Origin of the sequence: Streptomyces sp. NBC_00287, from assembly GCF_036173105.1 — a bacterium.
Taxonomy (GTDB): domain Bacteria; phylum Actinomycetota; class Actinomycetes; order Streptomycetales; family Streptomycetaceae; genus Streptomyces.
On the sequence record NZ_CP108053.1, the window covers coordinates 9,409,895 to 9,467,565 of the forward strand.

Annotated in this window: 42 protein-coding genes and 12 pseudogenes (2 of these 54 running past the window's edge); 22 read left to right on the forward strand and 32 right to left on the reverse strand. The window is 67.8% G+C overall.

The window, feature by feature from the left end; translation table 11 throughout:
• Window positions 1–54, reverse strand: a pseudogene (locus OHT76_RS42950) (metallophosphoesterase) (its annotated part extends 216 nt beyond the left edge of the window); the annotation flags it as partial.
• Between the two features lie 43 nt (window positions 55–97).
• Here OHT76_RS42950 and OHT76_RS42955 point away from each other — a divergent pair.
• A complete protein-coding gene (locus OHT76_RS42955) occupies window positions 98–382 on the forward strand; it encodes a hypothetical protein (protein ID WP_328876291.1) in 285 nt (94 codons plus the stop codon).
• A gap of 113 nt (window positions 383–495) precedes the next feature.
• On the opposite strand, the gene OHT76_RS42960 is transcribed toward OHT76_RS42955, so the two are convergent.
• Both OHT76_RS42960 and OHT76_RS42965 read right to left on the reverse strand, forming a co-directional pair.
• The gene (locus OHT76_RS42960; protein WP_328876292.1) at window positions 496–909 is read right to left on the reverse strand and encodes a hypothetical protein; all 414 of its coding nucleotides are present in this window, start codon (window positions 907–909) and stop codon (window positions 496–498) included.
• 317 nt (window positions 910–1,226) lie between these two features.
• Window positions 1,227–1,826, reverse strand: coding sequence for a hypothetical protein (locus tag OHT76_RS42965; RefSeq protein ID WP_328876293.1), 600 nt, complete (start codon window positions 1,824–1,826; stop codon window positions 1,227–1,229).
• Window positions 1,827–1,937: 111 nt separating this feature from the next.
• Here OHT76_RS42965 and OHT76_RS44280 point away from each other — a divergent pair, with 111 nt between their 5' ends.
• Both OHT76_RS44280 and OHT76_RS42970 read left to right on the forward strand, forming a co-directional pair.
• Window positions 1,938–2,291: a DUF6892 domain-containing protein gene (locus OHT76_RS44280; RefSeq protein WP_443049954.1), complete on the forward strand. Its 354-nt coding sequence runs from the start codon at window positions 1,938–1,940 to the stop codon at window positions 2,289–2,291.
• Window positions 2,288–3,118, forward strand: a complete 831-nt coding sequence (locus tag OHT76_RS42970) for a tetratricopeptide repeat protein (protein ID WP_328876294.1) — start codon at window positions 2,288–2,290, stop codon at window positions 3,116–3,118. The genes OHT76_RS44280 and OHT76_RS42970 overlap by 4 nt, the downstream gene beginning before the upstream one ends.
• A gap of 119 nt (window positions 3,119–3,237) precedes the next feature.
• Here OHT76_RS42970 and OHT76_RS42975 read toward each other — a convergent pair.
• The 3 genes and pseudogenes from OHT76_RS42975 to istA all read right to left on the reverse strand — a co-directional run bounded on the left by OHT76_RS42975 (window position 3,238) and on the right by istA (window position 6,622).
• Window positions 3,238–4,024, reverse strand: a pseudogene (locus tag OHT76_RS42975) (IS5 family transposase).
• A 412-nt stretch (window positions 4,025–4,436) separates the two neighbouring features.
• Complete coding sequence (istB, locus tag OHT76_RS42980; RefSeq protein WP_328868710.1) at window positions 4,437–5,207, reverse strand: IS21-like element helper ATPase IstB; 771 nt, start codon at window positions 5,205–5,207, stop codon at window positions 4,437–4,439.
• Window positions 5,204–6,622 carry an IS21 family transposase gene (gene istA, locus OHT76_RS42985; protein ID WP_328868711.1) on the reverse strand — a complete coding sequence of 473 codons (1,419 nt, stop codon included), beginning with the start codon at window positions 6,620–6,622 and terminating at the stop codon, window positions 5,204–5,206. Before istA ends, istB begins: the two co-directional genes overlap by 4 nt.
• A 1,050-nt stretch (window positions 6,623–7,672) precedes the next feature.
• Here istA and OHT76_RS42990 point away from each other — a divergent pair.
• A pseudogene (locus tag OHT76_RS42990) lies at window positions 7,673–8,073 on the forward strand (lantibiotic dehydratase); the annotation flags it as partial.
• A 619-nt stretch (window positions 8,074–8,692) separates the two neighbouring features.
• Window positions 8,693–10,282, forward strand: a complete 1,590-nt coding sequence (locus OHT76_RS42995) for an ISL3 family transposase (protein ID WP_328876295.1) — start codon at window positions 8,693–8,695, stop codon at window positions 10,280–10,282.
• Between the two features lie 197 nt (window positions 10,283–10,479).
• Here the strand turns inward: OHT76_RS42995 and OHT76_RS43000 are convergent, their stop codons facing one another.
• Complete coding sequence (locus tag OHT76_RS43000) at window positions 10,480–10,971, reverse strand: Imm21 family immunity protein (protein WP_328876296.1); 492 nt, start codon at window positions 10,969–10,971, stop codon at window positions 10,480–10,482.
• A gap of 18 nt (window positions 10,972–10,989) precedes the next feature.
• Between OHT76_RS43000 and OHT76_RS43005 the strand changes: the two genes are divergently transcribed.
• The 4 genes and pseudogenes from OHT76_RS43005 to OHT76_RS43020 all read left to right on the forward strand — a co-directional run bounded on the left by OHT76_RS43005 (window position 10,990) and on the right by OHT76_RS43020 (window position 14,934).
• Complete coding sequence (locus OHT76_RS43005) at window positions 10,990–11,748, forward strand: pentapeptide repeat-containing protein (RefSeq protein WP_328876297.1); 759 nt, start codon at window positions 10,990–10,992, stop codon at window positions 11,746–11,748.
• Between the two features lie 270 nt (window positions 11,749–12,018).
• Window positions 12,019–12,303 (forward strand): annotated as a pseudogene (locus tag OHT76_RS43010) (transposase family protein); the annotation flags it as partial.
• A 267-nt stretch (window positions 12,304–12,570) separates the two neighbouring features.
• A complete protein-coding gene (locus OHT76_RS43015; RefSeq protein ID WP_328876298.1) occupies window positions 12,571–13,683 on the forward strand; it encodes an MBL fold metallo-hydrolase in 1,113 nt (370 codons plus the stop codon).
• Between the two features lie 513 nt (window positions 13,684–14,196).
• Window positions 14,197–14,934 (forward strand): hypothetical protein, encoded by a 738-nt coding sequence (locus OHT76_RS43020; protein WP_328876299.1) that lies wholly within the window; start codon window positions 14,197–14,199, stop codon window positions 14,932–14,934.
• A 31-nt stretch (window positions 14,935–14,965) separates the two neighbouring features.
• Here OHT76_RS43020 and OHT76_RS43025 read toward each other — a convergent pair whose 3' ends face one another.
• Together OHT76_RS43025 and OHT76_RS43030 are read right to left on the reverse strand one after the other, a co-directional pair.
• Window positions 14,966–15,415 carry a hypothetical protein gene (locus OHT76_RS43025; RefSeq protein ID WP_328876300.1) on the reverse strand — a complete coding sequence of 150 codons (450 nt, stop codon included), beginning with the start codon at window positions 15,413–15,415 and terminating at the stop codon, window positions 14,966–14,968.
• Window positions 15,412–15,714: pseudogene (locus OHT76_RS43030) on the reverse strand (Tn3 family transposase); the annotation flags it as partial. The gene OHT76_RS43025 and the pseudogene OHT76_RS43030, both read right to left, overlap by 4 nt.
• Before the next feature lie 212 nt (window positions 15,715–15,926).
• Between OHT76_RS43030 and OHT76_RS43035 the strand changes: the two are divergent.
• Window positions 15,927–17,758: pseudogene (locus OHT76_RS43035) on the forward strand (cholesterol oxidase substrate-binding domain-containing protein).
• Window positions 17,759–17,765: 7 nt separating this feature from the next.
• Here OHT76_RS43035 and OHT76_RS43040 read toward each other — a convergent pair.
• From OHT76_RS43040 to OHT76_RS43050, 3 genes and pseudogenes are all read right to left on the reverse strand, one after another.
• Window positions 17,766–18,069: pseudogene (locus OHT76_RS43040) on the reverse strand (transposase family protein); the annotation flags it as partial.
• Window positions 18,068–18,397 (reverse strand): annotated as a pseudogene (locus OHT76_RS43045) (transposase family protein); the annotation flags it as partial. The pseudogenes OHT76_RS43045 and OHT76_RS43040, both read right to left, overlap by 2 nt.
• A gap of 37 nt (window positions 18,398–18,434) precedes the next feature.
• Window positions 18,435–18,998: a tellurite resistance TerB family protein gene (locus OHT76_RS43050; RefSeq protein WP_328876301.1), complete on the reverse strand. Its 564-nt coding sequence runs from the start codon at window positions 18,996–18,998 to the stop codon at window positions 18,435–18,437.
• 252 nt (window positions 18,999–19,250) lie between these two features.
• On the opposite strand from OHT76_RS43050, the gene OHT76_RS43055 reads away from it, so the two are divergent.
• On the forward strand, window positions 19,251–19,466 hold the full coding sequence (locus OHT76_RS43055; RefSeq protein WP_328876302.1) for a hypothetical protein: 216 nt from the start codon (window positions 19,251–19,253) through the stop codon (window positions 19,464–19,466).
• On the forward strand, window positions 19,466–20,194 hold the full coding sequence (locus tag OHT76_RS43060; protein WP_328876303.1) for a hypothetical protein: 729 nt from the start codon (window positions 19,466–19,468) through the stop codon (window positions 20,192–20,194). The genes OHT76_RS43055 and OHT76_RS43060 overlap by 1 nt, the downstream gene beginning before the upstream one ends.
• Window positions 20,195–20,290: 96 nt before the next feature.
• On the opposite strand, the gene OHT76_RS43065 is transcribed toward OHT76_RS43060, so the two are convergent.
• On the reverse strand, window positions 20,291–20,629 hold the full coding sequence (locus OHT76_RS43065) for a thioredoxin family protein (protein ID WP_328876304.1): 339 nt from the start codon (window positions 20,627–20,629) through the stop codon (window positions 20,291–20,293).
• Between the two features lie 563 nt (window positions 20,630–21,192).
• The gene (locus OHT76_RS43070; protein ID WP_328876305.1) at window positions 21,193–22,332 is read right to left on the reverse strand and encodes a helix-turn-helix domain-containing protein; all 1,140 of its coding nucleotides are present in this window, start codon (window positions 22,330–22,332) and stop codon (window positions 21,193–21,195) included.
• Between the two features lie 132 nt (window positions 22,333–22,464).
• Between OHT76_RS43070 and OHT76_RS43075 the strand changes: the two genes are divergently transcribed.
• On the forward strand, window positions 22,465–23,475 hold the full coding sequence (locus OHT76_RS43075; RefSeq protein ID WP_328876756.1) for a ferredoxin reductase: 1,011 nt from the start codon (window positions 22,465–22,467) through the stop codon (window positions 23,473–23,475).
• Between the two features lie 8 nt (window positions 23,476–23,483).
• The gene (locus OHT76_RS43080) at window positions 23,484–24,602 is read left to right on the forward strand and encodes a fatty acid desaturase family protein (RefSeq protein WP_328876306.1); all 1,119 of its coding nucleotides are present in this window, start codon (window positions 23,484–23,486) and stop codon (window positions 24,600–24,602) included.
• Window positions 24,603–25,296: 694 nt separating this feature from the next.
• Here the strand turns inward: OHT76_RS43080 and OHT76_RS43085 are convergent.
• The 5 genes from OHT76_RS43085 to OHT76_RS43105 form a co-directional block, all read right to left on the reverse strand.
• On the reverse strand, window positions 25,297–25,902 hold the full coding sequence (locus tag OHT76_RS43085; protein WP_328876307.1) for a dihydrofolate reductase family protein: 606 nt from the start codon (window positions 25,900–25,902) through the stop codon (window positions 25,297–25,299).
• A gap of 54 nt (window positions 25,903–25,956) precedes the next feature.
• A complete protein-coding gene (locus OHT76_RS43090; protein ID WP_328876308.1) occupies window positions 25,957–26,367 on the reverse strand; it encodes a hypothetical protein in 411 nt (136 codons plus the stop codon).
• Between the two features lie 45 nt (window positions 26,368–26,412).
• A complete protein-coding gene (locus OHT76_RS43095) occupies window positions 26,413–27,132 on the reverse strand; it encodes an SGNH/GDSL hydrolase family protein (protein ID WP_328876309.1) in 720 nt (239 codons plus the stop codon).
• Window positions 27,129–27,599, reverse strand: coding sequence for a cupin domain-containing protein (locus OHT76_RS43100; protein WP_328876310.1), 471 nt, complete (start codon window positions 27,597–27,599; stop codon window positions 27,129–27,131). The genes OHT76_RS43095 and OHT76_RS43100 overlap by 4 nt, the downstream gene beginning before the upstream one ends.
• An 83-nt stretch (window positions 27,600–27,682) precedes the next feature.
• Complete coding sequence (locus OHT76_RS43105) at window positions 27,683–28,519, reverse strand: helix-turn-helix domain-containing protein (protein WP_328876311.1); 837 nt, start codon at window positions 28,517–28,519, stop codon at window positions 27,683–27,685.
• Window positions 28,520–28,927: 408 nt separating this feature from the next.
• On the opposite strand from OHT76_RS43105, the pseudogene OHT76_RS43110 reads away from it, so the two are divergent.
• From OHT76_RS43110 to OHT76_RS43120, 3 genes and pseudogenes are all read left to right on the forward strand, one after another.
• Window positions 28,928–30,170 (forward strand): annotated as a pseudogene (locus tag OHT76_RS43110) (IS701 family transposase).
• Between the two features lie 158 nt (window positions 30,171–30,328).
• Window positions 30,329–31,675, forward strand: a complete 1,347-nt coding sequence (locus OHT76_RS43115) for an IS630 family transposase (protein ID WP_328876285.1) — start codon at window positions 30,329–30,331, stop codon at window positions 31,673–31,675.
• Between the two features lie 73 nt (window positions 31,676–31,748).
• Window positions 31,749–33,095, forward strand: a complete 1,347-nt coding sequence (locus tag OHT76_RS43120; protein WP_328876285.1) for an IS630 family transposase — start codon at window positions 31,749–31,751, stop codon at window positions 33,093–33,095.
• Window positions 33,096–33,119: 24 nt separating this feature from the next.
• Here the strand turns inward: OHT76_RS43120 and OHT76_RS43125 are convergent, their stop codons facing one another.
• Together OHT76_RS43125 and OHT76_RS43130 are read right to left on the reverse strand one after the other, a co-directional pair.
• Entirely contained in the window at window positions 33,120–33,875 is a 756-nt protein-coding gene (locus tag OHT76_RS43125; protein ID WP_328876757.1) for an IS630 family transposase, read from the reverse strand.
• Window positions 33,871–34,149, reverse strand: a pseudogene (locus tag OHT76_RS43130) (helix-turn-helix domain-containing protein); the annotation flags it as partial. The gene OHT76_RS43125 and the pseudogene OHT76_RS43130, both read right to left, overlap by 5 nt.
• Before the next feature lie 150 nt (window positions 34,150–34,299).
• Between OHT76_RS43130 and OHT76_RS43135 the strand changes: the two are divergent.
• Window positions 34,300–35,135 (forward strand): IS5 family transposase gene (locus OHT76_RS43135; RefSeq protein ID WP_443049900.1). Its coding sequence is split into 2 segments (ribosomal slippage): window positions 34,300–34,647 and window positions 34,650–35,135, totalling 834 coding nucleotides; the frame shifts between segments, so codons are not numbered across the junction.
• A 127-nt stretch (window positions 35,136–35,262) separates the two neighbouring features.
• Here OHT76_RS43135 and OHT76_RS43140 read toward each other — a convergent pair.
• From OHT76_RS43140 to OHT76_RS43155, 4 genes and pseudogenes are all read right to left on the reverse strand, one after another.
• Window positions 35,263–35,904 (reverse strand): annotated as a pseudogene (locus OHT76_RS43140) (IS701 family transposase); the annotation flags it as partial.
• Between the two features lie 58 nt (window positions 35,905–35,962).
• Window positions 35,963–36,889 (reverse strand): annotated as a pseudogene (locus OHT76_RS43145) (AMP-binding protein); the annotation flags it as partial.
• 297 nt (window positions 36,890–37,186) lie between these two features.
• Complete coding sequence (locus tag OHT76_RS43150; RefSeq protein ID WP_328876314.1) at window positions 37,187–38,521, reverse strand: MFS transporter; 1,335 nt, start codon at window positions 38,519–38,521, stop codon at window positions 37,187–37,189.
• Window positions 38,521–39,117: a winged helix-turn-helix domain-containing protein gene (locus OHT76_RS43155; protein ID WP_328876315.1), complete on the reverse strand. Its 597-nt coding sequence runs from the start codon at window positions 39,115–39,117 to the stop codon at window positions 38,521–38,523. The genes OHT76_RS43150 and OHT76_RS43155 overlap by 1 nt, the downstream gene beginning before the upstream one ends.
• A gap of 479 nt (window positions 39,118–39,596) precedes the next feature.
• Between OHT76_RS43155 and OHT76_RS43160 the strand changes: the two genes are divergently transcribed.
• Both OHT76_RS43160 and OHT76_RS43165 read left to right on the forward strand, forming a co-directional pair.
• Window positions 39,597–40,432 (forward strand): IS5 family transposase gene (locus OHT76_RS43160; RefSeq protein ID WP_328868630.1). Its coding sequence is split into 2 segments (ribosomal slippage): window positions 39,597–39,972 and window positions 39,972–40,432, totalling 837 coding nucleotides; the frame shifts between segments, so codons are not numbered across the junction.
• A 15-nt stretch (window positions 40,433–40,447) separates the two neighbouring features.
• The gene (locus tag OHT76_RS43165; RefSeq protein ID WP_328876759.1) at window positions 40,448–41,278 is read left to right on the forward strand and encodes an MFS transporter; all 831 of its coding nucleotides are present in this window, start codon (window positions 40,448–40,450) and stop codon (window positions 41,276–41,278) included.
• Between the two features lie 15 nt (window positions 41,279–41,293).
• On the opposite strand, the gene OHT76_RS43170 is transcribed toward OHT76_RS43165, so the two are convergent.
• The 5 genes from OHT76_RS43170 to OHT76_RS43190 all read right to left on the reverse strand — a co-directional run bounded on the left by OHT76_RS43170 (window position 41,294) and on the right by OHT76_RS43190 (window position 46,666).
• Window positions 41,294–42,028, reverse strand: coding sequence for a hypothetical protein (locus OHT76_RS43170; RefSeq protein ID WP_328876316.1), 735 nt, complete (start codon window positions 42,026–42,028; stop codon window positions 41,294–41,296).
• Window positions 42,021–43,361: a glutamine synthetase family protein gene (locus tag OHT76_RS43175; protein WP_328876317.1), complete on the reverse strand. Its 1,341-nt coding sequence runs from the start codon at window positions 43,359–43,361 to the stop codon at window positions 42,021–42,023. The genes OHT76_RS43170 and OHT76_RS43175 overlap by 8 nt, the downstream gene beginning before the upstream one ends.
• Window positions 43,361–44,872, reverse strand: coding sequence for an amino acid permease (locus OHT76_RS43180; protein ID WP_328876318.1), 1,512 nt, complete (start codon window positions 44,870–44,872; stop codon window positions 43,361–43,363). The genes OHT76_RS43175 and OHT76_RS43180 overlap by 1 nt, the downstream gene beginning before the upstream one ends.
• 76 nt (window positions 44,873–44,948) lie before the next feature.
• Window positions 44,949–45,932, reverse strand: coding sequence for a hypothetical protein (locus OHT76_RS43185; RefSeq protein WP_328876319.1), 984 nt, complete (start codon window positions 45,930–45,932; stop codon window positions 44,949–44,951).
• Between the two features lie 164 nt (window positions 45,933–46,096).
• The gene (locus OHT76_RS43190; RefSeq protein ID WP_328876320.1) at window positions 46,097–46,666 is read right to left on the reverse strand and encodes an ATP-binding protein; all 570 of its coding nucleotides are present in this window, start codon (window positions 46,664–46,666) and stop codon (window positions 46,097–46,099) included.
• Between the two features lie 251 nt (window positions 46,667–46,917).
• Between OHT76_RS43190 and OHT76_RS43195 the strand changes: the two genes are divergently transcribed.
• Window positions 46,918–48,243 carry a DNA-binding protein gene (locus tag OHT76_RS43195; RefSeq protein ID WP_328876321.1) on the forward strand — a complete coding sequence of 442 codons (1,326 nt, stop codon included), beginning with the start codon at window positions 46,918–46,920 and terminating at the stop codon, window positions 48,241–48,243.
• Here the strand turns inward: OHT76_RS43195 and OHT76_RS43200 are convergent, their stop codons facing one another.
• Window positions 48,244–49,257, reverse strand: coding sequence for an NAD-dependent epimerase/dehydratase family protein (locus OHT76_RS43200; RefSeq protein WP_328876322.1), 1,014 nt, complete (start codon window positions 49,255–49,257; stop codon window positions 48,244–48,246).
• Between the two features lie 157 nt (window positions 49,258–49,414).
• Window positions 49,415–52,636, reverse strand: coding sequence for an FG-GAP-like repeat-containing protein (locus OHT76_RS43205; protein WP_328876323.1), 3,222 nt, complete (start codon window positions 52,634–52,636; stop codon window positions 49,415–49,417).
• A 455-nt stretch (window positions 52,637–53,091) separates the two neighbouring features.
• Here OHT76_RS43205 and OHT76_RS43210 point away from each other — a divergent pair, with 455 nt between their 5' ends.
• A protein-coding gene (locus tag OHT76_RS43210; RefSeq protein ID WP_328876324.1) for a polymorphic toxin-type HINT domain-containing protein crosses the window boundary here: on the forward strand, window positions 53,092–57,671 show its 5' portion. Its footprint extends 2,038 nt past the window's final position; only the first 4,580 of its 6,618 coding nucleotides appear in the window; its start codon is at window positions 53,092–53,094; its stop codon lies off the right edge, out of view.

A 57,671-nucleotide genomic window follows, 5' to 3' on the forward strand; every position in this document is an offset into this window, starting at 1 on the left:
TTGGAGGTCGATGCCGTCGGCTGCCGCCCGGTCGACATCATCGCCTTGCCTCGCTCTTGGAGGGTGCTCCGCACCGGGCGGGTGAGATCATCGATGGATGGCCGACGTGCGACTGCCCCCGGGATGCAGTCTTCAGCAGATCCGCGAGGTATCCGGGGACCATGAGGCTGTCGCCCTCGACCCCGATCGGCCAGTGAAGTGGGCCGGCATCGGCGAGGCTCACGAGATGACACGCCCTGAGATGGTGCTCGGGTTCCACAGCCTATGTCTTGTGAAGCCTGTCGATGACGACGACTGGTATATGGGCAGCCTGTACGACGACGGCAGCATCGATTGTTGGGAAGCTTATGGCGACCTGTACGAGGCGCTACGCGGTCTGTAGGAGCAAGCGCCAGGACTCCCTACAGGAGGCGCACTGAACGTCGGCCGGTGGCGGTTCGTTGTGCGGGCCGGAGCGTGGCGCCGCGGTGAGCTGCCGATCTGACGGGGAGTGGGTCAGCCGACGTGGCCCGATTCGACGGGGAAGTCCGGTGGCCAGGGCTTGGACGGGTCGTACAGTGACTCCCACTCGCCCATCAGCGCGTATTCCGCCTCGCGCCAGTTGGGTATGCCCCCGACGACGAAGCTGCCTCCGTCAGGGTCCAGCATCCAGGTGTACTCGCCGTCGGATGTCTTCAGCCCGTGCCGCTCCTTCAGCACAGCGAACTCGTCAGGACTGGCGCGCCGGATGTGGATCCCGTTGCGGTAGTAGGGCTGGAGGAGCATCAGCTCCACATGCCCGATGTAGATCTCGATACGTGTGGTGGTCCGGTCGACCAGCGTTGCCTCGCTCTGCAGGAAGAGCTGCCGGTGGGACGGATTGAACCCGACGACCCGGAACAGCCGTCCCGGACGGATGAAATCGGCCATGGTCGAAACTCTCTCATGATCAATGCAACCGGCTCCTCCTTGGCCGGCTTGAAGCGCTCGGGGTAGATCCTCCTGCCATCCTGTCGCCCTCTGCCACCTTGAAGAGGCCGGAGGCAGAGTACCCACGAACGGTTTCGAGGAGATCAGCGACAGTGTCATCGTCGGTACGTCGTGACTAGGCACGCGGCTACTCGGCGAGGACGTGTGTTCCTTGGTCGGAGCACATGTTCAGCCGAAGGCCGCGTCCGTGTACCGCGGTTACCGGACCAGGTGATCAAGTTCGACACACCGTTCGACGCCGGATGTTAAAGACCGAGCTAGTCGTCGAGGAGGGCCGCTTCCTCGTCGGTGACCTGGGCGAAGCAGGCGTCCTTCGTGGCCATTGCGGTGGAGTGCCTCCAGGCCGAGAGGGCGTAGTGCCGGGCGTGGAGGGTCCAGCCCCGCTTTTTGTAAGTGGCCATGAAGGATGTGCCGTCGTTGCCGAGCGGCACCTCGTCGTCGGTGTCGCCTTTCGCCCAGCCGCTTGCCACCAGGTCCGCGAGTACGAGGTCCAGCTGCCGTCGCATCTGCGCAGGGTCGGACTTGCCGGGGGAGGCATCAGCTGGGCCGTGCGACCAGTGGACCATGCAGGGCGACAGCCGTGCGGTGAGGGTTGCCCGTTTCCGTTCCTTCTGCGTCGATCCTTGGGTGGGAGATTCGCCGCCTCCGAGTTCCGTCAGCCCTTCGGGCAGCCGGGCGGCCGCGGCGGCGGCCTCGAGGTCTGCCCGCACACGCTGCTGGCCGAAAGGCGCCGTGGAGGCCGAGGCCGGGGATGCCTCCGTCTGGGCGGAGGGTTTGCCGCTGCCGCAGCCGGCGACGAGGACCGCGCCGACGACGGCTGTCACGAGCCGTCGGGCCCTGGCCACGGTGGTACGCATGTGCTCTTCTCTCGGTGCCGGACCGCCACCGACCTCTGGGCAGGTCAGGGTGGGTTTTCGATGTCTCGGACCGGGATCTTCGCACAGTCGTTCGTTGGGCTGTGTCGCCGGATGCGTTGTTCGCATGGCCCGGCTCAAGGACTTCAACTTCAAGCTCGTTGTCGTCGAGCAGCTGATGTACACCGACGAACGGCTCACGCTCAGTTCCGGCTGGCACATCTGCTGCGGGAGCAGGGGCTCGGTGACGACCCTTGGGAGTACGCCCATCAGCACGGTCTGGACTTCAAGGTGGTGCCCGAGGCGCGTGGCTACTTCGACTTCTTGGAGATGGGCGAGCAGCTGTTGGCCGGTGTCGAGGAGTTGTGCATGGACGGCGGGAACCAGGTGTACCAGGAGGGTCTGCCGATCATCTCCTTGCCTCTTCGCCGAGCAGCCTGCGCAGCATCCGTATGCTCCCGGTCATGAGATTTCTCCGGCTGCGTGGCCAAAGCGACGCCCAGCGAATGACGGGAACGCCGGTGGGTGAGGCCAAGGCCCTTTACGAAGCGGGGCGTTACGCCGAGGCGGAGGCCGAAGCCCGCGCCGTGGCCCGATCGCGGCCACGCGACGACGAGTACGCAGCCGTGGCGCTGAACATCGCCGCGATCGCGGCGGGCGCTCAGGGCCGCAACGCCGAGGCACTCGCCACCTACGACGAAGCGCTGCCTGCCTTCAGGAGGATATTTGGAGCCGGTCACTGGCTGACCCTGAAGCTGCGCTCGGACCGCGCCCAGCAGATGATCTCGCTCGGTCGGCACGCCGAGTGCGAGGCAGAATGTGCGGTTGTCGCCGAGGCCGCGGGCCGCGGTACCGGCCCGGAAATGTCACTCCTGGCAGCGGCCGCCCGCAATGGGCTGGTCTTCGCTCTCAATGCGCAGGGGCGCCACCAGGAGGCCGAGGCACTTGCCCGCGAGGCCCTGGCCGCCTATCGCGCACGTGACCGGACGTCCCTCGTGCTGCGACTTGGCCTGGCTCGCAGCCTCAACGGCCAAGCCCGGCACGAAGACGCCCTCACCGAGGCGCAGGGCGCCGACAAGCTGTACCGCGCTCTGCCCGAATACCAGCGCCATCCCGATACGGGCGCTGTCGAACTGGCCTTTGCTCATGCCCTGTTGGGGTTGCGCCGCGCTCCCGATGCCCGTCGTCAGGCTGCAGCCGCCCACGATGCCTGCCTGGCCTCCTTCGGCCCGGACCACCGCCGCACCGTCGAAGCCCGCACGTTGCTCGAGCACATCGAGGGCACTCGACCGTAAGCGCAGCGCCTCCGCTCGGGGCGAGTCGCAGGCGCTTCTCGGCGTTTCATCCAGCTGTCGCAACGCGCCGGGCTAACTGAGCGTTTGGTCCGGTGATTCGTGTTTGGTCCCGTCCCGGGTCAGGTTCCACGCCAGTTCAGGGTGGCTTCGCCGGTGAGTCTGCGGGCCATGAGGTTGATCAGCGCGAGGTGGATCATGGCTTCGGAGCGGTGCGGGTGGCGTTCGTAGTCGCGGGCGAGGCAGCGGTGGTGCATGAGCCAGCCGATGCTGCGCGCGATGGTCCACCGTCTCGGGATGATCGTGAACTCGCGGGTGCCGGGCGGGCGTTGGACGGGGTGGACGTCGCTGCCGAGGCGGGCTCCGTGGTCGATGGCGGTGGTGCGGTAGCCCGCGTCCACCCAGGCCTTCGGGATATGCGGGTGGGCGGCGGCGATGCGGGACAGCAGGGTCACGCCGGCTGCGGTGTCGGAGACGTTGGCGGCGGTCACCAGCACGGTCAGCAGCAGGCCGAGGGTGTCGCAGCCGAGGTGGCGCTTACGTCCGGTGATCCGTTTCCCGGCGTCCGTGCCCTGGTCCGCGAGGTGCACGTTGCGGGAGTCTTGATGGTCTGGGAGTCCAGCACGCAGGCCGACGGCTCCGCGCCTCGGCCCTCGGCTTCGCGGACCAGACGCCGCAGCAGGCCGGTGAGCTGCTCGAACCGCCGTCCTGCTGCCACTTGGCGAATTACCCGTATACCGTGGCCCACGGGGCGAAGTCGTGCGGGAGGTAGCGCCAGGGGATGCCGGTGCGGTCCACGTGCAGGATGGCGTTCATGATCTGGCGCAGGTCGTGTTCGGGCGGCCGGCCGATGTCCAGTGCCCGGGCGCGGTGCTGGTCCCGCCAGGACGTCAGAACGGGCTCGATCAGCGCCTGTGGACAGTCACGTTATTCCCCACCCTGACGGTCACGTAATTCCCCAGGTCCTCGCCGCGTATGGGGCTAGGTTGGCCGTCATGGACATGCGGGGGTGGAGGTATCTCTATGTGGGGCCTGACGATCTGAAGACTCTCATCCGAACGGGCGGGGAGGGCCAGAGGGTTCACTCGCCGGCGGACTTCGATGAGTGGGCGTCGAGTCGGCCCGCGGAGGAATTCGCGGAGCCCTTCACCTTCGTTGTCGATGCCGCCGGCGTCCTGCGGCTCGCGCCCCGCCGCAGCGAGCACGTGGTGTGTGCTGGTGGAGACGCGGTCCTGAGCGCTGGCGAGATCAGCTTCCGCGCAGGGTTTGTCCGCGTACTCTCTGTTCTGGCCGGGTCGGTACGTTTGAATGTCCCCAGCAGTCAGGCCACTTCGTTCTCTCGCTCGATGGCTTGGAGGCGGTTCTTCAGGCGGTAGCTCGGGCCGTTGATCGAGATCACTTCGCAGTGGTGGAGGAGGCGGTCGAGGATCGCGGTGGCGAGGACCTCGTCGCCGAAGACCTGGCCCCACTCGCTGAAGGTCTTGTTCGAGGTCAGGATGATCGAGCCCTTCTCGTAACGCTTGGAGATCACCTGGAAGACCAGGTTCGCCTCCGCCCGTTCCAAGGGCTGATATCCCACTTCATCGACCACGAGGACGCTCGGCCGCAGGTAGGTGCCGAGCTTGTTGACCAGCCGTCCGGCCGTCTCGGCGGCTCTGAGGTTGCGGACCATGTCGTCGAGGCTGGTGAAATAGATCGAGTAGCCAGCCCGGCAGGCTGCGACCGCCAACGCGACGGCGATATGTGTCTTGCCGACTCCGGGCGGTCCCAGCAGGGCGGCGTTCGCCTTGGCCTCGACGAACGAAAGACTGGCGAGGTCCTTGACCTTGCGCGGGTCGAGCTCGGGCTGGAACGAGAAGTCGTATTCGTCCAGCGTCTTGTGGTGCGGCAGCTTTGAGAGCCGCAGGCCCTGGCGGAAGCGGCGGTCGTCGCGGACGGCCAGTTCCTCGGACAGGACCAGGTCGAGGAAGTCGAGGTAGCCCATCTTCGCCTCGTCCGCGCGGCGGGTGTAGTCGTTGATGGTCTCCGCGAGGTGGGGCAGGCCGAGCTTGCCGGCCGTGGTGCGGATACGGTTGCCGGTCAGCTCGCTCAAGAGGACTCCTTCGTCGGGGAGTTGGTGGTGAAAGGCCGTGTGCCGGTCAGCTCGTCATAGACCGACAGCGGACGGCGGCCGACCTCGATCTGGGTGACCGCGGACCGGTTCAACAAGGCCTGCAGCGGGCCGGCCTGGCTGCTTCTTGACGGTTCACGATGTGGTGGCGGGGTCACATCGCCGGTGGTGGTGCGGCGTCCTTTGCCGGTGGGCAGGCCGTCCCAGTGCGTCTCTTCGAGGACGCGGACGCCCTTGCCGACCGCCCGTGGATGGGCGGCCAGCAGGGTCTCGCCGCTGGCATCGGGGACGGTCGAGTGCAGCACGACCTGGGCCTTTGTCGCCCTGACCTCGATCAGCTGGCGTGGGCGGACCTTGCGGGCGGGCACCGAGTAGAGGTTGCCTGCGAACGCGACCAGGCAGTCCTTGCCGACCGGTCGCAGATGTCGCTCGGCGACCAGATAGGGGGTGGGCGGCAGCGGTTTGAGGGCCGCGTGGTCGCGGGCGGCCCGGTGTCCGATGACCTCGTGGTGGGTGGCGTGGGTGCGGGCCCGCCGCTGAGGGACCCAGGCCATGAAGGCGGCGTCCATCTCCTCGATGGAGGAGAAGGCCCGCCCGGCCAGGACGTGATCGCGCACGATGAGTACCTGTCGCTCGACCCTGCCCTTGCCGGTGGGCCGGTAGGCGGCCAGGACGTCGATGTCGAAGTCGTAGTGGCCAGCAAAGCCGACTGCCTCCGGGTGCAGCGGCACCGCCTCGCCGGGAGCGACGTGACGGCGCACGACGGTCTTTGTCCGGTCGTAGACGATCGACATCGGCACCCCGCCGAAGTGGGCAAACGCACGGCGGTGGCAGTCGAAGAAGGTCTGCAGGTCCTGGCTGGTGGTGAAGCAGCAGAACGGGTCACGCGAGTACGACAGCGTCATGTGGAACGAGTAGACCTTCGGGATGCCCAAGTGGGCGAGGATCTTGCCTTCGTCACCCCAGTCGACCTGGGCCTGAGCTCCGGGAACCACCTCGAAGCGGCGATGCATGCCCGCCAACTCCCGCGGCTCGATGCCCAGTTCACCAGCCACCCTCGGCCGGGCCTCCTGCAGGTACAGCTTGACCCGCTGGTAGTTGATCGTTGAGCCGTACTCCTTCACCAGGCGCTCGTGCACCACGGCACCCTTGATGAGGATCTCCGCCCGCAGCATCGCGTCGATCAACGGGGCGACTTCGTCGACTGCCTTCCGCCGCGGCCTGCCATTCGAGATTCGCCTCGGTGGCGCCGACGGCGCTGTGCTCGACAGATACTTGCGGACCGTCTTGCGGTCCAGGCCCGTCTCCCGGGCAACCTCCGTCAGACTGACCGCCCCGGACTCCACCAGGGCACGGAACCGCCGTAGTTCCAGCCAGCGTTGCGGGTCCAAGACCACCGTGTCACCGCCCTCCGCCACCCTTCACCGGACGAGCAGCAGAGTGCCGGGACCCACCCTTCACCGCACCATCAAGCGTCCCTTTTCACTCGTACGCGACCGAGGACGTTCACGTGTACGCCGACAGGGTTCGAGCGATGGGCTGTCGATGAGATCAGCAACCAGTCGACCGGCTACTGCCCGGACATCAGCTCGTGGCCGGCAGTTGCCGAGGCCCTGGATCGAGTCGGCTTCACCCGGCCTTCCGGCTTCACGTATGAGGTGATCTTCCGCCGATGCCTGTCCTGCCGACAAGTCAACATCGTGCGTGAAGCGGACTTTGTCTGCGTGTTCTGCGACGGGATCCTGCCGCAGGAGTGGAACGTGGACGGACCCCGGGCGCTAGGGAGTCGCGGGCCGTCGTTCTCGTCGGTGGTGTCCTCCGGGGCTTGTTGGGGCAGTAGCTGGGGCTGGTCGTGATGACCTTCGCCGTCCCCATGGGGAGTCGTGAACGCGAGGGTGGGGAAATACGTAACGCTGAACCCACCCCGAGTGGGGAATTGCGTGACCGTCGACGGCGCCCAGCGCGCGTCCGACAGGTCGCTGGGATAGGGGCCGTGCGGAGTCATGTTTGCGAAGTAGCGGACCGCGGTCGGCCCCGCCAGAGGTCAAAAGGCGGCGCTCGGGGGCGTGTGGGGAGCAGACAGGAGCAGCAGGAACGAAACGACCCTGGCGTCGCGGGCGGGTCGACTGCCCCATCAAGCACAACGACCCCGCCGCCGCAGGACTCCGGAAACGACACTAACTCGACCGAGACAGGACCAAACGCTCAGTCAGTTGGGCGTGGGCCATGCAGGCCCGACGGCAGGAAAGGACGGAACGTTTGCTTGGCTGCTGCACCGTCGCCCCCTGCCTCGCCCCGCCAATAGGCCAGGTTGGCGTGGGCGGTGAGGGTGCGGGGGTGGTCTTCGCCACAGCACTCGGATCCGGTCGGCGAGTAGGTCGGCGTAGGCGGTGGCGGCTGCGGCCGCATCCCCCGCCGCCCCCTGCCAGTGGGCCAGCTTATGCCGGGTGGTGGTGCACTCGGCCGACCTCGGGGAGTTGCAGCGCGGGCGGTTCCGGCTGGAGGTCGTGAGCGTGTCCCGCGGCGCCGGCGTCTTAACGGGCCGCTTCCTCAGCGTGCTCGCCCCTGCCGACCGCGAGGCACTGACCACGGAGCTCGCCGGCCTCCCGGCCGCAGACGGCAACACCGTGCCCGCGCAACTGTCCTTGCCACCGCTGCTCCCCGAGACCACCCACGTCACCCGCACCCCGCAGGTACTGCCCACCGTGATCAGCCTCCAGTAGTACCGCGCCACGGAGGACGACGTCCTCACCCCGAAGGACTGGCGGTGGGGTGCGACGGCCGCCGCATGTATCTCGCCGTTCCCCAGCGCGGCCACCGCGTCGAGGCCGTGGGGATGAATGCGCTGAAAACCTGCTCGGTGCAGTCGCCGGTCCGAGAACGGGCTGGCGACTGCCACGACCGCAGGATCGTGGCGGTTTCCTCCATCATGTGGGCCAAAGAACGCCGAACGAGGTGGAGGCCCTCATGCATGAGGAGTTCTGGCGGACGGTTCGGCATGCAATCGGGACCACACCTCGGACCGTCCGGTTCATCGCCATACTGCTGGCGTTGGGAGCATTTCCCTATGCCTTCTCGCTGGGCTGGCCCTGGTCATGACCCGATCCGTAACTGTGCCGTCTGGCACGTGCGGTCCGGTCCTGCACGAGCATCGAGTTTCAAGTCGGCCTCTGGTGGGGGCCGTCCTCCAGCCCGCGTATAGATCGACTTGGGGCTTGGGTGGCATCCGTCCCCCTCACCACGCGGTGCACTTCCATGGTCCCACGCAAGCACCCGGGTGGTGTCCAAACTCGGTTCTGGCACAGATCTTGGGGAACGGTCGCAGAGCGTCACCTTGGTGTTCGATTGCGAGGGGGCGGGTCGCGTGAGCCCGCGTACGCCTACCCGCCCGGCAGCCGAAAATGACACTCCATCAAATCCTTGGTCGTCCCTGTCTCGGCCGGTCCTAGACGGTGATCGTGCTGGTCATGCAGACCGATGCACCGTTCTGGGGCTCGTTGGTGTTCGCCGGGATCGACGAGGTGGATGTCGAGGCGGTGACGGCCGCGTTCGGCACGGTCGAGGTGGTGGCGAGAGGCCGCGCGGCCGGCTCTGCATGTCCGGACTGCGGCCGGTTCTCGGTCCGAGTCCACGACCGCTACCAGCGCAGGCTGAAGGACCTTCCACTCGCTGAGCAGGGCTTTGTGATCCGGCTGACGGTCCGGCGCTTCATCTGCGGGTCGGCGGGCTGCCCGCGCCGGACGTTCGCCGAGCCGTTCTCCCGGCTGGCCGCCCCGCACGCACGGTTCACCACTCGGCTCAACCACGCCCTGGAGCGAGTGGGGCTCGCGCTGGCCGGGCGGGCCGGAGCTCGTCTGGCTGCCCAGTTGGGTTTCGGCGCGGGACGGATGACCTTGTTACGCAGGGTCATGGCACTGTCCGATCCACGGGTCGGCACGCCGCGTGTGCTGGGCGTGGACGACTTCGCGATCCGTCGCGGCCAGACCTACTCCACCGTCTTGACCAGCGTCGAAGACCATCGCGTGGTCGATGTGCTCCCGACCCGTGAAGCCGGGCCACTGGCCGCATGGCTGATCAGCCACCCCGGCGTGGAAATCATCTGCCGGGACCGGGCGGGCGCCTACGCCGAGGGCGCCCGGCGCGGTGCCCCCGACGCTCTGCAGGTCGCCGACCGGTTCCATCTGTGGCAGGGCCTCGGCCGAGCCGTGGAGACCTGCGTCGCCGCCCACCGCGACTGCCTGCGCAATCCGTCGCCCAGCGGCATGCTGCCGGAGGCCACCCGACCGGCTTCCGGTCGGCCGCAGGACGACTCGGAGCCCGTCGGCCGGCGGGCCGAGCGGAAGAAGGCCGCACACGCCCTGGTCCACGAGCTCCTTGCTCAAGGTCACTCACGCCGGGCGATCGCCCGGCACCTGGGCTGGGGCCTCAACACCGTGCTCCGATACGCGAACGCCGCACGCTGGCAGGACACCTTCCGCGAGAATCGGCCCCGGCCCAGCAGGCTGGATCCCTACAAGCCCTACCTGGAGCGCCGATTCGCAGCAGGATGCACCAGCGTCACCCACCTCCACAGGGAACTCGTTGCCGACAACGCGCCCGTCACCTACCAAATGGTCCGCACCCACATCGCCACCCTCCGCGGCTCCGGTGGCACCCCACCCCGGCCCCCGACGGTGCGCCAGGTGACCGGCTGGCTCACCCGACACCCCACCACGCTGAGCGCGGACGACCGCGCCGGCCTGAAGGACGTCCTGGCACGCTGCCCCGAACTGGACACGGCCGCCGGGCATGTTCGCGACTTCGGCGAGATACTCACGGGCCGCCTCGGCGCCATGCTCCCTGCCTGGATCGACGCAGTTGACGCCAGCCAACTACCCGGCCTCACCGGCTTCGCACTCCACCTGCTCCGGGACCGCGACGCCGTGACAGCCGGCCTCACCTTGGACTGGAGTTCCGGCAGCATCGAAGGCGCCGTGAACCGCATCAAGAAGATCAAGAGGCAGCTCTACGGGCGAGCCGGATTCGAACTCCTACGCAAAATGATCCTGCTTCAGTGACCCTCAGTCACGACTCCACAGGATCTCTACCGACGTCGGTCAGGCCATCTCGACAAATCGGTGGACGCGAAAGGACGTCAGGTGATCGGGTTGAACGCTTGCCGAGTCCACCCGGTAGCGCGGCCAGCGCCGAGTTCGAGAGCGGTGCTGTCCGTGAGTGTCCCTACCTCAGTGCCCGAAGTAGGCGGCATCGAACATCACGAGCTCGGCGGTGAGAAGCCCAGCCCGGATGATGTCGGCGACACCATCCTCGCTCTCCGCGTAGCACCAGCGGACGAGGACCCGATGCTCAGGAAGATAGGCGGTGTGGAGAGAGGTTCGTTCCCGAGGACCAGCGCCTCGGCGCCGTCAGGCAGCGCGAGGACTCCAACGAATTCCATCACCTCGCAAGCCCGGTCGTAGTCGCCCTCCGTTCCCGACCAATGCGACAGCGCGGCGCATGGAACCACGATGAACAGGCCGCCCTCCACGGAGGCCACGGCCTGCGCCGCCTCAGTGCTGTCTGGGTTCTCTTCGGGTGCTGGGGGCGTGGTTCCTTTGTCGCTTCCGCACACGTGGGGTGCTATGGGCAAGTGATCAGGAAGCGTGGCGTTGGGCGGTTGCACCGCCTCGCACAACGACGTGCCGCCAGGCGGCGTCAGCGACAAAACCGTCGGTTCGGAGCGAGTGACTCCACAGGCGGCAGCCACAGGGAGTGGATCGGATTGGTGGCAGTCAGCCTTCCGGGCCTGGCTGCACTGGCCGCGCTGCTGTTCACCTGGATGCAGGTGGGACAGGCCACCAAGGAACTTCGGATCAGTGAGCAGGGACAGATCACTAACCGGTTCAACGCCGCTATCACCAACTTGGGATCGTCAACCCTTGATGTACGTCTGGGCGGAATCTACGCCCTGGAGCGCATCATGGAGGACTCCGAGCGTGACACCGAGACGATCACCATTATCCTGTGCGCATATGTACGTCTCCATGCCCCCCTTTCAGAAGAAGATGCCAAGAAGACACACAGCGCGTCGGAGGAGGACTCGCCGCCAGTCGATATTGCGGCGGTGATGGACGTGCTGGCCGCCCTGCCTGAGCTCGAAGGCGGGTGGGCGCACAACGTGGATCTAAGCCGCACCGATCTGAGGGGCCTGGACTCCGGGCGGGGATCAAGTAACTTCGAGGCTGCGTATTTCTTGGGAGCAAACCTTTCCGGCGCCTCCCTGAGAACCGCGCTACTCAATACCGCAACCTTTGACAAGGCTAACCTTCATGGCGCGGACCTGTCGAGCGCCGACCTGTCCGAGGCTTCCCTGATCGACGCGGACCTATCCAACGCGGTGCTGGTCGACGCGGACCTCCGCAAGGCGGACTTTACAGGGGCCGACCTGACGAAGGCCGACTTTACCGGCGCGCTCCTCAAGGGGGCGCAGCTGAAAGGGGCAAAGCTGGACGGAGCCCGTGGGCTGCCGCCGTCCCTTCGCTAGATCTCTGATGCATTCCCAGCACGTGACTCACATGCCTGACGGCACATCAGTCGTCTGACCTGCGCGAATGACCCCGAACCTCAGATAACGATCGAGGTGCACGGTGACGGGCCCATGGTCGTGACCTTCCCTTGCAATCGAACGGATACCGTCACCCTCCGCGACCGCTCCCCAAGATCTGTGCCAGAACCCCAAACTCATCGATACCGCGTCCCGATGAGAGCCGGTGTCCTCGCTGACCGACAGGCGTTGTCACTCGGCCCGTGCCCCCACCGGATCATCCGGATCTGCGAACGCCAGGGCGTCCCGGTCCTCGCCGACCGCGCCTACATGGGAGCGAGCCCCTGGGTGACGACACCCCTCAGGCGCCCACCGGGCCGCGACCTCACGCCCACCCAACAAACCGTCAACCGCGCGCTGTCCGTAGCCAGGGCATCGGTCGAGCGCGGCGTCACACGGCTGAAGTCGTGGCGGATCTTCCGCAGGTCGCGGTGCAGCCCGAGTCGAATGTCGTCCATCTCTGCCACCATCCTCGCCCTGGAGCGGCAACGCTGAAAAGGCTCCGTGTTCCCAAACGGGCGGTGCGGTCGTGGTGTCGGTCGTCGCTGCTTCCTCCTCGGCAGGGTGCCGTCTGATGCGGTTGATCCGGGTTGCTGCACAGGTTGGACCGGCTCAGCGTGGCTCGTCGGTGAAGCGCGGTGCAGCACCTAGATTTGCCCCGCCCTTCCAGTCTGCGTCGGCTACTGGTTGCAGGGGCTGCTGCTCTGACGGCAGGAGGGCTGCCACACGCGTCGATTCGGACGCACACCTCTGGGAGAGGCCATGACGACAACTCCTGGCGGGGAGCCCATTCCCCCCGACGCTCACGACCCGGCCAGCCGTCGCAGCTTCCTGAAGTACTCGGCACTGGCAGCATCGGTACCCGCACTGCAGTCCGTACTCGCAAACCCCGCTGCGGCCGCTGCTGCACCGGGCGCGTACGCGCCCGTTCCGCCCACCGCAATCGGTCCGCAGATCCCCGCGAAGGGCTATCTGGTCCAGGAGATCGGCGAGCGGCTGTACTGGCTGACGGACGGCTTCTACCAGATCATGTTCCTGGTGACCCAACGTCACCATCACAAGAGGCAGCGTGTCATCGTCGTGGACGCTCCCCCGACGCTGGGGGGCAACATCCTCCGCGCGATCGAGGAGGTGGCACCGGGTGCCCGTATCAGCCACCTGGTGTACTCCCACTACCACGCGGACCACATCGGCGCGGCGGACAAGCTCCGCGACGCGAGCCTCCAAAAGCTAGTGATCATCGCCCACGAGCAGACCGCCCACCTGCTCAAGCAGGTACCCGAGTCCACCAGGCCGCCGATGCCGAACCGCTCCGTCTCCAGCCGCTACCGTCTGGAGGTGGACGATCAGGTCCTGGAGCTCCACTACAAGGGCCCCAACCACAGCCAGGACAACCTGTTCATCTACGCGCCGCGGCAGAGGGTCCTGAACGTCGTGGACATCGTCTACCCCGGCTGGGTCCCGTTCAGGAACCTCGTAGTGTCCACGAACATCCCCGGCTGGCTCAACGCGCACAACCAGATCCTGGAGTTCGACTTCAAGACCTACATCGGCGGGCACCTGACCCGTCTGGGTACCCGGCAGGACGTCAAGATCCAGCAGGAGTACCTGCGCGACCTGGAGCACTACGGCAGGAAGGCCATCACCGAGTTCGTCGACGTGGGACCCCTCTTCGCCAAGTACCCGGACAACCCCTGGGCCCTGTTCAAGGAGTACCTCGACATCCTCACCCAGACCACGGCCGACGCCGTCACCCCGGCCTGGACCAGCCGGCTCGGCGGCGCCGACGTCTTCACCTTCGACAACGCCTGGACCATGGTCGAATCCCTGCGGCTCGACCACAAAGTCCTCGGCCCCTTCGGCACCCGCGCCTGAGCCCGACGATGCCGGGGATCGCGGCGTTCCCCGGTGCGACAGCATGATCAGCGGGCATGCTCGGGGCTGTTCCGCAGGCCAAGTGCAGCTAGGTGCCCGTTGTCGCTCCGTCCTCGTTCCGGTGAGCAGGTCACGTCTTTGACCGAGCAGATCACGCCGGCGAACAACCCGGCTGGCACGGCGGCGACGTGGGTGAGAAGGCTCCCCGTTCATCCGTAGGCGGCTCTGCACATAGACGAGTATGCCGACAGCGGGAGCCTGTCCGTCCCCGACCAGAAGCGCAACCGGTCCTGGCTCGGCCGCAGCGAACGCCGCTGCGGCCCGACCGGCTGATGCTCATGACCCTGTGCGAAACAGGCACCCGCGGCCTGAATGGACGGTCGGCTGAGCCCGTACCGACGGTGTTCAGCCAGGGGAAAGTATGTCGCTGAAGGGTCGGAGCGCGCCGCCGGGCTATAGGTAGAGATCGCCGGAATCAGCCCATTTCCGGCGGTCATCGAGAAGGAGCGAACAATGGCCGACCCCGAGCTGGACGTAGACGGAATCGCAGTACTGCGCAACAAGGTGAGCATCGGTCGCTACGACCCCGACTGGGTGGAGAACGCCGCACAGCTGGAGGTGTCCAACAGCAGGGAAGGCGGCGGGAACAACAGTCACGCCGTGAACGCGTACTCCAAGACGGGCGTCGGGGTGGACGCGACCAGCGCGACGACCTATGGCCTGGTCGCGAGCGGCGGTTACAAGGCCGCATGGTTCCGTGGCGACGTCATGGTGGACGGAAAACTCACCAAAACTACCCTTGAATTCACCATCGACCATCCGCTGGAGCCGGAAGGCAAGTACCTCAATCATGCTTCCGTCGAGAGCGACGAGAGGAAGAACGTATACGACGGAGAAGTTGTCCTGGACGGGACCGGAGAGGCCGAAATCGTCCTGCCGGACTGGTTCCAGGCACTCAACGAGCGGTTCCGCTACCAGCTCACAGCCGTCGGCCGCGCGGCCCCGAACCTGCACGTGGGACAGGAGCTGGACGGCAATCGGTTCACCATCACCGGAGGAGACCCCGGGACGCGCGTCTGCTGGCAGGTGACCGGAGTCCGGCACGATCCCTACGCGCGCGCCAACCCGCTCGTCGTCGAGACCTCCAAGAGCGGGCACGAGCACGGCAAGTACCGGCATCCCGAGGCGTACGGGCTGTCGCTCGAGCGGCGGATCGTACCGCCCGCGTATGTCTCACCCGTGAAGGCATGAGACGAAGGCCTGAGACGGCGACCCGCGCAGTTCAACCGGACTGCCGGGCCGCCTCGGCCAAGGTGGTGAGGATGCGCCGGGTCTTGTTCTCGGAATGCTCGGAGACCGTCAGCCCACGCTCCCGCACCGCTTCGTTCAGGCGGCGCTGCTTGCGCCCGGCCCGCGCCGTGAATTCGTCGGCGTTCTCCCCGTTCTTGGGCTTCACCCGGATCGAGGCCTCCAAGAAGTCCAGTTCGGCGGCCGACCACGTCTCCAGGTTCACCTCCAGGTCCCCGAGCGAAACGTCCCGGGCTCGGGCAGAGAAGACCGGACCCAGCGCCACCAGCCCGTCGAGCCGGACGGCGGAAGCGCAGGCGTGCACGAACTGGTCCTGCACCTCGTCGATCGGTGCGGCGGGATCGGCTCCGGGCTGCACCGCGGCCGACAGCGCGCCCGGCGGGTGATCGTGCACCAGGGAGGCGGCCAGCACGCGGCCGCTCATCGTCCGGGGCCGCTGGCGGTGATATTGAACTGGTAGCGGCCGAGGAAGTTGAGGTGTCGGTCCTTGAGCGGGGAGAGTCGGGCCGCGTCCTCGTCCTCGTCCTCGATGTCGTGTCCCTCTGCGCGAAGCTGGGCGACGGCGGCGTCCAGGTAGCGGGTGTTCCACAGGACCACGGCGTTGAGGACCCGGCCGAGTGCGGCGAGCTGGTCTTGCTGTCCCTTGCGGTACGCCTGGCGGATCTGGCCCCGGCCGCCATGGCAGATCGCGTGGGCCAGCCGGTGGCGGGACTTCGAGGTTGAGGAACAACGGCATCAAAGAAATGCCGTTTCTATGACAGAGAGACGGAGAGGTTCACCGCCCCAACGCGCCGCATTGAGTGCGGCGACGAGGCAGGCTGCGCAGCTACGAACCGATCGGAGGTACGGCTGGCCGTTTGATGTTGAGGTGCCGGTTCTCGGCAGGTTATGTCAGGGAGCGTCAGTGACAGGCTGGCTCACCATACATTCAAGTAATGTCCGATCAATCGGAGTCGTCCTCACGTCCTGTCACCTCGTCGGGTCCCTCGGGTCCCTCGGGTCCCTCGGGTCCCTTGGAGCCCTCCGTCCTCTCCCGCCGTGGTGTTCTGCGCGCCGCGGCCGCTGCCGGAGCGTTAGGCATCCCGCTCGGCGCCGCCGTAGCCGGGGCCTCCCCTGCCGCTGCGGCGCCCGCGATCGTTCCGAGTGCCGCACCCGAACTACCCGCCGGGCTCGTGCCCTACCTCTCTCCCTACATCAACTGGTCCGGCGAGATCACCCACGGCGGGCTGTGGGCCTGCGCGCCCCGCACGGGGCAGGACCTCGCCGACCTCGCCAACTGGGCCCATGCAAACGGCTGGCGGCTGCGTGCCCGTGGTAAGTCGCACAACTGGTCGCCTCTGACCCTGACTTCGGCCACCGAGCCCGACGCACAGGTCCTCCTGCTGGACACCACCGAGCACCTGACGCGCGTGGAACTCACCACCCCGCCCCCCGGCGCCCCTGGCGCGGTGCGGGCCCAGACGGGAGTGACCCTCGAGACGCTCATGGCCTTCCTCGCCGATCACGGACTGGGCGTCACCAACACTCCCGCGCCCGGGGAGTTGACCCTGGGCGGCACACTGGCCATTGACGCCCATGGCACCAGCGTCCCCGCGGACGGCGAGTCCGCCCGCCCCGGCCACACCTACGGCAGCCTCAGCAACCTCGTCCTGTCCCTGACTGCCGTCGTCTGGGACTCCGCCCAGGACGCCTACGTCGTGAAGACCTTCCACCGAGGAGCTGACGAGGAGTGCGAGGCGCTGGCCACCCACCTTGGGCGCGGCCTGATCGTGGAGGCCGAACTCCAGGCCGGCGAGGACATCCCGCTGCGCTGCCAGAGCCGCGTCGACCTCACCGCCGACGAACTGTTCGCCGCCCCGGGCAGCGCCCTCGCCGCCCGGGGAAACACCTTCGCGGATTTCATGGCGGAGTCGGGGCGGGTGGAGACGATCTGGTTCGCCTTCACCGACCGGCCCTGGCTCAAGGTGTGGAGTCTCAGCCCCGAGCGCCCGGCCACCTCCAGGCCGGTGCACGACCCGTACAACTACCCGTTCAGCGACTCCGTCCCAACCCCGGTCGCCCGATTGTCCGGGCTTCTTGTGGCAGGCTCCTGGCATCTCGCGCCGGTTCTCGGCGCCGCGCAGTACACGGTGGCGGCGACCGGACTGACCGCCACCGTCGCGAAGGACTTGTGGGGCCCCTCGTACACCCTTCAGTTCTACTTGCGCCCCACGACCCTGCGTGAGACCGCCAACGGGTACGGGATCCTCACCAGCCGCGCCGACGTCCAGCGCGTTGTCTCCGAGTTCGCCGTTACTACCGGCAACGGCTGGAGGCCTGGGCCGCGGCGGGCAGATTCCCGATCAACGGGCAGGTGGAAATCAGAGTCAGCGGCCTCGACCAGCCCGACGACTCCGCGGCGCCCGGCGCCCGCCCGCCACTGCTCTCTGTCGTCCGCCCGCACCCCGACCACGCGGAGTACGACTGCGTGGTGTGGGTGGACGTCCTGACCCAGCCCACCTCCCCCGGAGCCCACGAGTTCTACCGGGAACTGGAGCGCTTTCTCATGAGCACCTTCGACGGCGGTTACGCTCTCACCCGCGTCGAGTGGTCCAAGGGCTGGGGCTATACGGATACGGCAGCCTGGGCCGACGAGCAGATCATCGAGTCCGCGGTGCCCGCTTCGTACGGCGCCGGGCAGTGGTCCGAAGCCGTCTCCATTCTGGACCGGCTCGATCCCCACCGGGTCTTCGGAAACGGCTTCACGGATCAACTGGTGCGCTACTGAACCTCTTTCATCCTGCGTATTCGAAGGTGAGGAGGGTGTGGACTGCTGCGACCACTGCCGATGCGGTTGGTCGAGCATCGGGCTTGGCGTAGCAGCCGCCGTCAGGGCTTGAGGCGGGCGAAGGCGCGTTCGCCTGGAGCGCGGAGACGGGCGTGGTCGCGGTTGTACTGCTGGTAGTGCTCCGGGAGTTCGCGGTGGCCGTAGCAGGGGGTGCGGACGGTGGCGCCGGCACCTTGGTAGGCGCGGTCGGCCAGGACGAGGATCTGGCGGGTGAGACAGGCCTGGACGATGCCGTGAGCGCGGACTGCGGTGCATGTGGGCGACGGCCTGGACGGCGTGGTGGAGTCCGTCGCCGCGGTGCCGGCAGTCCCGCAGAATCTTGTACTGCTTCATCCCGCCGATCACGTGCTCTACCCGGGCGCGGACCTTGCGGTGGGCGGCGTTGTCCTCTTCCTCGCCCTTGAGCAGCGGCCGTCCGGGCCGTCCGCGATGCGGGACGACGAGGCCGGTGTTGAGGTAGGCACCGTCGCCCAGCACTGTCACTCCCTCACAATGTTCGGCCGGGTCGCAGCGCCGCCAGGCGTGCGCATCCGCGGTGGCAGTCGGCACCGGACGGGCGGCTGCCACCACCAGCCGGACACGGTCTTTAGTCGGTATCTGCGTCGGCCCGCCGAAGTCAGAGCTGGAACTCCGCGGGGGACAGTCCCAGGGTCGTGCACGCCTCGCGGAGGACCATCTGCTCGGCCTGGGAGAAGTGCCCGTCGGCGCCGGCGATGACCATGCCGGTCTGGATGACCGCCCGGGCCTCGGTGGGCTTCTTGGCGGCCTTGGCGATGTCCTGCAGCGCCTCGGCTTTACCGTGCGTGAAGTTGCGGGTGAGCTGGTCGACGTGCTTGTGGAAGCGCTGGCGCAGCTGCTCGGGGGGAAAGTTCTGGAGTACCTCGTTGCTGAGGATCATGGACTCCATCTGCTGGATCTCGTGCGCGTCGACGTGGCCGTCGGCCGCGGCGACCAGTGCGCACATTGCCATGCTCGCGTCCCGGTAGGCACCGCTCTTCAGCTCGGTCTTGATCGAGCTGAGCTGGGTTTTGAGCAGGCCCGTGAGCTGTGCGCGGGAGCCACCGCGCGAGCCGCCTTGCGGGCCGGCGTGCGATCCGCCGTGCGGTGCGCCGGCCTGTCGGCCCTGGGCTTGCTGCTGCAAGGTCTTGGCTTGGTCCTTGAGCCGGTCGAACAGTGCCATCGATGTCACCTCGGTGCTCGAACTGTGTGATCTCTCCCCGTGAACGCCCCACTTCCGGCAAAGGTTCCACCGCACCGGCGGCCGGGCGGACGCGGGGGTGACGGCGAGCATGAAGGCTGCCGCGAGCGTGCCGATAACCGTGACGATGCGTCTACGCGAGAGGGTTCCTGATCCTGCCGCTCACGGAGTACCTACAACTGTCCAGGGTGAGCCAGACAGGCGCGCACACGTCGGCCCGGGCGCGGTGTGGTGGTGTCCAATCCCGGCGCCGAAACCGCCGGCCTCTCCGTACCCGCGCTCCACCGCCAGATCACCGGCCACCTCAAATGGAAAGGCCTCACCATGGTGGTCGCGTACACCGGCGGCACCGCCGTCGCCTTCGGCTACGCCTTCCCGTGCACCGCCGAGTACTGGTTCGGTGATCCCTTCTCGACCAGGTGCCCCAAGGCGCCCGCACCGAGCGGCTGATGGGTCTGTGTGAGCTCGCGGTCCGCCCGCCGTGGCAGTCCCAGGGCATCGGCACCCGGCTCCACGCCGAGCTGCTGAAGGCTGTCAACCCCCGCTGGTCCAGCCTCCTAGCCGTACCCTCCAACCGGCGCGGCCAGAATCTCAGGGGTGTGCCGGAGGATGCCGTCTCCCGCTTCGGCGACGAGTACTGGGCGAAGACCACCCCCACACCCTCACCACCCCGGCACAACATGGCCCACTTGCGAGGGGAGACGGGGGATGCGGCGGGAGCCGCCACCGCCTACGCCGACCTACTCCCGCACATGGTCCGGGTACTGGGCGAAGACCACCCCCGCACCCTCGCCGCCCACGCCAACCTGGCCTACTGGCGGGGCGAGGCAGGGGGCAACGGTGCACCAGGTTCCGTCCTGACCAGCCGTTGGGCGTGCAGGGCCCGCGCCCAACTGGGCCCGACGGCACCCGTACGGCGCAGGCGCAGGGTGGAAGACATGGCGAGTGACCTGGATGCCGCCGGAGCCGATACTGACCACGCCCACACCCCGGCCAGACCTGCCGCCGGGGTGGGCAGCGGAACCGAAGTGGGACGGATTCCGGGCCCTGTTGTCGGTCGATGCGGGCACGGTGGTGCTGCGCTCGCGCCGCGGTACCGAGTTGGCGCCGGCGTTCCCGGAGATCGTGGCCGGGGCGGCGCAGCTGCCGGACGCGACGCGCTGGACGGGGTTATGTGACCTGTAGGGGGTGTCTCAGCCTCAGGGTGTCTCAGGCGGCGCAGCTCCCATAGACGAGACGTGACGGGCGTCGCGGCCACGTGCCGCAGCGGCCGCTCAGAGGTGGCCGTCCAGGAACTTCCGTAGCTCGGCGATGGTCATAGGCCCCGTGCCGTGCGCCACCGCCTCTCCCTCCTTCAGCAGGACGTAGGACGGGGCTCCGGTGATCCCGTATCGCTCGGTTGCGGCCGGACAACGCGTGATGTCGGCGCGTACGGCCGTCAGGCGGCCCGTGTAGTCGTCCGCGATGCCACCCACGACGAGGTCCATCACCCGGCAGGGCTCGATTGCCTTGGGCCATGTCCCGGTGAAGTATGCGAGGACCGGAACTCCGCTCATCCCGAGGATGAAATTGAACTCCGCGTCCTCACGGGGTCGGTGAACCCGCTTCGCCATGGAAACTCCTGACCTCACGTTCCGTCATTCCATCCCCATCATCCCTCGCGCGGTGTGCCAGGCCGGCCCGGTCGGTCGTCCGGCTGACCTGTCGGAAGGCAGGCACGGGGCCGTCGCAGAACCACGGTGGTCCCCGGCGCGAGCGGCCCGGCCCCCCGCCCCCGGGTGACCCGGCCTGGCCGCCCCGCCGGTCACCCAGCTGCCGCCCGCCGCGCGCCCGTGGGTCAGCTCGTGCCAGGACAGCGCCCTCCACGACGACATGAAAGCCGTTTTCCAGGGCATAGCTGCCCAGATCACCGGCCAGATGCACGATGAGCGCGTCGACGAGCGGGCCGGTGCGCATCGTCCACCCGATCCAGTCGAGCCGTATCCGCCACCGTGCTTCTCAGAGACAGCGCCTCCGACGGGCTTCCCGAGGCCTTGTCTGGTCTTCACATCAACCCCCGGTCTCAGCTGGCTCATACCGCTATTCCCCGGGCCGCAGGAGCCAGCTGATGGCGCCGAGAACGAGGCACGATTGCTGAACCGCTCGCGGACGCGGTTGTGGCCGGTCGAAGTACGCGTCAGCTGCCCCGAAGACCGACCGCCAGCGTCAGTTCAAGGACCCGGTGTGGCGATGCGAGATCCGGAAACAGCTCCCGCAGCTGCGACATCCGGTACCGGACGGTCTGGGGATGGACGAACAACTCCGCCGCCACCTCGTCCCGCCTGCCCTGGTGCAGCAGCCACGCCCGCAGCGTTTCCTCCAGCCGCTGTGCGGTCGCGACGGGCAAGGTCCGCAATGGTGCGAGGGCTCGGGCACGCAGGTCTGCGAACGCGTCCACGTCGGCGCTCAGCACCAGCTCGGGCAGGTGGTCCTCGGTGTCGCGAATCTCGGAGGAAAGAGAGTGCGCGCGTGCGGCTCGCGCGTACGAGGCGGACGCACGAGTCCATGGCCGGGCCGGGCCGACCACGGCGGTGCGGTCGGTCAGCTGCCGCAAGAGATGTGATCGGTCGGCATCGGGGACGAGCAGCACACCGGTGGCGTCCGGCAGATCGTCGAGGACGAGGGTGCTCGGATCGAGCGCGCGGTAGGCAGGCCGGGCCTGGGCGGCGGGCAGCAGGACCGCGGTCAGCGAAACCGGAGGCTGCCACCCGGCCCGTTGAGCAGAGACCAGCAGCACGTCCGGGCTCGCACCGGCGAGGAGGTCGCGAGCCAGGTGCTCCAGGTGGCGCTCTTGATCCCTGCCCCGGGCGGCCAGTTCGTCGGCGTGGCCCGCGGCGCTCGCGGCGGAGAGCTCGTCGATGTAGGCGAAGGTCAGCTCGGCGAACTTGGCGACCTCGGCGGCGGGCAGACCTGCGGGTACGGCCCCCGCTGCCAGGCATCGCCAGGCCACGCGGGCGCCGACACGGTAGGCGCTGAGCAGGGCGTCCATCGAACGGCCGTCGCGGACCTCGCCGCGGCCCAGCTCATAGGCTGCGTCACCGGCGTCGCCGCCTGTGGCGTTCCCGCTCGCGAGGTCCAGGTAGTGCCCCAGGGCGGTGCGGACGGCTCGGCGAATGGTGGCGCCCATGTGGCCCGAAAGGGCGTTGGCGTAGGGAGGGACCTCGTCGATGATCGCCTGGACGACCTCGTCGGCGGTGCTCTTCAGCGCTGCCCGAAGTGCGGTGACGGTCGTCTCATCCAGGGCCAGTTCGCTGGCCCTCCGGACTGCATGGCTCATGTTTTTGTTCCCTGCGAACAATTCAACCGACCAGATTTACGTCCTGCGGTTAGGACTTTACGCCCTGAGGCGCAGCAAGCTGGAGCCATGACGAGTACAGCCCTGCGCAGCAGGGCGTGGAAACTGCTGGAGATGGTCACGACGCCGCTGCTGCCGTCTGACTACCTGGACCTGGTCAGCCCGCTGCGGGCGGGCGCTGATCTGCGTGGGCGCATCGAGGCCGTGCACCCCGAGACGGGTGACGCCGCGACCATCGTGATCAGGCCGGGACGTGGCTGGCGCGGCCACACCGCCGGTCAGTACGTGCGGATCGGGGTCGACGTCGACGGGGTGCGCCTGTGGCGTGCCTACTCCCTCACCTCGCCGACACACCGCAAGGACGGCCGCGTCACGATCACCGTGAAGGCGATCCCGGACGGCAAGGTCAGCAACCACCTGGTCCGTAGGGCGAAACCGGGCACGCTGATCCAGCTCGACCAGCCGACCGGTGACTTCGTGCTGCCGCAGGCCAAGCCCGCCAAGGTGCTCTACCTGACGGCCGGCAGCGGCATCACGCCCGTCATGGGCATGCTGCGCGACACCGAATTCGACGACGTCGTCATGGTCCACTGCGCGCCCCAGCCGCACGACGTGATCTTCCGCAACGAACTGCACGACCTGGCCGCGGACAAGAAGCTGCAGCTCACCGAGGTGCACACGGACACAGACGGCATGCTCGACATCGCCCGTCTCGACGAACTCGTGCCCGACTGGGCCGAGCGCGAGACCTGGGCCTGCGGTCCCGCGGGCCTGCTCGACGCCGCCGAAGAGCACTGGAGCGAGCACGGCGTCCAAGAGCGCCTGCACACCGAACGCTTCCGCCCCAGCATCGTCGTCACCGGCAACGGCGGCGAGGTCACGTTCAGCGCCACCGGCAAGACCGTCGACGCGGATGGCGCCACGCCGTTGCTGGACGTCGGCGAAGAGGCCGGCGTGCTCATGCCCTCCGGGTGCCGCATGGGCATCTGCATCGGCTGCATCACGCCGCTCAAGGCGGGCGCCGTCCGCGACCTGCGCACCGGCGACATCACCGAGGCCGAACCGGGCGTCCTCATCCAGACCTGCGTGTCCGCCGCCGCGGGCCCCTGCGACATCGAACGGTAGGGAACACCTTGACCGCCATCGACCCCACCGCCCACCTGACCGCGGAGCAGATCGAGGAGCTCGGCCGCGAGCTGGACGCGATCCGCGACGAGGTGATCGCCAGCCGCGGCGAGAAAGACGCCGCCTACATCCGCAAGGTCATCTCGGCGCAGCGCAAGCTCGAGCTGGCCAGCAGGGGCGTGCTGCTGTTCTCGATCTTCCCGCCCGCCTGGCTGATCGGCACCGCCGGACTGTCCGTGGCGAAGATCATGGACAACATGGAGATCGGCCACAACGTCCTGCACGGCCAGTGGGACTGGATGCGGGACCCGAAGATCCACTCCACCACCTGGGAATGGGATCACGTCTCGCCGTCCGACCAGTGGAAGCACTCGCACAACGAGCTGCACCACACGTACACCAACGTGATCGGCAAGGACAACGACCTCGGCTACGGCATCATGCGCGTCGACGAGGACCAGAAGTGGCACCCCTTCCACCTCGGCCAGCCGCTGTGGAACTTCCTCAACGCCTGCTTCTTCGAGTACGGCATCGCAGCGTACGACCTGGAACTGGGCAAGAACCTGAACAAGCGCCGCCGGAAGAACCCGGAGTTCCGCGCGCGGGCCAAGGCCGTGGGCCGCAAGATCCGCAAGCAGGTGCTCAAGGACTACGTGATCCACCCGCTGCTGTCGGGCCCGTCGTTCTTCCCCACACTCGCCGCCACGTTCACCGCCAACCTGGTCCGCAACATCTGGTCCCACTCGGTGATCATGTGCGGGCACTTCCCCGAGGGCGTACAGGTCTTCGAGCGCCGGTCGATCAAGGGCGAGACGCGCGGCCAGTGGTACCTGCGCCAGATGATGGGCTCGGCGAACATCAGCGGCAGCAAGGCCATGCATTTCATGACCGGCAACCTCTCGCACCAGATCGAGCACCACCTGTTCCCGGACCTGCCGAGCAACCGGTACGCCGAGGTCGCGGTGAAGGTGCGCGCGTTGTTCGAGAAGTACGAGCTGGAGTACGTCACCGGGCCGCTGCCCAAACAGGTGTTCTCCGCGTGGCGCAAGGTCGTCCGGCTCTCACTGCCGAACAAGAAGCCCAAGGTCAAAACGCCGGACCGCGAGCAGGAGCTCGTCGCGGCCTGATTCCCGGTCTTCGTTCAGATCTTTCGGTTGTACCGGCGGCACCGCCGGGGTTCGGTCAGATCCGTTGCGGACGGTGGATGCCCGCGACACCAGACCGTACGCCACGCGATCCGGGCAGCCGGTGTCCGGCTGCGCTGCCTGGACGTGCGCTAGGAGCTCAGCGCACAGCCGGCGGCGAGGTGTTGTAGTGCGCTGACCTGCCGTGGCCGCTAGTCGGGTGCGTACGCGCACTCGGTTTGCCGACGGGCGGGCCGGCTGGAAGGCATGGCTGTGACGTGGACACGGCCGGAACCCATGCCCGCCGCCCCTGTGCCCGACCCTGCGCTGCTGCGGGGGTTGGCGGGTGAGCCGAAGTGGGACGGGTGGCGGGCGCTGGTCTGTGTCGACGTGGGCTGGGTAGTGCTGCACTCACGGCGGGGCACGAGCCTGGTGGCTTCGTTCCCGGAGATCGAATCCGGGAGCAGCGGCCGGCGTTGTGGACGCAGACGAACAGCACGCAGGGCTTGTCGTGCATTGCTGGTCTCCCGGCCGCGTACGGGCACGGGATCGCCTCCGGGTGCGAGAGGAACCCTGTCTCCTTCAACGCCTCGACCTGGCCCGGGCGTCCTGACGTTGGCCGTTCGCCTCCTGTCAGGTCTTGCTCCGCGCCCGCCTGCCGGCCTGGCGGCCGTCCAGACCGGCGGGCGGGGCGAAGTCACGCAGGGACGCTGAGCGGCGGGTGCTCGAGCACGCGGGGCTTGTACTCGACCAGCTGGATGCGGCCGTCGAAGGTGCGGTGGTCGATCATCTCGAGGGCGATGTCCGGATAGCCGTCGTAGATGCGTTCTTCGCCCGTGGCCCCGGTGATCACCGGGAACATCACGACCCGGAAGCGGTCGACGAGTCCGGCTCGTAGCAGGGACCGGCACAGGCTGAGGCTGCCGATCGTGCTGAGGAGCCCCGAGCCACTCGACTTCATGGCGCGGACCGCCTCGACGGCGTCATCGCGGACGAGCGTGGAGTTGGCCCACGTCAGTGGCTCCTCGAGTGAGGAGGAGAACACCACCTTGGACGCTTGCGTGAGCTCGTCGACGGACGCCTCTTCTTCGGGCCTGAACTGGTCTTGGCCAGGCGGGACCTCACCTGCAGCGAAGCCCGACATCAGGCGGTAGGTGTTCGCTCCCATCAGGTAGGTGGCCTCGGGCTGCTCGCCGAGCCATGCGAGGTACTCCGGGCCCTCCAGCCCCCAGAACCCGGGCCACCCCTCTCCCGATGCGTAGCCGTCGAGGGAGGTGATGAAGTCGACGAGAAGCTCCGACATGGAGGTGTCCTTTCCTGGGGTGTCACGAGCTTGGACCGGCCGGGAGCCACAAACTCATCGGCCGCGCCGTGGAGCAACGAGAAAACCCATGACGCTGCAGCCGATCAGGTCGGCGGAGCGGCACTGCTTCGTAGGGCCCGGTGGCGAGGGTGCGGGCGGCGAGGGCGTCCTCGCTGACCCGCCGCCTTGCTCGCGCAGGTCACGGGCCGCATGCTCCCAGGCCAGCTCGCCGAACGGGGTCGCGGTGGACGACAGTAGCCGCCAGCGGACCGTGACCCAGGTGCCCTTGCGGTGGTCACGCAGCCAGACGAGCCGGATGTCGTAGGGGTCGTGGCGGACCTCCCACCGGTCCTTGCGGCCGGGGATCCCGGACTTCCCGCGCTGCAGGCCGTCCAGGCCCTCCCCGTCGTAGATCCGGTGGTTGATCTTGATGCCGTAGGAGTTGACCGCTGGATCGCACGCCACCTCCGCGCGGTAGATGGCATCCGACTGGCCGCGGCGCCGGACCAGCTACGCGCTCTGGGTCAGCAGACCGGCGTCGATGACCTCAGCGATAAGGGTGGCGCCACGGCTGTTCTGGTGGATGTGGTCGGTCGTGAGCACGAGACCTCGGCGCCGCGAGATCGTGTCGAGGCTGCGGCGCAGCACTGCGTGCTGGACGAGGACGCCGAGGCCCGCTGCGGGCGTCACCTCCCGGTATGAAATCGGCGGCGGGTCCGCTTGGCGCAGTTCCTCGATCTGGCGTTCGTGGAGCGGAAGGTAGGTCACCTCGTTGGAGTCGGCGACCTCGGCGATCATCCGGCTGTACGCCTGCGATGCCTGTGCCGCTGCTCCGTCGAGTTGTTGGCCGAGTACCGGGAGTGACAGCAGACCGATCGTCGCGTCGGTCTCCGCTCGCAGCCGTGCGACGACGGCTCCCAGGCACTCTTGGAACCAGCCGGCTGACGGGCGCTCGGGGAGCTGTTTGCGCTTCATGGCCTGCTCGACGGGGTAGCCAGCAAGGCTCGCTCGGGCGTCGTTGCTCCCGATCAACACGGTGATCACATCGGGCGGGTTCGCGACGACAGCATCGAGGCGCTGCAAGAGGTTGTAGGCGAAGTCGCCGTTGGCGCCGAAGCGGGCAAGCTGCACGTCACCGAGAGGGTGGCGTCGTCCGAGAAGGGCCAGGTAGTCGACGCTGAACTGCGCGCGGGTGAGGCTGTCGCCGAGGCACGCGATGCGTGTCGTCACGGCGCTTCCTCCAGGCCGGGCGTGCCGACGCGTTCGGTTGGGCGGGTGTCGGTCCGAGGACGGTGGTCGGTGTCGACGCTCGCGGTGATGGTCAGGATGGACGTCGGTCCCGCCATGTCGACCGCGTGCCATACCCCGGCCGGGTTGATGGTGGCCTCGCCCGGCCCGAGCAGAACGCGGTCGGGCACCCCGTCCACGTCGCGGGTGACCGTCACTGATCCGCTGAGGCAAACGACCAGTTCGTCGCCTGCAGGGTGGCTCTCCCAATGGTCGCCGGGGCCGTCGCCGTCGAAGATCATCACCATCCGGCCCTCGGCGCCATCTGCCGTGACCGCGGCGCTGTAGGCCTGGAGCACCTCCGGGTCCCAGGCGAAGCCCTCGACGGGTTTCGCTCTCGATCCCAGCCTGAGGTGCACGGGGGTGGTCCGCAGGTCGATGGCGTTGCGTTCGTGGTTGACGAGTCTCATGCTGACGATCGTCACACGACGGCGATCGGGCGGTCTTGAAGGAAAGGGAACAGAAGCCGACGCGACGGGCGGACGGTTGGCGACTACCCGGTCCCGAGGAGGACTTCGCTGCGACGCCAGGCCGTCGGCGATCGGCCCGTGAACTCGCGCCAGTCCCGAACGAGATGGGCCTGGTCGGCGTAGCCAGAGATGGTCGCCACATCGGCCCACGGGAGCGGGTCCTGCGCCGCCGCCAGTTCGTGCGCGTGCTCGAAGCGCAGAACTCGGGCGAAGGTCTTCGGCGACAGGCCCAGCTCACCGCGAAACCGCTCGGTGAGGTGCCGACGGCTCCAGCCGAGTTCCGCGGCGACCGCACCAACCTGGACGCAGCCCCGCGCGGCGACGAGGCGGCGCCATGCCTCGGCCACCTCGGGGCGCACCCGGCGCACACGGTCGCCGCCGGCGCCACGGCCGACAGCTCGGAGGAGCAATTCGTCCAGCACGGTGAACCGCGCCACCCACGTTGTTGCCGCTCGGAGCCGGTCGACCAACTCGACGCCAACCGCTCCGAGAAGCTCGTCAAGTGGGACCAGTCGGTGGGCCAGCTCGGCGGCCGGCACGCCGTAGATGGCCCGAGCCCCGAGCGGTGTCAGCGATACCTGCACACCGTGCTGGCGTCCGTCGTGGTGGATCGCGACGGACCGGCACATCAGACCGCCGGCCACGCTGCTGAATCGGGTGACCGGTGACCCGTCGTCAACGCCCGCCGCCACCTCCAAAGGGTCCGACAGGCTGATCACTGCAGTGAGCACGCGGCTCGGCGGGCCGCAGTGCACCCCCGCCGGGAGCCCGCGGAGGTCGAAACCGACATACGAGTCGACGTACCGCCGCAAGGCGGGCGCCGGACGTACACCGATCCCGGTGGCCGTGTGGTCCTCCATTTCCGTCAGTGTACGAGCCGCCGAGCCCAGCAAGATCACCACCCGGACCGCGAAACCTTATCCACACCCGAAACAGCCACCACAGACCGTGCCTGACCAGGACCTACCACGGGGCAGCGGCCCCTTTCCGCAATATTCGGTTCCCACTCCTGAGACAGCCAGGGACCAGCGACAACAACGCCCGAGACAAAAGCAGTTGAGCGGCAACATGACCCGAGACGGCGCACGCCCGTTGTCCTGCGCGCGGCAACACCAACCGAGACCAAGGGCATGGCTGATGGCGCACCCGGGAGTTGAGGTGATCTGCAGGGATCGCGCCGGGGCCTAGTAGGGCTTGGTCAGGTTCATTCGTGGGTGGCGTGTCTGTTGGTGCTTTGGGGTCGTAGGGGTGGTGTGACACCTGAGGAGATGGCCGGGGTCCGGGAGGACTTGGAGGCGTTCGCGGCGGGGTTGTTCGACGGGTTCTTCCGTGCGGATTAGCAGCGGTGGGGGCAGGTGTATGTGCGTGGGCTGCTACTGGACGGGCGGCGCAGGAGCCGATGGCCGCCCGCCTCGGTGAGGAGGGCAACCGTCAGGCGCTGGCCCACTCCATCACCTTCAGCCCGTGGGATCCGGCGCATGTGCGGGCCCGGCTGGCCTGGAGGATGCACGAGGCAATCGGTCCGGAGGCGTTGATCGTCGATAACACCGGCTTTTTGAAGGACGGGGATGCCTCAGCGTGTGTGTCGCGGCAGTACACCGGCACCGCGGGCAAGGTCACCAACTGTCAGGTGGGCGTGTCGCTGCACCTGGCGCATGAGCGGGCCTCGACGGCGGTGAACTGGCGGCTGTTCCTGCCCGCTTCGTGGGATCCCGCCTCCGCGGAGGCGGATGCGGTCAAGGTCGCCCAATGCGGCCGGTGCGGCATCCCCGACCAGGTGGGGCATGTGGAGAAGTGGCAGCTGGCCCTGGACATGATCGACGAGATCCGGTCGTGGGGCCTCGATGTTCCCCTGGTCGTCGCGGACGCCGGTTACGGGGATGCCGCCGCCGTCCGCCACGGCCTGGAAGAACGCAAGCTGCCCTATGCGGTGGGGATTTCCTCCCGCCACACCGCGCATCCCGCCGATGCCCGGCCGGTCCAGCCCGCCCACACAGGCGCCGGCCGGCCGCCGAGAATCCAGTACCCCCAGCCCGCGCAGACCGTGAAGGAGCTGGCCATCGCGGCCGGCCGGACAGCCGTGAGGCCGGTGTCCTGGCGGGAAGGCTCCCGGCCGGGCAGAGGGACCAGTGGCGTCAAGCGCATGTACTCGCGGTTCGTGACCCTGCGCATCCGTCCCGCCGGACGCGGCGTCCGCCGGGCCACCGACGGACGCCGCGTCCGAGCGCTGGCTGCTGGCCCAATGGCCGACCGGCGAGAGCGAGCCGGTGCAGTTCTGGCTGTCGAACCTGCCCTCCGGGATGCCGCTGGCCACGCTGGTGCGGCTGGCCAAGCTCCGCTGGCGCATCGAGCACGACCACCGCGAGATGAATCAGGCCCTGGGCCTGGCCCACTTCGAAGGGCCGCACCTACCAGGGCTGGCACCACCACGTCACCCTCGGCTCCGCCGCCCATGCCTTCTGCACACTGCAACGACTGGCACGAGACCCAAAAGACCCAGCGCAGGCCTGAGCCTCTATCAAATCGTCCGCGAACTACAGACACTCCTGGCCCTCTGGACCGGCGCCTGCCCCACCTGCCACCGCGATATACCACCCCATACGAACCTGACCAAGCCCTACTAGTGTGCTGCGCCTGAAATCGCGGGCTTAAATCTGTAGCCTGTTTTCATGTCTCGGGGTCCTCGTGCCGTCGAAGTTGCGCTGTCCGATGAGGAGCGCGCCGAGTTGCTGCTCTGGGTGGGCGGGGTGGTGGCGCCCCGTCTGGTCGAGCGGGCACGGATCGTCTTGGCGTGCGCGGACGGGCAGCCGAATACACGTGTGGCGGCGGAGTTGAAGGTAACCGCGGACACGGTGAGGAAGTGGCGGTCGCGGTTTGCTGCCCGGCGGATGGCCGGCCTGGCCGATGAGCCGCGGCCAGGCCGGCGCAAGTCGGTGCTGGTGCTCAGTGATGAGGAGCGGGCTCAGCTGACGCGTTGGGCCAGGCGCGCCAAGACCGCTCAGTTCCTGGCTTTGCGCGCGAGGATCGTGCTGCGGTGCGCGGAGGGCGGGACGAATAGGCAGGTGGCGGCCGAACTCGGGGTGCGCGAGCAGTCGGTGAGCCGCTGGCGGGCCCGGTTCGTCGAGCGGCGGCTGGACGGGCTGACCGATGAGCCGCGGCCCGGCAGGCCGCCCTCGATCCTGCTCGACCAGGTCGAGGATGTTGTCGTGGCGACGCTGGAATCGACCCCGGGTAAGGACACGCACTGGTCGCGGGCCTCGATGGCCGAGCGCACCGGGCTGTCGAAGTCGACCATCGGGCGGATCTGGAAGAAGTTCGACCTCAAGCCGCACCTGCAGGATGCCTTCAAACTCTCTACCGATCCGCAGTTCGTCGCGAAGGTCGTCGACGTCGTCGGCCTGTATCACCACCCGCCCGAGAAGGCGGTGGTGCTGTGCGTGGACGAGAAGAGCCAGATCCAGGCGCTGGACCGCTCGCAGCCGGTGCTGCCGATGATGCCGGGCATGCCCGAGCGGCGTACCCACGACTACCTGCGGCACGGCATCACCAGTCTGTTCGCCGCGTTCAACATCGCCGACGGCACGGTCATCGGTGAACTGCACCGCCGCCACCGGGCTGTCGAGTTCAAGAAGTTCCTGGTCACGATAGACAAGAGGGTTCCCGCCGGGCTCGATGTGCACCTGGTGTGTGACAACTACGCCACCCACAACACCCCCGAGATCAAGACCTGGCTCGGCAAGCACCCCCGCTTCCATGTCCACTTCACTCCGACCGGCTCCTCCTGGATCAACCAGGTCGAGAGATGGTTCGGCCTGCTCACCGACAAGCTCATCCGCCGAGGCGTCCACACCTCGGTGAAGGCGTTGGAGGACGACATCAGGGCCTGGATCGACTCGTGGAACGAGAACCCCAGGCCCTTCACCTGGACCAAGACCGCCGACGAGATCCTCACATCCCTCGCCGACTACCTCACCAAGGTCACTCCTCCAGCCAACGATAACCAGCGACAGATTTAAGCCCGCGATTTCAGGCGCAGCACACTAGTGTGCTGCGCCTGAAATCGCGGGCTTAAATCTGTAGCCTGTTTTCATGTCTCGGGGTCCTCGTGCCGTCGAAGTTGCGCTGTCCGATGAGGAGCGCGCCGAGTTGCTGCTCTGGGTGGGCGGGGTGGTGGCGCCCCGTCTGGTCGAGCGGGCACGGATCGTCTTGGCGTGCGCGGACGGGCAGCCGAATACACGTGTGGCGGCGGAGTTGAAGGTAACCGCGGACACGGTGAGGAAGTGGCGGTCGCGGTTTGCTGCCCGGCGGATGGCCGGCCTGGCCGATGAGCCGCGGCCAGGCCGGCGCAAGTCGGTGCTGGTGCTCAGTGATGAGGAGCGGGCTCAGCTGACGCGTTGGGCCAGGCGCGCCAAGACCGCTCAGTTCCTGGCTTTGCGCGCGAGGATCGTGCTGCGGTGCGCGGAGGGCGGGACGAATAGGCAGGTGGCGGCCGAACTCGGGGTGCGCGAGCAGTCGGTGAGCCGCTGGCGGGCCCGGTTCGTCGAGCGGCGGCTGGACGGGCTGACCGATGAGCCGCGGCCCGGCAGGCCGCCCTCGATCCTGCTCGACCAGGTCGAGGATGTTGTCGTGGCGACGCTGGAATCGACCCCGGGTAAGGACACGCACTGGTCGCGGGCCTCGATGGCCGAGCGCACCGGGCTGTCGAAGTCGACCATCGGGCGGATCTGGAAGAAGTTCGACCTCAAGCCGCACCTGCAGGATGCCTTCAAACTCTCTACCGATCCGCAGTTCGTCGCGAAGGTCGTCGACGTCGTCGGCCTGTATCACCACCCGCCCGAGAAGGCGGTGGTGCTGTGCGTGGACGAGAAGAGCCAGATCCAGGCGCTGGACCGCTCGCAGCCGGTGCTGCCGATGATGCCGGGCATGCCCGAGCGGCGTACCCACGACTACCTGCGGCACGGCATCACCAGTCTGTTCGCCGCGTTCAACATCGCCGACGGCACGGTCATCGGTGAACTGCACCGCCGCCACCGGGCTGTCGAGTTCAAGAAGTTCCTGGTCACGATAGACAAGAGGGTTCCCGCCGGGCTCGATGTGCACCTGGTGTGTGACAACTACGCCACCCACAACACCCCCGAGATCAAGACCTGGCTCGGCAAGCACCCCCGCTTCCATGTCCACTTCACTCCGACCGGCTCCTCCTGGATCAACCAGGTCGAGAGATGGTTCGGCCTGCTCACCGACAAGCTCATCCGCCGAGGCGTCCACACCTCGGTGAAGGCGTTGGAGGACGACATCAGGGCCTGGATCGACTCGTGGAACGAGAACCCCAGGCCCTTCACCTGGACCAAGACCGCCGACGAGATCCTCACATCCCTCGCCGACTACCTCACCAAGGTCACTCCTCCAGCCAACGATAACCAGCGACAGATTTAAGCCCGCGATTTCAGGCGCAGCACACTAGTGTCCTGCGCCAGAGATCCGTCGGCAGAAGCGGGCAAGGGAGTCGAGGATCTCTTCGGCGGTTTTGGTCCAGATGAACGGCTTGGGGTCTTCATTCCAGTCCTTGACCCAGGCGCGGATGTCGGCTTCGAGGGTCTGGATGTTCTTGTGTGCGCCGCGGCGGATCATCTGGTGGGCGAGGTAGCCGAACCACCGCTCGACCTGGTTGATCCAGGAGGAGCCGGTGGCGGTGAAGTGCAGTTCGAACCGTGGGTGTTTGGCCAGCCACGCCTTGATCGCAGGGGTTTTGTGGGTGCCGTAGTTGTCAACGATCAGATGGATCTGCAGGTGAGCGGGAACCTCCTTGTCGATCCTGATCAGGAACTTCTTGAACTCCACCGCCCGGTGCCGGCGGTGCAGGGCCGTGATGACTTCACCCGTGGCCACGTCAAATGCGGCGAACAAGGTGGTCAGGCCGTTGCGCACGTAGTCGTGGGTGCGCCGCTCGGGCATGCCCGGCATTATCGGTAACACGGGCTGGGACCGGTCCAGGGCCTGGATCTGCGACTTCTCGTCCACCGAGAGCACCACCGCACCCTCGGGCGGGTTGAAGTACAGCCCCACGACGTCGTAGACCTTCTCCACGAACAGCGGGTCCGTCGACAGCTTGAAAGGTGTCCGCCAGATGCGGCTTGAGCTGGAACCGCCGCCAGATCCGGCCGACCGTGGACTTCGACAGACGACTGTGCTGCGCCATCGATGTCCGGGACCAATGGGTGGCGTTCTTCGGCAGTTGTTCCAGCGTCGTGACCACCACTGCCTCGACCTGACCGACGCTGATGGTGGGCGGCCGGCCCGGCCTCGGCTCGTCGACCAGTCCGTCCAGCCGCTCGGCGAGGAAGCGCCGCCGCCACTTGCGGACTGTGTCCGCGCTCACCCGCAACTGTCGGGCGACCGCGACAATCGGCGGTACTTCCGGCCCCGCACACGCCAACACAATCCGTGCCCGAGAGCCAGGGCCTGGGCCGATGTCGCCCGACGCGTCCACCGCTCCAACACCGCCCGCTCCTCAGCAGACAGCAGTAGTGGCTCCAGTTTCGGGCCCCGACGAGGAACTGACGCACCAGCAGCAGAAGTCACACACTAACTAACGATCAACTAGGGCGTTTCGTTTAGATCATCGGATCGTTGGTCCGGTGTGTCGTTGACTGCGCAGTGGGCGCGGATCGAGCCGTTACTCCCGGACCGGACGCCGAAGCGGGGTGGCCGCTGGCGGGACCACCGGGAGGTGATCGACGCGATCGCCTTCAAGTTCCAGACCGGAACGCAGTGGGTGCACCTGCCGGAGAAGTACGGCAACTGGCGAGGCGTCTACAACCGGCTGCGGATGTGGGCCGTCGACGGCACCTGGGAGCGGGTGTTCACTGCGCTGATGGCCGACGCGGACGAGGACCTCGACTGGGCGGTCTCGGTGGACTCCACGATCGTGCGAGCCCACCAGCACGCGGCCGGGGCCCGCAAAAGGGGGCCCCGGTCGACGAACCCGACGACCATGCCATCGGACGGTCCCGCGGCGGACTGACAACGAAGATCCACCTGGCTGCCGATGCCCGCTGCCGTCCTCTGGCTTTCGTCCTCACCGCCGGACAGGCAGGCGATGCGCCGGCCTTCACCGATGTCATGGCCCGCCTGCGTGTTCCCCGCCGACGTGGCCGGCCGCGCACCAGACCGGAAGTGGTCCTGGCAGACAAGGCGTATTCGTCCCGCGCGATCCGCGAGCACCTGCGCCGACGCGGCATCCGGGCCGTGATCCCTGTCCCGGCGGACCAACGCGGCCACCGACTGCGACGCGGCAGCCGAGGTGGCAGACCACCGGCCTTCGACCGCGAGACCTACAAACAGCGCAACACCGTCGAGCGGTGCATCAACCGCCTCAAGCAGTGGCGCGGCCTCGCCACCCGCTACGAGAAGACAGCCACCATCTACCTGGCCGGACTCCACATCGCAGGCATCTTCCTCTGGTCCGCCCGATGATCCAAACGAAACCGCCTAGTAGTGCTTCGTTAGGTTCTGGTTCTGGTGAGGGGGCGGCCGCAGGTGGTGCAGGTGCCGTCCCAGCACCGCAGCAGGTCCTGTAACGCGTTGAGGACTTGGTAGAGGGTCAGGCTGCTGTGCGGGCTTTTGGGTCGTAGCGCCGCAGGGTGAGGAAGGCCTGTGCGGCGGTGACGAGGGTGACGTGGTGGTGCCAGCCGCGCCAGGTGCGGCCCTCGAAGTGGTCCAGGCCCAGCCCGTGTTTGAGTTCGCGGTAGTCGTGCTCGATGCGCCAGCGCATCTTCGCCCAGCGCACCAGGTCGGCGATCGGTGTGGTGGCGGGCAGGTTGGTCATCCAGTAGCCGGTGGGCTCCGGCGCTGTCGCGGGCTGTTCGACCAGCAGGGTCCGCAGCGGCAGTGCTCCGTCCCACTGGCTGCGCCCGCCGGCGTGTTCCTGCGCTGTGCGGGTGGCTGCCTTGCCCGAGGGCCGCACCTCAAGCACCGCAAAGCGTGACGTCATCGATCCCTTGCTGCCCTGGCGCCAGGTGATGTCCTCGAAGCGGGTGTCCGCATCGATCAGCTGGGGCAGGGGGCGGGCCGGCTCACGGTAGCGGGGCAGAGTCGGCGGACCCAGACCCTGGTAGGCCGGCAGCTGCGGCTTGGCACCAGCCGGACGGGCGATCTCCTTGGGCTCGACAGCGACGATGTAGGACCAACCGCGTTCCTCCAGGGCCAGGCGGAAGCAGACGCTGCGGCCGTAACCGCATGAAGAAGGCGTTGGCGACCGAAGCCTCGGTCGGTCCGTACTCGTTGAGCACCGGTGTCCCGGAGTTCAGTGCGCGCCACCGCTGCAGCGACTGCGCCGGGAAGAAGTCCGCCCCGACGGCGAGCAGCCCCGCGAGGCTCCGCGCCCCGGCGGCATCGGTCATCGTGGTGATCAGGTCGAGCTGTCCGGGCGTCAGTTTGATGAATCCGTACGGGGCGGCCGACAACACATCGGAGACCTGCGCGGGCAGGTCCTGGTCCTCAGGGACGAGCCGGACGGCCTGGCCGCACCACAGGGGGGCGTAGATGTTGGGTACGACCATGTCGAAGCCGACTGAGGAGAAGAGCGGCGCGCCTTCGGTGCCGTGCTTGGTGTAGGTCTCGACCGCCCAGTCGATGTAGTTCGCCACCCCGTGGTGCGGGCACATCACACCCTTGGGCCGGCCGCTCGATCCGGATGTGTAGATGACGTAGGCCAGTTGCTCCGGCCGGACCTCCTTGTCTAGGTCCCGCCGCTCGGCCGGGCCAGCGGCCGCGATGGACTCCAGCAGCTCGTCGACGCACAGCGCGGTCGAGCCGCCGAAGACCTCGTCACTGCGGTGCTCAGCGTCGGTGATCACGACGGTGGGCCGGGCGTCCTCCACGATGTGCCGCCGCCGCTGATCCGGGTCACCGGGCGACAGCGGCACGTACGCGCCACCGGCCTTCATCACCGCGAGAAGGCTGACCAGCAACTCCACGGACCGCGGCAGGCATACGACGACCAGCGACTCGCCTCCGACGCCGTGGGCGCGCAGCCGGCGCGCCAGGACGTTCGCGCGTGCGTTGAGGTCTTGGTAGGTCAGCGTCACCTCGCGGGCGCGTAGCGCGACGCTGTGCGGAGTGCGGGCGGCCTGGGCCTCGAACCCGCCGTGGATCGTCACTGCGCGGATGGCTCGCCGTGGAGCCCACCCCGCGGGTATGCCGTGCTTCAACTCGCTGGACTCCGTCATCGTTTCTCCAAGCCTTAGATCCGGCGTTGTCCATCGATCTGACCGGTCCCGGCGCAACTCCCGCGGCACTGCTAGGGGACGGGGAGGCCACCGCAGCCGACGCGTGGAATATAGGAGCGGACGAGCCGGAGTCGCAGTCGGGAGCTTGCCGCGGCAGGGCCGAGCCCTTCCCCGGCGGGGGGACGTATCCGCTGCTCGCGGCGCCCGCGTCTCCGCCGTGGGAATGAAGTTCCAAGTCGGTTCCACCCGGCGGGGGAAGGGGCCGTTACGCACTACTGCGCGGCGTGGACATCGTGCCTACGAGGCCGAGGGTTCAGGCTCTGCCGAGGTGGCGGGCAGGCTTCGCCCGCTCCTGCCGTTGCCGCGATGGCGGTCCATCTCCCGCCATTCCGGGCGCAGACCCGTGAGGTTGGTGGTCAGGAAGTACACGACGCCCGCGAACACCAGCACGGGCGCGAGACCCACGCCCGCCACCGCGGCGCCGCCCAGCAGGCCGCCCAGCGGAATCCCGGCCCAGGTGAGGGCCTCCCCGATGCCCCGGACCCGGCCCACCAGCTCTGGTGGGATCCGCTCGTACGTGACTGCGCCGATGATCGGGTTGAGGAAGCCGCCGCCGAAGCCGCCGAGGCCTATCACCACCGCCACGACCCACAGCGGCGCCCCGGACGCGAGGATGAGGAACCGCGGCGCCCCCGCGACCAGCCAGCCGAGGAAGAACACCGGCCGGCGCCGCATCCGGTGTGCTATTGCGGCGGCGACGAAGCTGCCGACCGTCGCCGCGATGCTGAACGCCGCCAGCACCAGCCCGATTTCGGAGGGACCGTGGCCGGACTCCTTGGCCCACATCGGAATCAGCACGGCCGTGCACGCGGCGTCCAGCAGATTGGTGATGCCGAGCATGACGGAGAGCGTCAGCAGCATCGGATCACTGCGCAGGAACGCGAAGCCCTGCCGGAAGCTGTGCCAGTAACCGCCGTCCTTGCCGCCCTCGGCCACGGTCTTCGCCGCCGGCCGCTCCTGTGGCCGGCCCATGTCCCGCGGCAGGGCCGCGGCGATGATCAGCGAACCAAGCGCGAAGCAGGCCGCGTTGACCCCGAGGCCGACCATTGGGCCCACTAGCCCGACCAGGATGCCGCCGACGGCGGGCCCCACGGTCCCGGACAGGCGCTCGACCACGCCCTGCACTCCGGTCGCCCGCTCCAGCGGCACCTGGCAGCGCTCGGCCGCCTCCGGGATCATGACGTCCTTCGCGAGATCGCCGGGGCTGCGGACTGTGCCGATCACCGCGACCAGGGCGAGCAACACCCCGAACGACAGCATGCCTTCGGCGTGCAGCAGCGGAATCAGCAAAGCGGTGGTCGCGCTGATGACATCCGCGACCCAGGAGATCCGGCGCGGCCCGAACCGGTCTACCAGCGGGCCGCTGAAGGCCTTGACCGCCACATAGGGCCCCAGCTCGCAGAACGCGACCAGCCCCATCTGGGTGGCGCTTCCGGTCGTGACGAGCACGAACCAGGGAATGGCGATCGCCGAGATCCTGGTGCCGCTGTGCGCGACCAGCAGCGCCGCGAGAACCCCGGCGAGCGGCCGTAACCGCGCCCGGCCGGTTATGGCTGTCTCCTCGTAGCCCATCAATTCGTCGCTTCCTGTTCGGCGTTGTCGACATCTGGCAGCACATGGACGTTCACCCAGACCGGGTCGGCGTCTTCGGGCTCGTCGTCGCCTGCGGCCCGTCGGTACCGGTCGACGACGAGCCAGATCTCATCCCGCATCTCCTGGGCCTCCGCCGGGGTGAGCCGAAGAGAGGCATCGCTCATGTCGAACGCTTCCCGCCACGGCCGCGGCAGCGTCTGCAGGCCGTTGAGCGCCTGCTGAGAGCGCATGGTGTACGTGTTGTGGACGGCCTGCAGATACGCCATCGCCGCCTCGGGCTCGCGCTCCGCGAGTTCTTCGGAGCTGAAGCGCATCAACTGGTGCACCGAACGCCACCATCGCTCTCGCGCGTTGCCCCTCTCTGCGTCCTCGACCACGAAGCCGGCCGCAGCGAGTTGACGCAGGTGGTAGCTGGTCGCTCCTGAGTTCAGGGCCAAACGGCCGGCCAACTGTGTGGCAGTAGCGGGGCCATGGGTCCGTAGCAGACCAAGAAGCTGCACGCGCACGGGGTGTGCCAGAGCGCGTAGGCCCTTGGCGTCCAGGACTACAGACTTTTCAGCGGGAATCTGTGCCATGCATGCACCATAGACTACATACACTTCTTTGCAAAGAGATCATCGCGAAGAAGTCTTTGCGAATCACCTCCGCGCCGGCCCCGCTGGCGGACGCGGTAACACTGTCCGGCTTCCTGGCCCTGGTGCCTGATCCCCGAAGTGCCCGCCGCCGTTCGACGATGCGGCTGGTCATGCCGAGCCGTCGCTGGATCGAGCGGTGGCTGTGCCAGGCCGCCTCCAGCAGTGCGTGGACGGCGGCGTGCCTGGCCCGGGTGCGGTCGGCGATCCGGTGTCCGGTCGGCCGTGGCGAGCCGCACGGCTCCTCTTCTGGGGCAGGCTCCGGCTCGGGTTCGGGGGCCGCAGGGACCAGGGCTCGCCAGTAGTGGCGGTGCTGGGCGACGGCCCTTGCGGGTGGCGTACTCGTCGACGCCGACCACGCGCGACCGCGCGCGGCTAAGAGGTCCTAACAGAAGCTGTTGATCATGTGACCTTCGGCTTGGATGGTCGTTGGTCTGGTCGTGGGAAAGCGACAGTCGCGGCCTTGGATCGTGTCGGATGAACTGTGGTCGCTCATCGAGCCGTTGCTGCCCGAGCCGGGGCCGAAGCTGGTGGAGGGCCGGCCGCGGGTACCGGACCGGCAGGCCTTGTGCGGGATCCTGTTCGTGCTGCACACCGGCATCCAATGGGAGTACCTCCCACAGGAGTTGGGCTTCGGCTCGGGCATGACGTGCTGGCGGCGGCTGGCCGCCTGGAACGAGGCCGGCGTGTGGGACGAACTGCACCTGATACTGCTGAAGAAGCTGCGGGTAGCGAAGAAGCTGGACTGGTCGCGGGCGGTGATCGACTCCTCCCACGTGCGGGCCGCTCGGCGCGGCCCAAAAGCGGCCCCAGCCCGGTCGACCGCGCACGGCCGGGCAGCAAGCACCACGTCCTCACCGACGCCCAGGGCATCCCGCTCGCGGTGTCCCTGACCGGCGGAAACCGCAACGACGTCACGCAGTTGCTGCCCCTGCTGGACAAGGTCCCGGCCGTGGCCGGCGTCGTCGGCCGGCCCCGACGCAGACCCGATGCGCTCCTCGCCGACCGCGGCTACGACCACGACAAGTACCGCCGATTGCTCTGGGCCCGCGGCATCCGTCCGGTCATCGCCGAACGAGGACAGGAACACGGCAGCGGCCTGGGCATGTTCCGCTATGTGGTCGAGCGCACGATCGCCTGGCTGCACGGTTTCCGCCGCCTGCGGATCCGCTGGGAACGACGCGACGACATCCACGAAGCCTTCCTCGGCCTCGCCACCTGCCTCATCACCCACCGCCACGTCCAACGCCTTTGTTAGGACCTCTAAGCCCGCCTGGAGACGTTCCGTTCGGCCGGCAACGTGGTGGGCCCCGCACTGGCGGGTCTGCTTGTCGCGGCCTTCGACGAGCGGGTCGTTCTGTTCGCCGACGCTGCGACCTTCGCCGTTTTGGCTCTCGCCCTTCTCCTGCTCGGGGTCCGGCGCGAGCCGGTGCCTGCCGGCGCGAAGACACGCTGGCTCAGTCAGGTGCGGCAGGGTGTCGGGGTGCTGAGCCGGGACCGGCTGCTGCGGACGGCAATTCTTGCGCTCGCGTCGGCGATCGTGTTCACCGCGGTGCTGAGCGTGGCACGGGTCTTCTTCATCCGGGAGGACCTCAATGCCTCTGATGCTGGCTACGGCGTGCTTGTCACTGCCCACACGGTGGGCATGCTCCTGGCCGCCGCCCTGATCGCTTCCAGGATCCCGCTGTACTGGCAGCCGCGGGTCCTCGCTGGCGCCGGAGGGCTGATGGGCATGGCCCTGTTCGTCAGCGCGAGCGTGCCGGTGTTCGCGGTGGCACTGGTGGGTTTCGTACTCACCGGCGTGGCGAATTCGCTGCAGGGCCTTGCCATCCGAAATCTCATCCATGCGCGAGTTCCGGTCGATGTCCGGGGAAGGGCCTTTGATTCTTCGGGGGCAGCGCTCAACGGCGCCAACCTCGCCGGGACCGCTCTGGGCGGGCCTGTGTCGAGTCTTCTTGGGGGAGCGGTGGCCTTGCAGGTTGCGGGGGCCGGGACTGTAGCAGCGAGTCTCATGGCCTCGCCGGTTCTCCTTCGCGGATCGGCCCTTGCGAGCGCGCCGCAATCGCCCGGTCCGCCCCAGTCGATCGAACCGGCGAGGGACTGAATTAGCCAGACCTGATTACTCATGGTGGTGCTGCGTCAGGCAGAGGAGAACTAATCTCCTCTGCCTGACGTCCGGCTGGCCGAGGTGGTCGGCGGCGTAGCGCGCGAGGTCTTGATATCCGGCGTCCGTCAGCGCGGCGTCGGGCCGAGTGTCGCTGCGACGGTGCCCGTCGGCGTCGAGGTACGTACGGCGGACCCAGTGCGACCGGTCTGTCACCTTGCCCCAGTCTGGCAGGGCAAGGCGTTCGGGGTTGCGCGGATAGCTGTTGGTATTGCCGGCCGCGAGGGTGGCCATGCTCGGTTGGGCTTGCATGGTCAGCCAACCGGCCTCGGTCAAGCGCTGGTCGGCATCGAAACAGCACATGTGGAACGAGATGAGGCTCAGCGGCTTGGGGCAGTTGTCGAGCCTCACCGCCGCATGGCACGGGTGGAGCCACCATGGCTTCGTGCGGGGGCGGGCTTCTGCGACCTGGAACATTTCTGTGCGCAGGTACACGGCAGTTGCGATGTCGGCGTCGGCGTCCGGGTTGGGAGTGGCCAGGAACCCGCGGAGCTTCAACCGCTGCTCCGCGGCGTGCATGAGCTGGTGGCCCCGCTCCCGGCTGAACTTCGCTTCCTGCTGCAGCAGTACGTCGGGGTGGTGCTCGGCGAGGATGTCGAGCGCGAACGCCCGGCGTTCGCCATCGCGGCCGCCGTCTGCCTCGATGTTCCAGACGGCGACGGTGACGGTGCTGGTGTCCCTCTCAGGCACGGTCGAACCCCCGTTCGCGTTCGACGTCGGTGACCTGTCTGCGGTGCTCGGTGATCTCGGCCTCGGCCGCGCTGGCGTAGTGGCGCACCACCCCGGCTCCGAGTGCGCTCGTGGCGAGGCTGCTGCCGTTGAAGTACGCCAGCGCCTCGGCGAGGTCACGTCGGACAGGGGGCGTTTGCTGGTCTGTGTAGGCGTCGCCTCGGCAGCGCTCGGGCGGTGTCAGCTTCTCGGTGAGGCCGTGTGTCATCGCAGCGAGGGATGCGGCGAGGGCGAGGTAGGGGTTGGCGTCGGCGCCGGGCAGGCGGATCTCCAGGTGTGTGCCCTCGCCGTGACCGGTGACGCGGATGGCGCATCCACGGTTGTCGTGGCCCCAGTTCATATATTGGGGGGCGAAGGAGTGTGCCGTGGCGTACCGCTTGTAGGAGTTGGGATTGGGCGCGTACAGCGGTGCGAGGTGGGGCATTGCGGAGAGCAGTCCGGCGATGCTGTGCTGCATCGTCTCGGGCAGCGTTTCGCCGGAGCTGGCAGTGAAGGCTGGCGAGCCGCCCTGCCAGAGAGACAGGTGTATGTGCAGCCCGCTGCCCACGGCGGTGAACGGTGTGGCCATGAAGGTTGCTGTCAGACCATGGCCTCGGGCCAGGTGCCGCACGGTCTGCTTGTAGACGGTGTAGTTGTCGCATCCATGAAGTGCCGGTCCGTAGGGGAAGGTGACCTCCACCTGGCCGGGAGCGCCCTCTGTCTTGGTCGCCTCGATGGGCACGCCGGCCTCGGGCAGAGCCTCTGCGAGGTGCTGGAGGAAATCGCTCAGTGCCGGCGGATGGTCAAGGGCGTAGTCAAGGTTGTGCTGTACCACGGGCTGAAGGCCCTTGCAGAGGACGAACTCGCTCTCCAGCCCCACACGGACCTCGAAGCCGATCTCTGCCAGCTGATCGAGTTGAGAGCGGAGGATTCGGCGCGGCGCGATCTCCAAGGGCGTGCCGTCGGGGTGTACGGCGTCGCAGTGCACGAGCGCGACGCCGGGCATGTAGGGCAGGACGCGCAGCGTATCCAGGTCGGCGACGAAGCCGATGTCCTGGAAGCCGTGGTCCCAGCCTGTGAGGTCGAAGGCACCGAGGGGGTCCATGCGCACGTTGGTGGCCAGGATGTAGGCGCAGGCCTCCGACGCGTTGAGCCCGTTGTCGATGCGGTCGAGGAAGATCCGGGCGTTGAGCCGCTTGCCCTGGAGGCGTCCCATCATGTCAGGGACGGCCACCATGATCGTGGTGATGTCCGTGCGGTCCACGGCGGTGCGGAAGTCCTTGGGGGAGAGGAGTCCGGGGATCTGCTTGTTCATCAGACGACGTCCTCCGCCAGGGCGGTGTGGGTGGCGGTGTTGCCCAGGGGCGGGATGCGGTAGGCGCGGCGGCCTTGGGTGATCCACAGGATCCAGGCCAGCGTGAGCACGGCGATCAGGGCTACGCCGGCGTAGTTGAACGACGAGGTGGTGATGGGGGAGACCTGCGGCAGGCAGAACAGGACGGTGACGAAGCCGACCCAGGTCACGGCGGTCCAGCCGATGGGCTTGCTCCACCGGCCGAGGTTCCACGGTCCGGGCTGGAAGTGGTTCCCCGCGCGCAGTCGTAGGTAGACGGGGATGGCGTAGGCGGGGGTGATGCCGATGACGTTGATCGCTGTGACGGCGGCGTACGCGGTCGGCGAGTACAGCGACGGTGCCGCCAGGACGAGTGCGACTCCCACCGACAGCCACACGGCGGCCACCGGCGTCTTGGTGCGGGTGCTGACGCGGCGCCAGGTGGCGGCGAACGGAACGGCCCCGTCTCGGGAGAACGCGAACACCATGCGGGAGGCCGCGGCAGTCTCGGCGTTGCCGCAGAACAGCTGGGCCGCGATCACGATCAGCAGCAGGGCCTTCGCACCGGACAGGCCGACGACGTCGAGGAATATCTGGGCAGGCGGCACTCCGGTGGCGCTGCTCTGCGTGCCCGCGTAGTCCTGGATGGTGAACGTGAGCCCGGCCAGCAGGATGAACCCGGCGATCCACGAGACCCAGATCGAGCGGACGATTCCTCTGGGTGCCGATGTCTGGGCCTGCGTGGTCTCCTCGGACAGGTGGGAGGAGGCGTCGTAGCCGCAGAACGTGTACTGCGCCAGCAGCAGCCCGAGCGCGGTGACGTACAGGCCGTTGCTGAAGCCGGTGTCGTTGTTGAACTGGGTGAACACGAAGTCGGCACTCTGGTGATCAGCCGACGCGAGGGTCAGGGCGCCGACGATGACCGCTACGCCGACGAGGTGCCACCACACCGAAACCGAGTTCAGGAGGCCGACCAGGCGGACACCGGCCACGTTCAGCAGGGCGTGCAGCAGCAGGATCCCGCAGAAGATCATCATGGTCTTCTCGGGTGTCGGTGTGAAGCCCCACTGGAGGTTGGCGAACGCACCGACGAACGTGGCGGCGCCGTAGTCAATGCCGGCTATGGCGCCCAGTAATCCGAGGAGGTTCAGCCAGCCGGTCACCCAGGCCCAGCGGGGCCCGCCGAGCCGGTGCGCCATGTAATAGAGCCCGCCTGAGGTGGGGTAGGCAGAAGTGACCTCGGCCAGCGACATGCCCAGTAGCAGGACCATCAGTCCGACGCCGAGCCAGCCCCACATGATCACGGCCGGGCCGCCGGTGTTCAGGCCGAAGCCGTAGAGAGTCATGCAGCCGGACAGGATGCTGATGACGGAAAAGGAGATCGCGAAGTTGCCGAACGGGCCCATGCGGCGCGCCAGTACCGACTGATAGCCGAGCCCGGCCAGAACAGCATCGTCATCGTCCAGCCGACGGGCGGCACTTCTCGGAGACACCGAAACATTCCTCTGGGTCGAAGGGGGAGGGAGTGGTGCTGGGATTCGCCTCGCGGCGGGGGTGCTCGACTTGTCATCAGCGGTTCCGCCCCTGCTTCATCGCGTAGTTGCGCGCCCGCACGAAGTCGTCCTGCCACCACCGGCTTTCGCTGACGTGCTGCCAGGGCGCGGGAGTGGCGAGGGGGCCGATCGCCGTGAACACCTCGGGCGCGCCGGGAAGGCCACAGGCAGTCAGCGTGTAGGCCAGGTAGTTGAGATCCATCAGCGAGCAGCTGTTCCGGTCGGTGACGTAGGCGAACCATCCGTCTCTCGCCAGCTCGACGTAGTACCGGACCTGTTCGTTGGTCCAGAAGCCGAGCGTGCTGGCAACCTGTCCGTTTGCCGTCCGCAACCGGTAGTCCTCGACGTAGGCGTACAAGGGCAGGTTCAGCAGTACAGACCCCGGTTTGGCCTGGGAGGCCACCCATCGCGTGAAGTCCACGGCTCCGTTGCCGCGGGCCTGGAGACACTGGAGCATCCGGTGATAGGCCTCCCGGTTGGGCCAGTCCCGCCGGTCTACTTGCCACAGCAGCGGCCACGGCCCGCGGGGCAGCATCGCCTCCGGCGGATTCGCCCAGTGGTGAACGGAGTGCCAATGCTTGTGGTCGACGTCCAACCGGGCGAGGGCCAGCATGCACACCCAGGGCACGGGGTCAGCCGGCCAGCGGCGAGCTGCGTCCTCGCATGCGGCGCGTGCGGCGCTGACCCTGGGGAGCAGGGTGTGACGGGCTGTTGTGCTGCGGTGAGCGGCCAGAACCCGGTGGGTGAGGACGCGAGCCCGCATCATCAGGGCGTTGGCGTCTCCGGGATCCTCGGCGCACCAGGCCGCGATGGCGTCACCTTTCGCAGCTCCGGCCGCCAGGACCTGACTGCGGGATGTGCGCAGCGCCCAGGTGCGGGTGTTGGCGAGCAGGGCCTTGGCGGAGAGCCACCGGTCGAGCTGGAGGTCTTCCAGGGCCAGGCGCAAGTCTTCGTCGTAACCCGCCGGATGCGGGGTCAGGGCCAGGTCGCTAGCGGCCATCAGCGGAAACCCCCAGCTGGTGGGGGACGGCAGCAGGCAGGCGCCGGGGGCTGCCTTGAACGCTTAAGAAGGGCATGGGGGCCTCGGTGTGGGGGTTGGAAGACCGCCGGGCGGCAGCCGTGCTCAGACCTTGGGGAGGTAGGCGGCTGCGGCCCGGCGGCCGCTCAGGAAGCCTCGACGGCCAGGCTTGTGGATCCGGTCTCGCTAGGCTGCATCCGGACTCGAACGGTCTTGCCGTTGCCGGACTCGACTGGGAACCAGCTGACCTCGCCGCCCAGACGCCGCGCGAGCCCAAGGCCCGTCCCGTCGCCGCCGGCGAGGTCATCGTCGAGTCCGTCGTCCCCCGGGCGCGGGTCCGTCACGTCGATGAACAGCACATCGGCTTCGTCGACGGACAACGTCAGCTCGACGATGCCGATGCCGACGTGCTCCACGGCGTTGCGCACGAGTTCGGTGGTGATCCGTACGGCGGCATTCCGGTTGCCGGACCAGGACATCATGCTCAGCCGTGTACGGGCGTGCAGGCGAGCAAGCCTGGGGACGCACGCCTCTATGCGCCAGCTGCGCTTCCACGACTGCGGGCGGAGAGGAGCCGGCTGCTCGTCGGCGTCAACCTCTCGACCCTTCTCCGGCTCGGCATTGAGGGCCTGTACCTCAGCTGTGCGTGCACCCGCCGGGAGGAGGGCGAGAGCGGCGCTCACCATCTGCGCGTTCATGGGGGACCTCTGTTCCATGATTGTGCTCGCTTGGGCACTCTCTGCGAGGAGTGACGATCAGCGTTCACCTGCCTCACGTGGCTTCGCCATGTCCGCAAACGTGTCCTCTCCGACACTTGCGGGCGACGGAAGTGGCCTCGGAGTGTCTTCGAAGTGGCCTCTGCTCAGGCCTAGTTGCCATCACGGGCGGCAGCGGTATCCCCTTCACGGAGAAGGGGAAGGATCCGCACGACGGCCGCGCGAACGCGGCGCCGCAGACTGGGGGCGGAATGAGAAGTGAGCCGAAGACGCTGCTCGCGTGGCTGTGTGATCGGGACAGGCTTCCTTACCGTCGATTCGAGGAGAAGTTCACTGAGACCGGTGTCCGGTTGTTCGGGCACGACCCGCATAACCCGACTTGCGGCGAGACGCAGTTCCGGCGCTGGACGGGTGGCAAGCTCGTCACCCTGCCCAGCGCCGACACCTGTCGCGCTCTCGAAGCCATGTGGCCTGAGTACACGGCAGAGCAGCTGTTCGGGCCGCCGCCGCAGGACGATCCCCAGGCACCCGCGCTAGACCTGGAAGAGCGAGTTCGAATGACCGCACGTGAAGCCCATGAGGGCGCCGACGCAACCGCAACGGCGTCCGTCTCCGACAACACCATCGACGAACTGCACGACCAGGTGGTGAGCCTCGCCCGGCGGTATCACACCCTGCCGGCTGCACTGGCGTACGAAGAAGCCGACAACCTCCGCCGGGAAGTAGAGCGGAAGCGCGACAGGACTCAGGTACCGGCCCAGCAACAGCAGTTGATGATATTGAACGGGCAGACCGTCGCCCTCCTGGCCGTCGCTGCCTTCGACCTGGGCTACTTCCCGAGCGCACGCACCCTCGCTCGCACTGCCGCCGTGTACGGCGAGAGCTCACGATTCGTGCCCTTGCAGGCCTTCGCCGACGGCACCCTGGCCTACATCGCCTATCACAGCGGTGATGCGAGCGAAGCCGTCGCCAAGGCCAACCGGGCTCTGACGTATGGCGGTCTCGGCGACGTGGCCCAGCACCGTCTGCACTCCATCCAAGCCCGCGCCTACGCACACTTGGGCGACGTGGTCTCCGCCCAGCGCGCCATCCATCTTTCCGAGGACGCTGGCCGGGACCGTCGCGATGAGCTGCACGACGCTGTTGGCGGCGAGTTCGGATTTCCCGGGGAGCGGCTGGCCATGTCCAACAGCACCACGGCCCTGCTCGTGGGCGACGCAGCACAGGCTGAGGCGGATGCGCGGCGCGCTCTGTCTCTGCTGGCGCAGAGGCCGCAGGATCAGCAGTCCGCCCACGTTCGGGCCGGAGCCGCCGCCGACCTGGCATACGCCCGCCTGCTCGCCGACGACGTCGATGGCGCGGCGGAAGCACTGAGTCCGGTGTGGGAGGTACCAGCCGATCAGCGCAACACGGGCATCGTCGTGCGGACCGCCCGCATCGGACGACGCCTGGCACGACCCGCCTACCACGGAGCGCAGCTGCCGACAGAGCTGCGTGAGCGGATCGAGGACTTCACGCGCGTATCCCCGCCGTACCGGCTCGGCCCGCCTGTGCCCCTGCTGGCGATCGAGGGCTGATCACAGTGAGGCGAGGATGCCCGCCTCCTTCTCCAGGGCGATCCCGTGTTCTGCCCACCTTGGGTGGTCCACGGGACGCCCGTCCGCAGCCCACCACTGCCACGTGTCCGCGACCGTCTCGGCGATCGGCCGACATCGCAGGCCTGCCTCCACGGCCCGCTGGGAGTCGACGGCCCACACCCCGGCATGGGTGCGCCACAGAGGCAGCTCTGTCCACTGCTTCACTCCGTGTTTGGCCAGCACGCTGGCATCCACCCACACCGGGGCGCCTTCGCCCCCCGTCGCTGCGAGGCACTCGTCGAGAAAGCCGCTGAACGAGATGCCATCGGGGTGTGTGACGTTGAAGCCGCCGCTGCTTGAGCTTGTGGCCTGATGCAGAGCGAACTGTGCGACGTCGCGCACGTCGACAGGCTGGATGCGTTGTTCGGCCGGTGCGGGGGCAAGGATGCGCCCACCACGCTCGGCCCGCTCCAGCCACCAGGGCAGTCGGCCGACGTACTCGCCGGGGCCCAGGATCACGCCGGGGCGCAGGAACACCGCAGCGTCGCCGAAGGCCTCCGCAACGGCACGCTCGCCACCGGCCTTCTGGAATCCGTACTGGGTAGGACTGCCGTCCTCGCCTGTGTACCCGAACGACTCATCGGCATCCGCAGGGCAGTCCAGCAAAGGCGACTCTTCCGTGAGCGGTTGGTGCGGCCACCCCTCATAGACCGACACGGTGGAGATGTGCACCCAGCGCCCGGCGCGGTTCTGCAAGGACCATGCGGCCAAGAGCACGTCGCGAGGGGCGAGTTCCGAACTCGATGTGTCGATCACGGCATCCCACGGGCCGCGCTGAGCCAGCTTCAGCAGGTCTTCACGCACCGTACGGTCACCGTGCACGGCCTCCACACCAGGAACATCTGACCCTGACCGGCCGCGGTTGAACGTAGTGACTGTCCATCCCCTCGCCAGTGCACCTTCCGCGATTGCTTTGCCCAGGAACCACGTTCCTCCGATGACCAGAATCTTCATGTCCCGATCCTGCCCTCTGGTTGCCATGGACGACAGACTGGGTCCGCCAGACCCCGGAGACCGTCCGCTCGACAACCACCAAGCGGGCTCCACCTACGACGAGCTCTACGAGCGCTACGCACCTCCCGGATTTCAGCCTCTCGCGGGCCCCTGCGGCTCAGCCGAACGCCAGCTGCGTCGTTGCCCATTCACTGGCGGCACTGATGACCACGGCCCGTGAGCCGATGACCGACGCGCCGCCCTTGTAGAAGTAGATGGCGCCGTCGCTCCGCAGGGACCACAGGTCGGGGATGCCGTCGTTGGTGACGTCCGGGGTGCCGCGGAGGTGGGTGACGGGGGCGATCGTCGTTTCCCACCCCTCGGCGTAGACCTCGTCGGCGCCTGTCTTGGAGGCGGCGGCCGTGGCCAGGGAGGTGATTGTGGCGCCGCCTGCGGTGTCCTTCACGCCGTAGCGCAGGTACAGGCGGCTCGAGGAGCCGGAGCGCCACAGCAGGTCGGGTGCGCCGTCGGCGTCATGGTCGCCGACGGAGACGAGGTCCCGGTCAGCCCACGCCGTTGAGGAGATCTTGGTGACGGTCAGGAACGTGGCGCCGGTGTAGCCCTCGAAGGCCCACAACTCACCGCCGGCAGCGGTGGCGAACAGATCGGCGCGGCCGTCGGCGTCGTAGTCACCCACGATGATCTGGTCGAAGGTCGCAGGGTCTGGCGAGCCCGACGGCAGCCGCAGGGTCAGGCGCTGGGCGATGTCGACGCTGCCGTAGCCGTCGCCGGGGTAGACGTACAGCTTTCCGTCCGGCATGCGGGCGAAGACGTCACCGAGGCCGTCAGCGCCGAGAGCGTCACCGCCGTGCGCGACCAGGGCGGGGGTGCCGTCGGAGCCCATCCAGTAGCCGGCCAGGTAGTCCTCGCCGTCCTTGTCCAGGTCGGTCAGCAGACCGATGCCGCCCTCGTGGGCCGCCAACAGCGAGGCGTGCAGGTCACCGGCTCTGGTCGACGGGTACATCTTCAGGTTTCCGCCCGCGGTGATGGTGAGCAGGTCCGGAATGGCGTCACCAGTCAGGTCGCCCGGCTCGTCGGCGCTGTCGCGCGGGGTGACGTAGAACAGGTACTTCGTGCCCGGCGACGGGTTGCCGGCGCTGTCCACGGCCCGCAGGTACAGCACGTTGGGTCCAGCCGTAGGCGGAGACAGGGACACGGTCGTCGAGGCGCCTGCGGTGACGTTCTTGCCGTCCGCATACGTCGTCGTGTTGAAGGACCACTCGAACCGCGTGATGTCGGTGTCCTCGTCCGGCGCAATAATGAATCTACCGGGGGTGCCGAGCTTCACTTCGGACCAGATCGTGCCGTCGTCGTCGGCCGCCGGGAAGTCCGTGGACGTCACGATCGGCTCGTTCGGCTTGGTGCTGTCGAAGACGAACCGGCACGTCTTCGGGTCGGCGGTCGGGGCGTACGCCGACCCGGCACCGCTCTTGTCCAGCGCGCGCACCCGCCAGTAGTACGTCCAACCGTCGTTGAACTTGTCCTTGGTGAGCGTGGTTGATGCCTTGCCGGTGCTGGTCACCGTGACGTTCTTGTCGAGGATCTTGTTGTCTTCCTCAGTCTTGTGCCAGAGCTCGAAGTCCAGGTACTCCAGATCCTGGCGAATGGAAGTGTCGTCGGGGTCGGAGGAGACCGCCGACAGCGTCACATCCCGCTTACCGATGTGGATGTACGGCTCCGTCTTGTCACAGGTGCTGCCGGGGGACATCGTCACCGAACTCGGCGTCTTCGGCTTGCGGTTGTAGACGAGGGTCAGCTTGGGAGCGCTGTCGCCCTCCGCACGGAACTTCTTCCAGGAGTACGCCGAATCCTCGGTGGAGGCGCGCAGCCCGATGGTCATCGAGTCCCAGCCTCCGTCGGCCGCGTCCTGGGCGACCGACTTGGCGTCATAGGAGACATAGGAATCCGGACAGTTCGAGTTGTAGCCGTGTGCGAAGGACTTGGTGCCGATCTCCGACTTCCAGTCCGGCTGGTTGCTCCAGGTGGTCTTGGACGAGACGCCGCCGGTCAGCCACACCTGCATCTCGCGGGCGTTGCACGACCAGGCGTAGGTCTCACGCAGCTGGATGGAGGCTGAGGAGACGTGCGCGCCCTTGATGTTGGTGGACCAGCCGAGCTTGAAGAAGGACCGGGACAAACCCCAGGTCGTCGACTCGAAGCCGACGCGGGCCTCTGTGGTGCCGCTGTTGTAGTTGGCACCGTCGTAGAAGCTGGAGCTGGGGTACTTCTTGTAGGCCGTGGTCCAGTGCTTGGTCTTGCCGTAGATGGTGGGGTCGATGAAGAGCGGGTAGACCGTGTCCTCGGCGGTCAGCAGCCCAGTGTCCGGGACGATGGACAGACTGGTGGTGCTGGTGCCGGGCGAGGTCAACTCAGCGTCGGCGACGGCCATGTGGGTTCCTGGGTCGGGCCCGGCGAGGCCTGACAGCGTGAAGACCTCGTTGTCCGTCAATGCCGTCCGCTCGGCCTGTGCAATGGACGTGCGGAGGACGGCGTCGGCGGTGGTGGCCTGGCGGGCAGCGGAGCGCCAGGCGGCGGGTGACGCCGAGGAGGTCGGCGTGTCGTCACCGGAGGCCGGCGGCTCGGACGCGGTGGCCCCGTCCTGCTCATCTGTGGTCGCGCTCGGGGCGTCGGTGTCCAGGCCGTCCTGCGGAGCGAGGCTGCCCTCGCCCGCGGCCTCGCCGGGTTCCTCCGAGAACGACGGGGTGGGGGCGGCCCCTTCCTGTGTCGGCTCTGGATCGTCTCCTTCGGTGACTGCGTAGGTGCCCGCGGAGTCCCACAGGTAGGGGGTCGGCGAGACCACTGTTTCCTGGCCGTTGCGGTCCTTGCCGGTGACGACCTTTGTCACTGGGTCGAGGTGGAAGGTCAGGTCCGCAGACGAGAGCCCGTAGGACAGCTCGGCCAGCGCCGGATCGGCCGCGGCCGCTTCGCTGTGCACGATCAACAGGTGGCTGAAGCCGCTGGCCTGCGCGGTCAGCATCAGGTCGACGCCGTTGAGGACGTTGCGGTACAGGGCACTTGAGCCGCTGATCACTGGCTCGGGCAGTGCGCCCGGCCAACTCAGCGTCACCTCATGGCCGTTACTGGTGAGGGTTGCCAGCGGGGTGTAGTTCTCGGCGTCGTCAGCCACCTGGACGGTGCGCGCCCCGCTGTCGACCGTGAACACGGCGGGGCGTACGGACGTAGCACCACCGCTGCGCGTGTCGCGGTCGCCGCCCGTTGAGAATACGACGGGGTCGGCGGTCGCCTTGGCGGCCCATCCGTTCTCCGACCGGGCGAGGGTGGTGTCGATCGCTTTCCATGCCCCGTTGACCTTCGCCCGCACTGGCGCGCCGTATGCCACCAGTTCGAAAGTGCCGTCGGGTCGGGCGTACGTTGTGGACGTTTCGTCGCGCAGCGCGGTCACTTCGACGCGCTTGCGGGAGGCGACGGCCTGCTGCTGCGCTGTGTTCTCGTCCAGCGTTCGGGTGGCGGACTTCCGTGTGTCGGCGGAGGTGTCGGAGGGCTCCGGATCGTCGAGCAGCGGTACGGCGAGCAGTCCAAGGCACCGCCACTGCCTCCGCCGGGGGTACGGTCACCGACGCGGTCTACCGCACCCCGAAGACCGCGAGCGGTCCGCGCCTGGCATCCCTCGCAGCGGCGGCCTCCGGCTCGGGCTCCTCGGTCCTTCTGGGGACCGACGACGGCTCCGGCTCGAAGGGTGACTTCGGTGCGACGCCGCTCGTCAGTGCGGGTTCGTGGGCGGCGGGCGGCAACTCCGGCGCATTCACATACTCCTACGCCCTCCAGACCCCGTCCGTGCCGGCCGGCCCCTCCCCGGCGGTGTCCTTCGGCTACAACTCGCAAGGCGTGGACGGCCGTACGTCCGCCACCAACAACCAGCCGTCCTGGATCGGTGACGGCTGGGAGTACAACGCGGGCTCGATCACCCGCACCTACAAGGCCTGCCTCGACGACCAGGACGACGGCAACAACACGAAGAAGACCAGCGACCTGTGCTGGGGGTCGGACAACGCGACCCTTACCCTGGGCGGGACGACCACCGAGCTGGTACTGCCGGACGGCGCGAACCGCTACGGAGATACGTGGGTCGCCGCCAACGGCGACGGCTCACGCGTGGAGCTGCTGAAGAACACCGCCCTGGACAACGGCGATGAGGACGGTGAGTACTGGCGGGTCACCACCCGCGACGGCACCCAGTACTACTTCGGCAAGCACAAGCTGAGCGACGCCTGGGCGAGCGGCGACCCGGTCACCAACTCCGTCCTTACGGCTCCCGTCGCGAGTAACCAGAGCGGTGAACCCTGCTACAAGGCGGGCGACTTCACGGGATCGTTCTGCGCGGAGGCCTGGCGCTGGAACCTCGACTACGTCGTCGACGTGCACGGCAACGCGATGGCGCTGTACTGGGCCAAGGAGGAGAACTACTACGCCAAGAACAACGCCTACACCACGCCCGTACCCTACGACCGCGGTGGCTACCTCAAGCGCATCGAATACGGCCTGACCAAGGCCAACCCCTACGGCGCCCCCATCTCCAAGGTCACCTTCGACGTAGACGAGCGCTGCTTCAGGGAGAGCGAAGTCACCTGTTCTGAGGAGAACTTCACCTCAGGAAACTCCGACCAGAACCGCATCTGGTACGACACCCCGACCGACCTGTACTGCGCCGAGGGCAAGGAATGCTACGTCCCCGTTCCGACCTTCTGGTCACGCAAGCGCCTGGCCCAGGTGACGACATGGACGCAGCGCACCCAAGGCTCGACCGACCTGTCGAAAGTGGACAGCTGGACGCTCCAGCAGTCGCTGCCGGCTGATCTGACCGACGAGGGCACCGCCCTCTGGCTGGAGTCGATCACCCGCACCGGCTACGCCACCGACGGCGTGCCGATGACGCTCAACCCGGTGCAGTTCCTCGCCAACGCAGAGTCGATGCCCAATCGCGTCAAGCGCGGCTCCGGCGACCCGCACCCGGCCTTCGACCGGCTGCGCATCGAGCGGGTCGTCAGCGAGTACGGCGGCGAGACCTTCGTCGACTACGAGGACCCGACCGACGACTGCAAGGTCAACGGAGCCTTTCCCAAGCCGGAGGAGAACACAGGGCTTTGCTTCCCGGTGTACTGGCACACAGACCCGGGCGTCGAGGAGATCGACTGGTTCTACAAGTACCGGGTTGCGAGCGTCCAGGAGCTGCCCGCCCTGACCGGCGTAGACCCGGTCACCACCCAGTACGAGTACCTCGGAGGCGCGGCCTGGGCCTTGAACCAGGCGGAGTTCTCCAAGAAGAAGACGCGCACCTACGACCAGTGGCGTGGCTACACGCGGGTACGGACGATCACGGGCGAGACCTCGGACTCCGAGACCGCAGCGTCCATGTCCACCCAAGCCGGCATGACGGAGACCCGCTACTTCCGTGGCATGCACGGCGATCCGCTGCCCGACGGCACGACCCGCCCGGTCACCGTGACCTCCTCGACAGGCGCGACGATCGCCACGGACAACGAGCAGTACGCAGGCCGGGTCGCGGAGTCCCTGACGTACACGAGGAACGCCGGCGAACTGCTGACCCGGACCGTCGACTACCCGACATCCACCGTTCTGGCCACCCGCACGCGAGGCGGCGGCATACCGGCCCTCAAGGCCTACCGCGTACGGGACGCCAAGAGCGCCACATTCACCCGGTACTCCGGGACCGCCGACGGCGGCTGGCGCACGCTGAGGACCGTCTACACCTATGAGGGCACCTATGGCCTGCCCACCCAGGTTGAGTCGCAGGGCGACCTCGCCAAGACCGGTGACGAGACGTGCGCCGTCATGTCGTACGTCCACAACACAGGCAAGCACCTCATCGGCCTGCCCGCGCAGACGTTGACCACCGCGGGCACCTGCACCGAGGCCTCCACCGCGACCGCGGCCGACTGGATCGACGGTTCCCGGATCGGCTACGACAACGCCACCGCGTTCAGCGCGTCAGCCGCCCCGTCCTCGCCCAACGCCACCATCACCTGGGCGATCACGGGTACCGGCGGCGGCTGGGTGAAGGACGGCGAGATCTCCTACGACTCCTACGGCCGCACCACGTCCTCCACGGACGCGAAGGGAAACAAGGCCACCACGGCCTACCGCCCCGCCACGGGCCAGGTCTACGAGATCGAGACCACCAACGCACTCCAGCACAGCGAGATCACCACACTGGAGCCCGGCCGCGGGGTGTCGCTGACCGACAGCGACGTCAACGGCCGTACGACGACGTACACCTACGACTCGCTGGGCCGCACTACGCAGGTGTGGGCCCCCAGCCGGTCCACGTCGAAGTCCCCGTCGGCGAAGTTCACGTACGACACCACCATCGGCCAGCCGGTCTCGATCACCACCGAGTCCCTTAACGACGCCGGCGAGTACGAGAGCGCCACCGTCATCTACGACGGCCTCGGCCGCGAACGCCAGAAGCAGGAACCGGCGGTCGGCGGCGGCCGACTGATCACGGACATCCTGTACAGCGCCAACGGCACGATCAAGCAGACCAACAACGCGTACTTCGCCACCGGCGAGCCGTCGGCCCAGCTCTTCGTGCTGGACTCGGACTACCAGGTCCCCAACGCCACCCTGTACGCGTACGACGGCCTGGGCCGCACGCTGACGGAGACCCCCTACCTCAATGGTGAGGAGGTCCCGGCCAAGGCGACCCGCTACGAGTACGGCTACGACAACTCGACGGTGATCAACCCCGAGGGCGCCGCAGCCCAGCGCACCTGGTCCGACGCGCTCGGCCGCACGGTCCGCGTGGACACCTTCACGAACGCGGCGCGGACCGAGTACCGCTCGACGTCGTACACCTACGACGAGCGCGGCGACCGCGTAAGGGCCGAGGACTCCGAGGGCAACGCCTGGACCTGGGCGTACGACGCCCGCGGCCGCGAGATCGAGTCGGTCGACCCGGATGCCGGGACGACGACAACGAAGTACGACGTCCTGGACCGCCCCGAGCTGGTCACGAACGAGAAGGCGGCCGTCTACACGCTCTACGACGAGCTGTCGCGCCCGTACGAACAGCACGAGGGCGCAGCCGAGGGCAAGCTGCTGTCGAAGACGGTGTACGACACGCTGATCGGCGGCGTGGGCCTGCCGACCTCGCAGACCCGCTACACCGACGGCCTGGCCTACACCACGGCAGTGAGCGGCTACACGGCTGACTATCAGCCGACCGGCCAAAAGATCAGCATTCCCGAGTCGGTCGCGATGTCGTACGGCCTGGCAAGCGAGTACGTCTACAGCTTCGAGTATTCGGAGTCCGGCCTGCTGGAGGCCGTCAACCTTCCGTCGGTGGGCACGCTGCCTGCCGAGAAGCTGGTCATCCGCTACAACGAGGACGGCCTGCCGGTCTCGACGTCCGGCCTGGCCTGGTACAACTCGCAGACCTCGTACTCCCCGTACGGCCAGGTCCTGCGCACGGTCAGCGGCGAGAATCCGAACCGGGTGTGGACGACCAACCTGTTCGACGAGGCAACGGGTGAGCTGACCCGGTCGATCGTGGACCGTGAGTCGACGAGCGACACGACGGCGGTGACGGGGCACCGGGTCAACTCCCGTACATACGCCTACGACCCGGCAGGCAACGTCACGTCGATCGCGGACACCTCGAACTCGGCGACCGATCGCCAGTGCTTCATGTACGACGCGCTGGGACAGCTGACGGAGGCGTGGACGGCGCCGTCGTCCTGCACGGCGACGGGCAAGACGACGGCCGCCCCGAAGTACTCGGACGGCACGACCAACGTGACGTCCGCGAACAGCGGTTACTGGCAGAGCTACACGTACGACGCGCTCGGCAACCGCGAGCGGCTCGTGGAGCACGACCCGGGTCTGGATGCGTCGAAGGACGCCACGACGACGTACTCGTACGGCAAGGCGGACGGCACCCAGCCGCACACCCTTACCGGCACGTCGTCGACCTACAAGGCGGACTCCGGCGCGCAGGTGACGAAGGCGACGACGCTGACGTACGACGCGGCCGGCAATACCGAGACCCGTACGTACGACGGCTCGGAGCAGGCGCTGACATGGACCTGGGACGGCCAGGTCGAGACGGTCACCGGCTTCGGCGAGAACGGCTCCGGCGCGTGGCTGGGTCTGACGAACAAGTGCATGGACCTGACGTCGTCGACAACGACAGCCGGCACCGCACTCCAGCTGTACACGTGCAACGGCACGAAGGCGCAGAAACTGCGCATCGACTCGGCGTCGGCGGCGGACCCGACCACCGGCGCGCTGAAGGTGCTCGGCAAGTGTGTGGTCCCGAAGGACGGCGGCACGGCGAACGGCACCGCGGTGGTGATCGCCGATTGCACCGGGGCGGCCGGCCAGCAGTGGACGGCAGT

Excerpts from the sequence above, each read along its gene's own strand:
- OHT76_RS43185 (WP_328876319.1), bottom strand. The coding sequence starts at position 45,932 with ATGGCCGCTAGCGACCTGGCCCTGACCCCGCATCCGGCGGGTTACGAC.
- OHT76_RS43190 (WP_328876320.1), bottom strand. The coding sequence starts at position 46,666 with ATGGAACAGAGGTCCCCCATGAACGCGCAGATGGTGAGCGCCGCTCTC.
- OHT76_RS43025 (WP_328876300.1), bottom strand. The coding sequence starts at position 15,415 with ATGAGCGGCCGCGTGCTGGCCGCCTCCCTGGTGCACGATCACCCGCCG.
- OHT76_RS43070 (WP_328876305.1), bottom strand. The coding sequence starts at position 22,332 with ATGAGCCATGCAGTCCGGAGGGCCAGCGAACTGGCCCTGGATGAGACG.
- OHT76_RS44280 (WP_443049954.1), top strand. The coding sequence starts at position 1,938 with ATGCGTTGTTCGCATGGCCCGGCTCAAGGACTTCAACTTCAAGCTCGT.
- OHT76_RS42965 (WP_328876293.1), bottom strand. The coding sequence starts at position 1,826 with ATGCGTACCACCGTGGCCAGGGCCCGACGGCTCGTGACAGCCGTCGTC.
- OHT76_RS43115 (WP_328876285.1), top strand. The coding sequence starts at position 30,329 with ATGTCTCGGGGTCCTCGTGCCGTCGAAGTTGCGCTGTCCGATGAGGAG.
- OHT76_RS43175 (WP_328876317.1), bottom strand. The coding sequence starts at position 43,361 with ATGAACAAGCAGATCCCCGGACTCCTCTCCCCCAAGGACTTCCGCACC.
- OHT76_RS43155 (WP_328876315.1), bottom strand. The coding sequence starts at position 39,117 with ATGGCACAGATTCCCGCTGAAAAGTCTGTAGTCCTGGACGCCAAGGGC.
- OHT76_RS42955 (WP_328876291.1), top strand. The coding sequence starts at position 98 with ATGGCCGACGTGCGACTGCCCCCGGGATGCAGTCTTCAGCAGATCCGC.
- OHT76_RS42995 (WP_328876295.1), top strand. The coding sequence starts at position 8,693 with ATGCAGACCGATGCACCGTTCTGGGGCTCGTTGGTGTTCGCCGGGATC.
- OHT76_RS43150 (WP_328876314.1), bottom strand. The coding sequence starts at position 38,521 with ATGGGCTACGAGGAGACAGCCATAACCGGCCGGGCGCGGTTACGGCCG.
- OHT76_RS43020 (WP_328876299.1), top strand. The coding sequence starts at position 14,197 with ATGGCCGACCCCGAGCTGGACGTAGACGGAATCGCAGTACTGCGCAAC.
- OHT76_RS43120 (WP_328876285.1), top strand. The coding sequence starts at position 31,749 with ATGTCTCGGGGTCCTCGTGCCGTCGAAGTTGCGCTGTCCGATGAGGAG.
- OHT76_RS43075 (WP_328876756.1), top strand. The coding sequence starts at position 22,465 with ATGGTCACGACGCCGCTGCTGCCGTCTGACTACCTGGACCTGGTCAGC.
- OHT76_RS43050 (WP_328876301.1), bottom strand. The coding sequence starts at position 18,998 with ATGGCACTGTTCGACCGGCTCAAGGACCAAGCCAAGACCTTGCAGCAG.
- OHT76_RS42970 (WP_328876294.1), top strand. The coding sequence starts at position 2,288 with ATGAGATTTCTCCGGCTGCGTGGCCAAAGCGACGCCCAGCGAATGACG.
- OHT76_RS43105 (WP_328876311.1), bottom strand. The coding sequence starts at position 28,519 with ATGGAGGACCACACGGCCACCGGGATCGGTGTACGTCCGGCGCCCGCC.
- OHT76_RS43200 (WP_328876322.1), bottom strand. The coding sequence starts at position 49,257 with ATGAAGATTCTGGTCATCGGAGGAACGTGGTTCCTGGGCAAAGCAATC.
- OHT76_RS43065 (WP_328876304.1), bottom strand. The coding sequence starts at position 20,629 with ATGGCGAAGCGGGTTCACCGACCCCGTGAGGACGCGGAGTTCAATTTC.
- OHT76_RS43195 (WP_328876321.1), top strand. The coding sequence starts at position 46,918 with ATGAGAAGTGAGCCGAAGACGCTGCTCGCGTGGCTGTGTGATCGGGAC.
- OHT76_RS43100 (WP_328876310.1), bottom strand. The coding sequence starts at position 27,599 with ATGAGACTCGTCAACCACGAACGCAACGCCATCGACCTGCGGACCACC.
- OHT76_RS42960 (WP_328876292.1), bottom strand. The coding sequence starts at position 909 with ATGGCCGATTTCATCCGTCCGGGACGGCTGTTCCGGGTCGTCGGGTTC.
- OHT76_RS43085 (WP_328876307.1), bottom strand. The coding sequence starts at position 25,902 with ATGTCGGAGCTTCTCGTCGACTTCATCACCTCCCTCGACGGCTACGCA.
- OHT76_RS43060 (WP_328876303.1), top strand. The coding sequence starts at position 19,466 with ATGGGTCTGTGTGAGCTCGCGGTCCGCCCGCCGTGGCAGTCCCAGGGC.
- OHT76_RS43015 (WP_328876298.1), top strand. The coding sequence starts at position 12,571 with ATGACGACAACTCCTGGCGGGGAGCCCATTCCCCCCGACGCTCACGAC.